Raw genomic sequence first — 54951 nt, forward strand, 5'->3', positions numbered from 1 at the left:
GGTAGACCTGGGATTGCATTGGGAAAGCTCCTTTCTTATCAGTCGATTTGGTGGTAAAATAAATTCATAAAAGTCATGCTTATCGATAAAGGGGACATATAATGGACAAGGAATTATTACTGCTTGACAGCAAACTGGATTATCATCTGTTTCTCTATAAACAGCTCACGGAGCAGCTATCCTCTATTCAAAAATGTGCGGCTCAAGGCAGAATTGAAAGCTATGAGACACTAATGGAAGACGAAACACTTCGGGATGCGCTGCTGCTGAAATTTATTCTTTTTCAGCGCACCATTAAAAAGGTCGGATTCTCAACGATGGCAAGCCGCTACAAGATGCGGCTGGAGAAATTTCCGTGGCTGGAAGCAGAATACTTTGACCAGAACTGTGTAGTGCATTATGATTGCGTATGGTCGCTTCTGCAGAACATAAAACCTTTGAAGCGGCAAATCGAGCACATTAAAAAATACGACGATGCCCGGTATGAAGAGCATGGCGAGGATATTCACTGTAGCTTCTGCGGCAAGAGCCAGCAGGAGGTGGAACGCATCATCGCGGGTACCCATGAAGCAATCTGCAATGAATGCATCGGACTATGCTCCGAGATACTGGAGGAAGTAACAGAAGAGGAAAAAGATAAAAAATAATCTCAGGCAGGGCTCATACCCTGCCTGATTGCTATGCCATCCGCATTTCAAAGCCACTCTGCCTTTGCTGTGCCGCTTCCGTTAAATCGTCATTCCAGTCCTTTCCCTGGGAAATCAGCCGCTGAGAGGGATATCCTTTTTCCGCAAGCTGTTGTTTCAGTCGCTCGCTGGCCTTGTGACCGGCTTCATCATTATCCAAGCATAGCGAGACTTGCCGGAGCTGCGGATACTGTTCCAGCATCCACACCATCGCCTGACCGCCCACGCCACAGAGGGACACATAGCTGTGCCGCTGCCAATCCTGCGGATGCAGGGTGATAAACGACAGCAGATCCACCGGCGCTTCAAACACATACAGATGCTCACTTTCGCCAAACCAGTGAAAGCTGTGGCGGGGATCGCAGCCGTCCACATTTCCTTTATACGCCTGCCCCAAGGTGCAAATCCCGCGCTTGTGGGCGTGGCGGGCAACGCCGTTTTCATCCAAGCCCACAAATACCGCATTGTGATATTCCTTTGTCTCGTCTTTGGATTTTTCGCAGCTTTCGTAGAGGAGCTTCTGCTTTGCAAAGTAACTGACCACCTCTCGGCCGATGTGCCGGGTTTTCACCAGATAGGCATACACACGCCGCATATCCGTATGGGCCGGTGGGAGCGCAAAGGGCTTTTTCAGTTCCTGCTTCTTTTGTGAGGCGGGCCGGTAGACCTCGCCCTGCTCACCGCCCAGCAGCAGGGTCACGGCTTCGGGATAAGAGCATCCGTAAAACTTCCGCACAAAATCAATGGCATAGCCGCCGCTCTCCGCGGAGTGGTCATACCATTCGTTTCCCCGGACGGTGATGCTGTGGTCGGAGGCCAGCCGCTTATCCCGGCCGCTGGGCAGGAGCTTTTCGCCGCGCCGCTGGAGAAAGTCCGCCAAATCCACATTGTTGGCGCGGTATTTCTGTTCATCTGTAAAATGCACATACACACCCATAGAGCACCTCCTATTGATGGCGATTGCCGATTCGATGAAAAAATGCCGCCCTTTTTACAGGACGGCATGGCTTCGGGTACATATTTTTTAAGATGGGCATCCGCCTGGTTTTCTTTTTCTGCTTTTTCATGGTGTTCCTCCAATCGTTTTTAGAGTGACATGGTCTGTTCGTGGTCGTCCCGCGCATGACCCTGCGCCTGCTTCTTCTCCCGGAGCCTGCGCAGGAGCTTGCGGTCGGCGCGCTGTCCGGGCGGTTTCAGAGGCGGAGCATTGTCTGCAAACACACGGCTCATGTGATGCAGGAGCCGCGTGCCCGCCAGCAGGACGGAGGGGTCTTTGAACTCGTCCATATGGTCAAGGAAAAACTGCGCGTAAAGATTGCCCTGTGCCGCCGACAGGGTAAACCACCGAACGGCGGACTCTTTATCCCTCGGAACATCTTTTCCCATCAGGTGCAGCTTGCCGAGAGTGTATTGCGCGTACTGGTTTCCTTGCTCGGCGGCGGCTGTCAGGAATTGCAGAGCAGCCTGCACATCCTTTGGCACATCCCCGCCCATGAGATAAACCTTGCCCAGCCGGTACGCTGCGAACGGATTGTCCTGTGCGGCGGAGTGTTTCAGGTATTCCAATGCTTTCGGAATGTCTTTTGGAACATCCTCGCCCTTAAGGTAGAGGACGCCGAGGGCATATTCGGCAAATGGATTCTTATGGTCGGCGGCAAAGGTCAGCCAGCGGATGGCGGCTTCCACATCCTTCAGGACGCCCTCGCCGCCAAGATGCAGCTTTCCCAGCCGGTATGCAGCAAAGTCGTTGTTCTGCTCTGCGGACAGGGTATAGAGCCGTACTGCCTCGACCGTGTTCTGCGGGACGTGCTGTCCCTTTTCATAGAGCTTGCCGAGAAAATATGCGGCATAGGGATTTTCAGCCTCCACTGCCTGCCGGAGATAACCGAGGGCCTTTTCCACCTCTGATGGAGATGCTGTTTCATCGGAGAGAATGAGCTTTGCAAGCTGGTAGCAGGCAAAGGGATTTCCCACCGTCGCCGCCTTTTCAAAGAATTCCTTTGCTTTTGCTTCATTCTTTTCTGTACCCACGCCGTTCAAGAGCATCCAGCCCAGCCGGTACTGGAGCTTATCGTCGTGCCCTTTTTCCTCCAGCGAGACGAAACCGAGAAAGGCTTCCCGAAAACGCCGGTCAGCGTCCGGCTGATTTTTTACGCAGCCGATGCCGGCCCGCAGCATCTTACCAAGCTCAAAGCTGGCATAGGGAAAGCTCTGGTCTGCCGAACGGGTGTAGAGGGAAAAGGCGATTTCATGATCTTGCTCCACACCCTTGCCGTGGTAATACAGACCGCCGAGGGAATACTGCGCATATTTGTACTTTTCATTTGCGGACAGGGTGAGCCAGTCCGCCGCCTGCAGATAGTCCTGCTCTGTGCCAAGCCCTGCGGCAACCATTTTGCCGATGCGGTACTCGGTATACTTCCACGGCTTTTCTTCCTCGGCGGCATGAAACACCGCAAGTGCCTTTTCGTACCAGCCATAGGCGGCATCAGCATCCGCTTTGCACCCAAGCCCGTCGGCGGTCATCCGGCCAAGATCATAGAGCGCAAGGGGATTATCATTTTCCGCTTCTAAAAGAAACAAGTCGAACGCCTGCTCAAAATCCTGAGGAATATTGGCATCCTCATCGCCGTGGAGATACTGTTTTGCCAGCTTGTATTCCTCCGTCCACCATGAGGTGGGGGATTTCTCCCCGCTGCGGAAGGACGGAGCGGGCGGCGTTTCAGACGCATCCTCCTCCGGTTCAGCGGGTTCGTTCTCCGGCGTCGCCTCCATGGAGGGTGCATCGGCACCCAGTTCGGCATCTGGCAGAGCAGTTTCCACAGAGACCGGTTCCTCAAAGGTTATAACACCGCTGCCAAGGTTCAACGCCTCCTGAATGACCCTATTGCGGATTGGCTTGAAATCCTCGCAGCGGGAAAGGGGCGGAGCCTCGGAGGACGTTTCGGTGTAGATCGCTTCGATTCTGCCCCTGACCTCCCACCACAGACGGTAGGCTTCGGCAATGCGGCTGTCCCTGGCAAGCTCATCTACAATTTCGTCCACCATATTTTTCAGGTCTGCTTTCAGGTAGCCGTACTGTTTTTTGCCGCTGACCGTTTGCAGCCGTTCGGCAAGGTGCGTGAGAAGCTGCTCCATGTGTTCACTGACCAAAACACCGCCCTTCATCTGGCGGATCAGCGCCCCCATGGCTTCGGCGGCCTGCTGCTTCAGATCATCCCGCCGCTGGGACTTTTCTCCGTAGAGCGGAATCAGCTCCTGTCGGAAAATTTCATTTGCCAGAGCGGATTTGATTTTACGGATGCCCTGCTTGGTAAGGTAGCCCTCCCTTGGATCGGTGCTGTAGCAAATCATGTGCACATGCGGGTGATGCGATTCATTGTGAAAGGCCGCGTACCATTGCAGATGGTCGGGGTGGATTTTCAGATTCTCCGCCAGCTCCATCGCCTTGGAGGAAAGCAGAGCTTTCCATGCGCAGGCGTTATCATAGCCCAGCCGAGCAGCATCCTCCCGGCGCAGGGAAATAATCGGCGTCCATACATTTCCGGTGTGGGTGGCTACTTCCTCCGCAACCTGTGACAAGACCAGCGGCGCATCCCCGGCTGTGAATAAACCGTGGATGTCAAGCTTTTCGACGCGGGGGCGGTTTGCAATGTAGTCCAGATATTTTTGCCTGCCGCTGATTTGATCAAGATTCTGTTCCAACGCAATGGAGATAAACTCCGAAGCGTTTCCCCGGTTGGAATTCTCACAGTAATTCTCGTATTCAAATAAATCCTTAGTATCAGGAAACTCCCGGAGTATCTGCGCGATCAGCTCCTGTTGCTTTTTGGTGGAATGCCAGAGCCTGTGGGCGCTCTCCGTTTTTTCCACACCATCACGGGTGGCAATGTATTTGACGAGGTTATTTAAATGGGCGGCGGTTTTTTCCCCGCCCTTGAGGTAGGGGCACTTTAGAATGATCCGCGCCATTATTCTTCAGCCTCGGCGCCGCTTTGGAACTCCACCGCATCGTCCAGCCGGATTTTTCCTTTGGTCTTTTTTACCTCGGCAACGCAGCGGCCGCGAAGCCGGTGCAGTTCCTCGTCGGTAACCTCCAGCGTGGCTGCTAAGAGATGCATCATCATGCTGATTTCAACCGAGAGGCGAAACAGATTGCTTGCCACCCGGTTCTCAGTTTTCTGTAGTGTTCCCTCCATGGAGGAAAGCAGGGCCTTGGAAAGATAGGAGGAGGTGTCCTCCGTTCCAAGGTAGCCCATGTAAAAGCAGAGCGCCTTTTCGATAAACTCGCTGCGGCTCTTGCAGTTATCTTGTATCAGCCAGCCGTCCAGCCGTTCCATGGTTTCTGGATACAGCCAGACCGCCGTTCGTTCCTTGTTGTTTTTCATGGTAAAACCTCCATTTTTGTGGGTGTACACCTGCGAGGTGACCGTGTGAATTCCTTTGTTTCCCTGTGTTTTTGCAGTTTTCGACCACCCTGACCGTGCCAAAGTCCCAATCCGACCACCTCATGGGAAGGTGCGAAAAACGCCCAGCACTGCTGGGCGAAGTGGGCGGCGGGCGGTCGCTTGCGACCACCCGCCTTTATCCTGCTCTTTTTTCGACCGTGGAGACTGCTGGATTTGGGGTGCAGAGAGCCTTTTCCCAACGCTCGCACAAAGCCCTCACGTTGCCGTTTAGAGTGGGATGGGTGCATGGATGCCACACCGCCTGTCAAAGCGGCACACAGGGGCGAACAGGGGGCAACGCTGGGGGACGGGCATGCGCCTTAATGTGCCGCCCTGTCCTGTGTGCCATCAGCGGCAGGAGCAGATTTCTCTTTTTCTTTTTGCTTTTTGGGCGAAGCGGTGGCGGGAGCATCCTCGCAGCCCTCGTCAATATATTCCCGGACGGAAGACGGAACGTATTTTTCATAGAGCTTCTGCAAGGAATCGCAGAGCTCCTGTGTGAGATCCGCATCCTTTTTCTCCATGTAGCGTTTCACCGCACGGAGCTTTTCGCCGTCCATTTGCACGGTAATGCTTTCTTTTTTCATGCTGAGTGTCCTCCTTAAAATCGAAATCCCATAAAGGTGAAGCCGGGTTCCAGCTCCGGTTCCTGCCCGGTGAATTCGGGAATGTCAGCAAAAAGCTGGCTGTATTCCGCGACCTTACTCTTGCCGAGCGAGGTAAAGTTGCCGTCATAGGTGGTGTCGCAGACAAAAAACGGACCGCAGATAATGTCCGCGCCCAGCCGCCTGTTGGGCGGCATTCCGTTTATTTTGCCTTCCTCATTGCAGACGGCAACGCAGCCGTTGGGAAAGCTGATGCATTCAATCAGGCCGCCCACCTCCGCCTGCAGGCTGGCAAGGTCATTTTGAATTTCCTTGACATGGGGCGCCTGCCCCGGCTCAATTTTGAGTACCTTAATCTTGTTCTCACGCATAAAATCAGCCCTTCCTTCTTAAATTTATGGTAGATAATTTCTCGGATTTTGCTTCACACCGTTCACCCGCACCTCAAAGTGCAGATGGTTTCCGGTGCTGCGCCCGGTGGAACCCACCTTGGCAACGGTTTCCCCGGCTTTCACGGTTTGCCCCTCACGGACGAGAATCTCAGAGCAGTGACCGTATAAGGTGACCAGCCCGCCGCCGTGGTCAATGGTGAGATAATAGCCGTAGCCGGTGCTGCCATAGACTACGGTTTTCACTGTTCCCGCCTGTGCCGCACGGATGGAGGTGCCTTTCGATGCGCCGAGATCAATACCGGAATGCCCCGCCCACTCGCCGGTGAGCGGGTCCGTCCTGCCGCCGAATTCAGAGGTCACCATGGAGCGCCAGTTCTTACCCAGCGGAGAAATCAAGCCGGAGGCGGAGGCTTCCGGCGCTTCCGCGTAGGGTCTTGCGTACAGCACCTGCTTGCCGGAATCGAACAAATCCCGGTAGACGACCTGTCCTTTCGAGGAGGATGCGTCCACCACCTTGCCGTCCCCGGCGTAGATGCCAACGTGGGTAATGTTCATGAAGCGGTCGTTGGGCTTGTGGCTCCAGAACACCAAATCTCCGGGAGCAAGGCTGGATTTTGGAATCGTCAGCCCGTTGTCCACGCAGTATTTGCCCTGCGCCGCAGCCGTGCCAGGCAGATTTACCCCCAGCTTTTTGTACACCCACTGTACAAGATAGCTGCAGTCGGTGTAGCTGCCCTGTCCTCGAAGCTCCTGCGAATACGGGTCTCCAAGGCGGGAAAGCCCCAGCCGGACAGCCTGTGCACCCGCTTCTCCGACAGGCAAATCGGAATAAAAACCGTCCATCTGATCCGGCGTCCAGTCCTCCCACAGCCCGGAATTGTCATCTTCCATGGGCGCGCCGGTGCCATATCGGGCGCGGTAATAGATTTCATTGGCGTTGGCCTGATCCTCATAAGTGACGGCTCTGCCGAACAGCGCGCGGATGTTGTTGTAGACAGCGGGCAGAGAGGTGATGGGTACGGCTACGGTATAGGTTTCTTCCGAGGTGGTGCCGTCGCCGTTCTCCACGGTGCGGGTGCGTTCCTCATACGTCACAAAGCAGTCCACATAGCGCCGGTGTTCCAGTCGGGAGGGGGACGCTGCGCCGAAGAACAGAGAATAAAAAATTGCCTTGACCCGGTAATTGTCAAGGCTGTCGCCGTCCTCCATCTCTGCGTTCACGTTATCGATGGCATTGTCTATGAGGGTGAAGCTCTGGCGCATATCCCCGATGTATTCCCGGTACTCCGCAGGCATACTCGCCGGAATGACACCGCCGTGAAAGCACAGCTCCACGGCGGTGTTGTTGTGGTTTGTGGTGCCGGAAAGCAAGGAGCAGACCAGCACGACGACCAAAATCAGCGGGGACAGGACGGCGGCAATGATCCAGCAGATGGTTTTCCGGGTGCGTTCATCCGAGAGCGCGGTAGCGGCGGCTTTTACAACAGCTGCGATGGTTGCGGGATCTGCCATGCCGTCACCACCATTTCAGACCGCCAAAGCCGAATAGACTCTGCTGTTCCGGCTCCGGCTCACTTGCCATGAGCTGCTCGGTATAGTCCACCGCCTGCTCCAGAACAGCGGTGTCAAAGCCCGCGGTTTTGTAGCCCTCACGGATGGTGTTGTAGTAATAGTCCGAGGGATACCCCAAGCGATGCCCCGGCGTCATCACATAGACCATGGCGGACACCGACTGTCCATCCAGTGGCAGTTCCATCAGTTCCTTGTCATAGAACCGGGGAAAGCCCTCATAAACATCCAGCGCCGCTTCATCCTTCGGCGTGATCTTCCACAGCAAAACAGGGACGGAGGAACCCTCGCAGGGCTCAATGGTGGCAACGGCTCCGTTTCGGCCGCCCCGGAACACAAGGGCATAATCCTTGATTTCGGATGCCCCCACCACCTTGGCGGATGGGCACCGGTGCGCCATCTGCGGCAGATTAAGATTGCTGCCATAGGCGATATACAGTTTGCTTTTCATACGTTCTCCCTTCTACATGGACATAGTAAAAGCGGGGGACTGCTCGTCCTCCGCTTCCATAATAGGTTCCGGCACCGCTTCTTCCGGGGGAGCCTGTGTCTGCTGACGCTCCGCCTCCCGCTTCTGACGCAGCCGTTCCTTTTGCCTTTGGGCCTGTGCCGGGTCTTTCCACGCGATGCAGCCCTCCAGATGATCCAGCAGATGCTTACGGGCGGTTTTAAACTCGTCCCCGATCATACCGAGGCGCAGAAGCCAAACACGGAAAGTATATTTTTCATTGCTGGACTGTGTTTTCGTAGGACTTGCCGACCGCTGGTTGAGCGCCTGCGCGGTCATGGCAAGACAGAACTGGATGTACGCCTTGATTTTTCCGGCGTGCAGCTCTCCGTTGAACGCCCGGAATTCCACCGTACCCTTTTGGAACACACTGTGCAGATTCAGGCAGTGGTAGCGGCTATGGTGGTAATGCTCCCGGCTGCCGTCCCCGCCGTTATACCAGAGGCTTTTCAGCCGGTCGAGGGTGGCGGGCTTCTGCCGGTTGAGCCGCTCTAAAAAAGCGGGGTCAATCTTCTGGCAGTAGTGGCTTTCCCTCCCACGCGAGACCTTCAGCGCCTTGTAAATCATATCCTCCTTGGCCGCCATGATGTTGACCAGATTACGGAGGTGGGGTGCGTCAAAGGGCGCGGCATTGATATGAATGTGGATGCCACAGGAGGAATTCACAAACGCACCGGCCTCCCGGAGCCTGCGGATCAGCTCCTGCACCGTTTCGATATCCCCGTACTGGCAGATGGGGCTGACCAGCTCCACGCTGTAGTTCCGGTCGGCGCTGACCTTCCTGCGGCCCTCCTTCCGCTGGCAGTCCAGACTGCCGTCGCTCATGACCTTCCATTTGCGGCCGGTGGTATCCCTTGCGAAATAGGTGTCATAGAAGCTGCCCTCATATTCTTTTGTGGTGCCGAAATATTCGGCAATGACCTCGGCAGCGCGGCTTCTGGTAAGCCCGGTCATTTCAATTTCAATCCCGAAATCCTGACCCTGTATCTCCATTTACTCACCGCCTTTACCATATCCTGTGCTGCAGGGTCAGGTCTTTTTCCTGAGACAGCCCCGCCAGCTCCGCCGCAGAGTTGATGAAGCCGCACAGCCGTTCCCTGCGCCAGGTATCAATGAGATACCGCCCGCATTCCTCGTTGAGCGCATTGATTTTCAGCACCGTATCCCGCACACACTCTGAAACGGCGGCGGGATCACCCTGCGCCAAGGTGAGGTCGTCAATGTAGTCATCCAGAATCTGCCCCATGACAGACACATCCTCCGGGGTATAGTGGTAGCTCCCGGCGTAGGGATCGGGGTATTCCTTGCCATCCATGCAGCACCGGAGCTGCTCCAAAATGGCGGGGCGCTCGTCGCAATCCGCTTTCTGGTATTTCTCCATAAACGCTAAAAGATCCGCCTCCCGATTGGGTGTGTAGCGGATGAAGGACAGCATATCTTCGAGGAGTCCTGATTTGTTTTCTTTCTGCTGTTGCAGTCTGTTCATGATTTTTCTCCTTTCCATGTTATCTGCCGCCCGCCGTTCCGAACAATTTCTCCTTATATGCCGGAGCGTGAACCGCGAGGTTATACCGCTCAATGCCGCATTTGTAGAGGCAGACACCGCGCTGGGGAAAGCGGATCAGGTTGTATTCGCTTTCTTCCAGCTGGAGGGAGTCGATATAGAACCGCTTGTCGATGTTGCCTGCGTTGAACAGAAACGCATGAGACGGAATGGAAAACAGCGGCTTGGTCAATTCGCGGATGTGCTCAATATTGAAGTCCTCCAAGTTCTGTGACGAAAGAATAACCGCCGATTCCTTCTTGCGCACACGCTTCATGAAATTGCGGATGTATTCAATGGCTGTCAGGTTCGTGAGGAACAGATACAACTCGTCAATGGAGGCGGCGGTGTTCCCCTCGGTCAGAAGCTTGTCGCTCATGAAGGACAGAACATTGAACAGCAGGGCGTTTTTCACGTTCCGACTGGCCTGGAGCAAGCCTTTTACTCCGAACACAATAAAGCGGTCGGAGGTTACGTTGGTGTGGCCGTTGAAAAACTGACTTTCCGCGCCCATGCACATGGAGTGAAGCCCCAGCAGGATTTCCTGCAAAAGCTCCGGCGGGTAGAGCTGGTATTTGGTTTTGTCGTAGCCCTTGTACTCGGCTTCAATCAGGGCATAGAGGTCGGACAAAATGGGGTAGTCCGTGGCGGCAAGGCTCTTGAAATCGGTGCGGTCGCTGATTCCGAACTGTTCGTACAGCTTGCCCAGCATGATTTCAATGGCGTCAATGTGGCGGTCGGAAAAATCTTTGTAGCACCGGAAGAAATCCTTGAGAAAGCTGATGTGCTGACTGAGCTTGGTGGACTGGCGGAACGCCTGGGGCGCGTCGGTGTCCTCCGGGCTGCCGCCCTCGTCCCATGTTTTCGGCTCCAGCGGGTTGATCCGGTACCGGCCCGACATGAGATCAATGAAACAGCCGCCGAGGTTTTCCGCCAGCTCCACATATTCGTGCTCTGGATCAAGGCACAGAACCGACTTGCCCGATTCGAGGATATTGCAGAGAATGAGCTTTAACAGGTAGCTCTTGCCTTGGCCGGAGTTACCGAGTATCAGGACATTGGCGTTGGTTTTGTCATCGTCGCGCTTGTCAAAATCCGCAATGATATTGGAGCCGAACTTATCCCTGCCGAGGTAAAAGCCGTGAGGGTCGGTCTTACCGCTGTAGTTGAAAGGATAGAGGTTTGCCACGGAGCTTGCGGGCAGCACCCGTTCAAACTGGCTGGCGAACACATTCCAGCCAGCGGGGCCTACGGCGAGAAAACCCTCCCGCTGGCGCAGCATGAGCCGGTCCACATTGAGCTTGGAGCGCACCAGCTCGGTGAGCACATCGGTCTGGAGCAGCTTCAGCGCATCGGAATCGTGAGCGGTCAGCTCGATAAAAACAGCGCAGTGCAGAAGCGGCTCCCGATTCCGGTGCATGGAGGAGACCAGCGTCACTACATCCTGCAGATTGCTTTCGGCGGTGACGGTCTGCTGGAGATCGTTGGTACTGCTCTTATCCATGCGATTTTTGTTGGCGGCATTGTGGATGATCTTCTTTTCCTCGGCCGCCGTTACCTGACGGGTGTAGATGCGCAGGGTCACGCCGTCCTTTTCTCCGAGGTGGCGCAGGATGGCCTGTTCCTCGGTAGCTGTGGGATATTCCCGCAGCACCCACACACAGCGGTAGGTGTTGCCGCATATGAAGTGGTCGGTGTTGAATTTGATGATGCCCGGAGCGATCATGTCAAGGAAATCCTTGATTTTTGCATCCTCCTGCGGCACTGATTTTTCTCTTTTTCTGTTTTTACTCACCGAAAATCACCCACCTTTCTCCGTCATAATCCTCGTATTGTTCCGTTGTGACATTCTGCTCATAATAGACACCCAGCAGGCGCTTGATGTCCGATTCACCCGCCTTGCGCACCGTGAAGCCCTGATCCTTAAGGCTCTTTTCGATGCGGGAGAGGTAGGGCTGAACATCGCGTTCCTTTTCATTTCTCAGCCGGATGATGATTAGAAATTCCCTTGCCGTTGCCATCTGCACCTGCATACGGTCAAGGGCGGTCTGATCCTGTGCCAGCAGTTTTCGGATGACAGGATTCTGCTCGGCATCCATTCTTGCTTTGAGATAACTCTTATTGTCCTCGAAGTTTTCCCGGCTGTTCAGGCACAGCATTTCAATTTCAGCAATGCCCTTGAGAACATTCATAAGAGCGTAGATTCTTGCCCCCACGCTGCTCTCAGACAAAACACTGATATTGGTCGGTTTAATCATAAAAAACACCAGCTCACCGTGGGGCGTTACAAGGCTGTGGGCGGTGATGCCATCAATGCCCATGAGCTGGCGGGTGGAGGCTTTTTCTCTGGCCTCCTGTTTCTTTTTTCTGTTCATATTCATCCCCTCCATTCGTAGGTCTGCTGCTTGCCAAAGAAGAAAGCGACGGCGTAGCGGATAAAGTCAAGGATGCTCACATCCTCGAAGCGGATGGATAAAAAGGCATAGACCGCCGTCAGAACAATGGGCGGCAGCCAGCCCAGCCGGGAGAGGGCAAAGACAGAAATCAGGCATTCGATGCCGATGATTCCGATGTCCCGCAGATCCCACAGCCACAGGGTCGCCTTTGATTTTAAGTTGTCGGGGTAGATGTACATCGGGGTGATCCCTCCTGTTCCTCATAGATTTTTCGTAAAAAATAAGCGATGCCTCGGAGGACAAAGTCCACGCAGGGTATCGCCACACTATTTCCAAGAGCTTTATACCGGGCGCTGTCAGATGCCCCCGGAATTAGCGTCCAGCCATCGGGAAAACCTTGGAGCCGTTCACATTCCAGAGGGGTAAGCCTGCGGATGAGGTTGCGCCTTTCCACAATGCATTTGTTCTGACTGACATACTGGCTGCCGATGCCTTTCTCATCTCCACGGCAAAGCGCGCCCACCACCTCTTGGTATGGCTCACACACTGCGTGCCGGTCGCTGGTTGTAATGGTGTAGCTGATGTCCGGCTGACAGCCGAGGCCGTTGCCGCCGTTTTCCGGCTCCCGGTCGATGGTGTTTCCGGCAATGCAGATGGTTTCCTGCAAAATAGCAATGCCGCCTTGGTTCTTGCTGGGATCGGGGCTGGTTGTGTCAATGGTTCTGGCAACCTCCGTTTCCCGGCATCCCGAATGGGGATTTGCTGATTTCATGCTGTTGGATTCCTTGGAATCCAGCGAAAAGGCAACGGCACTGCCCACCAGCGGAACATTATTGCCGCCTGTTCCCATCCGGGCGGACATGGTGGGCGCTACTGCATGGGGGCCGGTGTAGCGGCTGTCAATGCCGTGATTTTCAAATAATACCGGCTGATTATTGCCACTCATCCCGGCACTTGCCGTAATGGTCGGGCAGATGCCCTCGCCAATTTCAGCGCCGCCCTGCTGGGTCGCCATGACCAGCGGCTGATTGTTCCCGCCCTGCCCGAAGCCTGCGGATACTGTCTGCGACACATCCACCGGTCCGGTAAAGCGGGAATCTTGTGCGTGGTTGTCAAACACCAGCGGCTGGTGTCCATGCTCCTGTGCGCGGAGGGTGCCGGTGATATCCTCGGTACAGTGCATCTGACTGCCGCCCTGATCGTTGAGGCACAGTACCGATGGGGCCGTGCCGGTTTTAATGGTGGGTGAGCACTCCGCCTGATAGCCGATTCCTCTCGCATCGGCGCTGGCATTTCCGCAGAAGCCCGCGGTAAGCACACAGGGATAGCCCTGTCCGGCCTGCCCACCGCCGCCGGTAATAGAGGTGTGTACCTCCGGTGAGAGAAAGCAGTCGCCGTCACCCTTGCTGACAACGCCTGCCGCAAACAGAAGCCCTGCCGGGTTTCTTCCCCCGCCGCCGTCCGCACCGGCAAGAGTCGGCGCCACACCCTCCGGCGTGAACACACGGCTTTGCTGGGTATCCCAGCCGTTCAGACAGTTTGGCTGAGATACAAGGGGAGGATGCCCGCCCATACCGGCGCGCAGCGTGGACGCCACATCCTCGGTGACATCCATCCGTTCGCCGCCCTGATCGTTTAAGCACAACAGCGGTTCTGCCACAAAGGTCTGCTGTTTCATCCCCGGCTGAGCCTGTACTGCCCCTGCAATATCGTGCAAATCCCGCACTTCATCACGTTGGTTGGCGGCGAAAGCAATGGGTATTCTTTCTTCTGTCTGAATATATCCGTGCCCACCGCCTTCACCACTATAGAGGGCGGGCCATGTTCCGGTTTCTTCAAAAATGCGGCGGCTCTGTACATCCCATGGGGTCAGGCAAGCCCCGCCTGTATCATCAGTGCGTCCCTGAGCTGGGGCGGCAGCTCCTTGCCGCGGGCCTCCGCTCTGCGCAATATCCCCAAACAGGCTGTCTTGCTTAAATAGTATTTCGGGTGCGGTCGTGCCTCCAAAATCTGCGACAAGGAAGATGCGACGGCGGCGCTGGGCGACTCCCCAGAATTGAGCGTCCATGACTCTCCAAGCCAGGCTGAATTCATTTCCCAAAAGGACAGCCCCAGCAGATTCCCAGCGCCCGGACTCAGGTCGAGGCACATCACAGGCACTGTACTTAATGCGGACGATCTCCTCAATGACCGCCCGGAAGTCCTCCCCCTCTGCGGAGCTGAAGGCTCCGGGGACATTCTCCCAAACGAGGTATCGAGGTCGAACAAGGTGAGCTGGTACGTTTCGTTGCTCATCGGATTTTCTCATCTCCTTCGCAATGCGTGTCTGCTCCATAAACAGGCCGGAACGCTCACCCGCCAAGCCCCGGCGCTGGCCAGCGACCGATAAATCTTGACACGGGCTGCCGCCGCAAATGACGTCCACAGGCGGCAATTTCGCTCCGTCCAGCTTTGTAATATCCCCGACATGGAGCATTTCGGGGAATCGGATTTTCGTCACTTCAATGGGAAAGGCTTCGATTTCACTGGCCCATACGGGAGTGATACCGTTGCGGATAGCCGCCAATGGAAAACCTCCGATCCCATCGAAGAGGCTCCCCATCGTCATCATCAGGCCATCCTCATCGCCTGCTGGGGAGCTTCGGCCGGTTCGGTGCCTTTGGCTCTGCCGATGGCAAAGCCGTTTTCCTGTTCCATCACCCGGCGAACCGGGATTCCGATTCTGACCGCTTCCTCGATTTCAAGGTGCATTCCATAGGAGATGCGGTCGCCGTAGCACCACAACTCGTCACAGCGGGGCAGCATGGCAAGTCCCATATCCAGACCCGCCTGACGCTCCTGCGGATTGGAATCATCAAGGAGCTGCGGATATAACAGATGGGGCGCAAAAAAAGCGTGCCCCTCGTTCATCACATGGCGGCACGCTTTCCTGGCAAATGCGGTGTTCTGTTCGATGTCCCCGGCATAAGGGGACGCCACATAGATTAATTTCATAGGCTTTTCCTTTCTGTGCTTATTTCGGCGCTACCGCCTGTACGATGGTGCGGGTGGTGTTGACGGCAGCCTGTGCGGTATACACGGCGCTCATCACGTTGGCCTTTGTACTGGTATCCAGCCCGAAGGCTCCGGCAATTCGCGGTACTTCTCCTGCGGCCAGCATCAGACCAAGCCCCAGCAGAGCGTGGGTTCGCAGCACCATAAGCCCCGCCGCAAGGATGGTTGCCTGCAAAAATGTGGTGAGGCACAGACCGATGATCTGCTTGCACCACTGTGTAAAACCGTCGATGTAGCCGCGGGGAACGGAAAACATATACAGGCTGCCCACGGCAATCTGTATGAGCAGGATGCCGCCGCGCTTCAGGTTGGCAAAGAACACCTTAATGACCGCGTACCCCATCATGATGATCATAAAGAGCAGCAGGATGGGGCTTGTAATGACAGCCAGCCCTCCGAACACGCCGGAGCCCATGGCGCCAACCATATCCGGTGAGCTGCCAAGCTCGGAAATGATGTTCCCGGCAAGGTCGCCAAAGCTGGTTCCATAGCCGGTGATCCCCGCCGTGAGGCTGCTCTGGAGATTGACCGAGAGCTTGAACAGCTCCACCGGCACGATGGTAAAAAGGGACACCGCCATAAAGCCCTTAATGGCGTTTAAGGCGGTGTCCTTGATGCTGCCCCGGCCGTGCTGGTACTCGATGCCGGTTTCAAACGCCGACACCACCAGCCCGGTTCCATACAGCGCCCAAGCCAGATAGGAAAAAAACAGGACGATGGACTGCACCCAGCTCATTTCGAACAGCTCCACGCCCATATTTCCCATCTGTGCAAAAAAATCGGCCAGAAAACCGACCACCTGTCCGTAGAGCCATTCGATGATCTGATCCATCACGGTTCCAAGGACAAAGTCCCATATGAACATTGGATTCTCACCCCTTTCTGTGGAAATAAAAAAGGCACACCATGCAATAAAATGCGGTGTGCCTGCATATCTGTCTGAACGGATTTCTGACAGGGTGCTAACATTTAGAAAACTTCAGAAACGACTTGACAATCCGTCCGGTCAGAGCTTCAATACCACACAACGGTGGCCGCCGAAATAAGGAAAAGGAGGTCTATTGTGTGGCAGATTACAAAAAAATGTATGATTCGCTGTTTAACGATGTGACGGATGCCATCTCGCTGCTTCAGCGTGCGCAGCAAAAGACGGAGGAGCTTTTTATCTCCGGTGATGACGGCGTTATTGTGGAACTCAAAAGAGATTCAGAGCCCGACGGCAACGATAAATAGCATAGCCCGTTTACAAAAAGCAAGGAGAGCGGTTCTGCCGCCCTCCTTGTTTTGCTGCTGCAAACGTCTTTTGGGGGAAATAAAAAAGGCACACCGTGGGTTCATTCACAGTGCGCCTTGGAGAATAGTTGCAACTCGCTGCCGACAGGGGTTTCAGACTATACCGCAATCGTTTCCATGTGTTCAAAGTCAATGACCACATCCGCTTGGTCAAAGGTGATTTCGAACAGGATAAGCGCAGGAAGTACATCAGGGATGCTCATAATGTATTCCGGCAGCTTCAATAGAAACTGATCCTTGATGGCTTCCACCGAAACAGAGCTTTTCCGAACAATCCCATTCCTGACCCGAACGTGTTCTTCTCCACTTTCCGGAATCGTTGTGAATGCAGCATGAGGATTTTTCTCAAACTCCGCAACCTTTTGGTTGTCGCTAAAGGTGGAGAAATACAGGGCTTTCGTCTCTGCATCATAATAAAAATTGACGATGCGTACATTGGGCGCTCCGTCTGCCGCTGTAGCCAGCGCCATGGCTGTTTGTGTTTGCATCATGCGCTCAAATTCTTTTCTATAATCCATTTGTTATTTCGTCTCCTTCTTTTTAGGCATAGGCAATTGTGTAGCTGCTTATTTGGTAAAGGAACCAATTTCAATTAAGTTGCCCTCTGGATCTGCAACATAGCAAGTCCGCTGTCCCCACGGCTCTGTTGTAGGTTCTAAGACCGGCACGGCACCGTTTGACACAACCCGCTTAAAGGTATCATCTACTGCGGCATAGTTTTCTACACCCATCGCAATTTCATAATGGCCATGGATGCCATTCGCATAAGAAAACGACCTTTTTGCCATCTGCTCAAAATCTGTTCTGCGATAAAGTAAAAACAAAGTGCCATCTTTCACCAGATAGACATTGCTGGAATCTTCTTCCTCCTTGATTTCAAACCCAAGAACATCACGGTAAAAACGCACCATAGTCGGCATATCTTTCACGAAAATTCCGAAGCCTTCTAATTTCATACGTTTCCCCCCCTTACTTCAGAGCAATGTAGATATCAATATCACAGTTTTCCGGGTCGGCATTTCGGTATTCCTCGAAATCGCCTGTAAAGCTGCGGTCTAAATCCGTCTGCCAAATCTCTCCCCATGAGTCAGAGACGGCCTTTTCCATATGCCCATGCACAGAGAATTTTGCGTATTTTCCGGCAGGGATTGTTTTTACGGTCAGTTCAGGATTTTCTGCCTTGGAAACCTCATTACCCGCTGTTACACAGTACCCATCGGCCGTATAATCGGAATACAGCCCAATGGCGTACTCGTTTACCTTGTTTTTTATCACGGCATTGATGCCGCCTTGGTATAACTTCTCCCAAAGCCCGCCAATGATTTTCCCCATTTCAGGGTCGCTGTTGCTGGTCGCAGCACTTACCCCAACAATAATCTTTTCCTCTAAATGCACAACTTCGTAGTTCATTTGATCGTCCTCCTTGTCTTTGATACTATCATCATAGCAAAGACCAATTGACAGCAGCGTGTCATATTATAAATATTGTGCCAGTGTTTTTTGCAGCTTATCCTTGATTTGCAGGCGGATATCCTCCGGTTCTATGATCTCACAATCCTCACCAAAGGTCGCAAGATATTGATAGACCCAATCGCCTCTGGGCATGGTGAGCGTCGCAATGAAATCACCGCTGGGAAGCGTTTTGTATTGTGAAAATTCATCATAGACACGATACGCCATTTTCTTTGACAGCTTCAGTGTGATTGTCACGAAATCATCTTGAAATATTTTTGTGCCTTCAAATATCTTCGCGGAGGCAGTGCGTTCAAAGCGCTCGTCAAGCAGCTTCAATTCTTTCATGCGCCGCAGTTTGAAAAACCGATAATCTTGACGCACTGTGCAGAAAGCATAAAGATACCAGCTCTGTCCCTTAAAGCAGAGTTTCATGGGTTCTGCTGTGCGCTGCGTGCTGCCCTCACTGCTGTGATACTGAAACGCCACTTTTTTCTTTCCGAGAATGGCGCTTTTCAGCAGGCTGAACAGCTGCGCTTCCTCATCGGCGTTTGCCCAGCCGGAGAAATCAACTTCAACCCAATCGGCGCTGGTGTTTCCAAATAGGGAGGACAGCTTTTGCACCGCAGTATTGGTTTGCTCCAAGTTGACCGCATCTACTGCGTGAAGTGCAGCGAGAATATCTGACTTTTCGCCATCGGTCAGGACAGTTTTATTGAGAACGAAGTCAGGGAGCAGTGAAATTCCACCACCCTTGCCCTTGGTCATATAAATGGGTATTCCCGCCGAGGATAGAAGCTCTACATCCCGGTAAATCGTGCGGGGTGAAACCTCAAAGTGTGTTGCGAGCTCCCCGGCGGTCATACTTTTTTTGTTCAGCAATAGATAAACCATTTCGAATAGCCTGTTAATCTGCATATTATCACCTCTACTGCTTTTATTATAAGATGATAATATGACATCTACAAGACATATTAAAGCAACGAAACATTATTTGTTCCACTACATCCCCAAAATCGTCCAGAGTATCCTTGCAAAAGGATGGCGAACGGACTTTTTCATAGTATCTGTGTCCTTTCCATTGTTCATATTTGTTTAATTGAAAGTTCCGCTTTACTATGGTAAACTCACTTTATATATCTGCCGTGTAAAACTTTTGTGAAACGGTAGCATGGGAAATTAACGCTCGGTGAGCAAGTTTTATATAATTTATATAATGTGTGAGGTGGTGCAATAAATGTTTAATGAAATTTGTATCTATGAGGCAAAGATTGAAAAGCAAGAGGAAATTGAGCAACTTATGAAAGAGGTTGCCGCCTTTTATATGGAGCAGGATGGTGTTATTGAAGTTAGATATATCAAACGCACCCACCGCCAAACAGATTTTAATGCCGTTAAAGAAGGGGCATTGCCTGTTCGCCTCACACGCAATGTAGGCAAAGTCACTTATGTTTTACATTGGACTGTTAGAGATGAAGAAACTCACGCAAGGGTGTCAAAGTTAGGGTTAGAGCATTTTTACAAGCGATGGAACAGATGCTTAACCACTATGCCAAAAATTATTTTGGGTGAAAACATTGTGTAAGGGTATGAGCACACCCTCTGTTAGTAGTTTAACTTCACCTACACAATAAAATCTGACTTATCACGAATTTGAGCCGTTGCATCTTACTTGACGCAACGGCTCTTGCTTTGTCTACATGCCAAGAATAGTCCAGAGTATCCTTGCATTAGGTCGGTGAACGGATTTTAATTTTCATAAACAGCGCTTCCTTTCATATTGACATTTTTTGATGTGAAGCATATACTATATCATATCAAGATAATTTGATGTGAGGTGATAAACGTTGGAGCTTACTCCGGAGAAGAACGCTAATGTATTTAAGGCATTTTGCGATGAAAAGCGGCTTGCCATTTTGGAACTGCTGCGCAGCGGTGAAAAATGCGCCTGCGTGCTCATTGATCAAATGGAAATCGGTCAGTCCTCCTTGTCCTATCACATGAAGATTTTATGTGAATCGGGTATTGTCGAAAGCAGACAGGAAGGCAAATGGACACATTATAAAATCAGTGAACAGGGCAGCCACGAGGCCATGCTCCTGTTAAAAGCAATTACCACCCCCAATGCAACCGCTGAAGATACTCGTTGTTGCAATCAATAACGGCCATCTGATGGAAGATGGCTTTTATTCGGCACAACATATCAAGTTTTTTTGATATGACTATTGAATTTAAGAAAGAGAGGCGCTTACCCTATGGAGATCCTTCAAAATACGTGGCTGTTCTTTCAAGACCAAGTGCTTGGAATGAAATGGCTCAACGCCCTAATCGGTAATCTGCTCTCGTTGTTCGGTCTTGATGTAACAGGACGAATTGGTGGCAGCGTTCAATTCTTTATCTATGATGTACTAAAAATCACCGTACTGCTCTGCGTGCTGATTTTCATCATCTCGTACATTCAAAGCTACTTCCCGCCGGAACGAAGCAAGAAAATTATGAGCCGCTTTCACGGCGTGTGGGCAAATATCATGGCAGCACTGCTTGGCACGGTAACGCCTTTTTGCTCTTGCTCCTCCATACCTCTGTTCATTGGATTTACCAGTGCCGGACTGCCCCTTGGCGTGACTTTTTCCTTTCTGATTTCCTCACCCATGGTAGACCTCGGGTCGCTCGTTCTGCTCATGAGCATCTTTGGCACAAAGGTCGCTATCGTCTATGTCGTTGTGGGCCTGGTTATCGCGGTCGTTGGCGGTACGCTGATTGAAAAACTTCACATGGAAAACTATGTGGAAGAATTCATTCGCTCGGCAAGCGGCGTAGATTTTGAATCGCCTGACTTAACCCGCAAAGAGCGTGTCATTTACGCCAAGGATCAGGTGGTGTCAACCTTCAAAAAAGTTCTGCCGTACATTCTGGTTGGCGTGGGCATCGGAGCTATCATCCACAACTGGATTCCTGAAAGCTGGATTGAGATGGTGCTTGGCAGCAATAATCCTTTTGGGGTAGTGCTGGCAACTCTGCTTGGCGTTCCCATGTACGCTGACATTTTCGGCACGATTCCGGTGGCCGAAGCGCTGCTCTACAAAGGCGCGCAGCTTGGTACGGTTCTCTCCTTTATGATGGCAGTCACAACGCTTTCCCTGCCCTCCATCATCATGCTGCGCAAGGCGGTAAAGCCGAAGCTGTTGGGCACATTTATTGCCATCTGCACCATCGGCATTATCATTGTTGGCTATCTGTTTAATATTTTCCAGTATCTACTGGTTTAATGGGAGGGAAAGAGAATGGCTAAAAACTGGTATCCAGTCATCGATTATCTTGCTTGCACTGAATGCGGAACCTGCGTGGATTTTTGCTCCCACAGTGTTTATAACAAAGCAAAAGCCCCGTCCCCTGTGGTGATGCAACCCGGAAACTGCATTGACCGTTGCCACGGCTGCGGCAACAAGTGTCCGGCAGGCGCCATCTCCTATGTAGGCGACGATACTGGCTGGACACCGCCAAACGGCGAATGCAGTGCAAAAAAAAGCGTAGATTGCTGCCGCGGCGGGGCTTGTGAGGAGGATTCCTCCAAGGCTGTGCTTGTGGAATATCTCTATCTTGATCTCAATACCTGTGACCGCTGTATCGGCGCCGATGCGGTACTGGAAGAAGTTTTGGGCAGTATCGCGCCCGCTCTGGAGGCTGCCGGATATACCATGCGGCTTCAAAAGGTACAGATCGCCACAAAAGAACTGGCGGAGCACTACCGATTCCTTGCGTCGCCCACCATTCGTGTAAATGGGCAGGATATCTGCGGACCTGTTGCGGAAAACACCTGCGGCTGCTGTGGTGAAATCAGCGGAACCGATGTGACCTGTCGTACCTTTGCATACAAAGGTCAAGCCTATGAAGTACCGCCCAAAGCCATGCTGGCCGAAGGAATTCTAAGAGCTGTGCTCGGCATGGTGCAGCCCGTTTGTGACTGCGGCGAGTATTCACTTCCAGAAAATCTCAAAAACTTCTTTGAGGGAAAAGCTGTGAAGACCGGTTGCTGCCCTGAAGGTACTTGCGGATGAGTAAACAAAGGATATAAAAACAGTTATTCCACTTTTGATTTTCGCCGTCATTGCCGAGATTGACCTTTACGGTTTTGGGTATCCTTGCGGCCACGGCGGGCAGCCTTGTATGGAGTGTTTTGCTACTGCTGCTCTATTTCATTGGGCACGGCATTCTCGCCGTGATTGCGGAGCCTTCCATGGGCTTTGCCCAAAAGCTCTCCCAAAGCGAGAAGTATGGAAAAGCCAGCGCTATTTTGAAAATCGTCATGGGCGCGGTGATCCTGCTCATCGGTTTCTATTTGTTATATTCAGGTTTCTAATCATGAATTTAAGGAGGTTTTTATTATGGCATTGTTTGGTTTTGGTAAAAAGAAAAATGCAGAGGAAGAATTGGTGCAGTGTGGTTGCGGGGAAATGTGCAAGCCCTCCGAAATTGCCGCAAAGAAAGCTGACGAAGAAGCAAAAGCAAAAAACTCCGGTTGCTGCTGTGGCGGTGACTGCAATACAGAAACGATTGCGGAAGCCGAAAAAGCAAAAGTGAGCGGTTCATCCGTCAAGGTGCTTGGCTCGGGCTGTGCAAAGTGCAATCAACTGGAAGCGGCTACCTTGGAAGCGCTCAAAGAGCTTGGCATGGATGCCACCATTGACCATGTGACAGACTTTACACAGATCGCTGCTTACGGTGTGATGACAACTCCTGCATTGGTTGTGGACGGCAAGGTCGTTTCCTTTGGAAAGGTTTTAAAAAAGGACGAGGTCGTTAAAATCCTGCAAAAAGTACGGGGGTAAATTTATGGCAAAGGAAAAATCACAAAGCATTGGCTTCTTTCAAAAATACCTGACCGTGTGGGTTGCTCTCTGTATGACGGCAGGTGTTTTAATTGGTAAACTTTTACCTGCCGTTCCTGCATTTTTAGGCCGTTTTGAGTATGCCAGAGTTTCTATTCCGGTCGCCATCCTCATTTGGGTGATGATTTATCCCATGATGATGAAGGTGAATTTCCAGAGCGTCAAAAATGTGGGGAAAAACCCAAAGGGGTTATTCGTCACATGGGTGACAAACTGGCTCATCAAGCCGTTCACCATGTACGGTATCGCCGCGCTATTTTTCTATGTGGTTTTTAAGGGCTTGATTGCCCCTGACCTCGCCAAGGAGTATCTGGCGGGTGCAGTACTCTTGGGTGCGGCACCCTGCACAGCGATGGTGTTCGTCTGGAGCACGCTCACCAAAGGAAACCCTGCCTACACCGTAGTACAGGTAGCAACCAACGATTTGATTATTCTGGTTGCCTTTGTGCCGATTGTGAAATTCCTACTGGGCGTTTCCAACGTGTCCGTGCCATGGGACACGCTGATTTTATCGGTCATTTTATTTGTAGTCATTCCGCTTGCGGGCGGTATTCTGACCCGTGTGCTGGTGACAAATCGCAAGGGCACAGAGTATTTTGAAAACACCTTTGTCCATAAATTTGATAATGCCACCAGCATTGGTCTGCTGCTCACTTTGGTATTGCTGTTTTCCTTCCAAGGTGATGTGATTTTGAATAATCCGCTGCACATTCTACTCATTGCTGTGCCGCTTGTTTTGCAAACTTTCCTTATTTTCTTCATCGCTTATTTTGCTTGCAAATGGCTGAAGCTGCCCCATGATATTGCCGCCCCTGCGGGGATGATTGGCGCGTCCAACTTCTTTGAACTGTCGGTCGCTGTGGCGATTGCATTGTTTGGTACTACTTCACCGGCGGCTCTTGCCACCGTAGTTGGCGTGCTGACCGAGGTGCCGGTGATGCTGTTGCTTGTAAAAATCGCCAACAAAACGAAAGGATGGTTTCCAGTATGAGCAAACCTAAAGTAGCATTTATCTGCGTACACAACTCCTGCCGCAGCCAAATTGCCGAAGCACTGGGCAAGTACCTTGCGTCTGATGTCTTTGAAAGCTATTCTGCCGGAACGGAAGTAAAGCCGCAAATCAATCAGGATGCTGTGCGGCTGATGAAGCAGATTTATGGCATCGACATGGAGCGAACTCAGCGCAGTAAGCTGCTGGAGGAGATTCCCCCAGTGGATATCGTGGTGACCATGGGCTGCAATGTGCAGTGTCCTTTTTTGCCCTGTATGCACAGGGAGGATTGGGGGTTAGATGACCCAACCGGCAAAAGCGATGTGGACTTTGAACGTACTATAAAAGCAATCCGCTCTAAAATTGAGAATTTGAGAGAGCGAATCGCTGACAACAAACTATAAAGAACGAGGCTGGCGTTTGTCAGCCTCGTTTTCCTATTCTCCGTTACATCCCCAGTATCGTCCAGTCAATACTTGCATAAGGACAGTGGAAATTTGCGGCAACATATGGTACGATAACTTTTAACAAGTATTTGAATTGCTAATTATTTATAATCTGTACAGTAATTAAAGGCATCCGTAAACTCCTGCTGCAGCCAAATTACGGAGATTATCGGCAAGCACTTTATCTCATATGTGCAACTTATATCAGGTAATTGTCTGTGAGAATTGATATACTGGAGAAAGGAGTGAAGCAAATGTCTGTTCAAACAATAGAAACAATGGCAAAGTGGGTAGAAAATAACATAACAGAAAGCCCAAGCCTGCAAGATATGTCATCATATGTTGGTTATTCACCGTATTACTGCTCTACAAAGTTTCGGGAGCACATGGGTATGACATATAAACAATTTCTTGCCCAATGTAAATTAAAAGCTGCTGCTAATGATCTTTGCATAACCAATGACAGAATAACCGATATTGCTTTTCGATATGGGTACTCGTCATCTGAAGCGTTTGCAAGAGCTTTTTCACAAGCGTTTCAATGCTCGCCACGCCAATATCGGAAAACTTCCGGTGTTTCTCTTAGCTCACCTTAGTCTATAGGGCGTATTGCTCCCTCCGAATTTGTAAATGCGAGGAGATAAAATGTCTGACAAGTTTGGAAGAAATGATCTCTGCTGGTGTGGCAGCGGTCGAAAATATAAGAAATGTCATGGCCCTATTGATGAGCAAATTGAAATCTACCGCTTAAAGGGATATGAAGTGCCTTATCGAAAATTGCTTAAAACAAAACAACAGATTGAAGGTATTCGGGAAAGCAGCAAACGAAACATCGCTTTACTGGATTTCATTGCAAATTATGCGGTTGATGGAATCACCACGGAAGAGCTTGACCGGCTTATCTTCGAAAAAACCAAGGAACTGGGAGGCGTTCCAGCAACACTCAATTTTGACGGATACCCTAAGAGCGTGTGTATCTCAATTAATGATGTTGTATGTCATGGTATCCCCTCTGATCGTATATTCCTGCGAAACGGCGATATTGTAAATATTGATGTGTCTACAATTTATAACGGATTTTTTTCAGATTCTTCACGCATGTTTTGCATTGGTGCTGTTTCCGCTGAGAAACAAAAACTGGTTGATGTTGCGAAAGAGTGTGTGGAGCTGGGCATTGAACAGGTAAAACCGTGGGGATTTCTTGGTGATGTTGGGCAAGCTGTTCAAGACCATGCAAGGGAAAATGGATATTCTGTCGTTCGAGAAATCGGAGGCCACGGTATTGGTCTACAATTTCATGAAGATCCTTGGGTCGGTTATGTGACAAAGCAAGGAACAGGAATGCTCTTAGTCCCAGGACTTGTTTTTACTGTAGAGCCTATGATAAATATGGGAAAATCCAATATAGTAACAGATAAATGCGATAATTGGACTATTCGCACTGCTGATGGGAAGCCTTCTGCGCAATGGGAAAAACAGGTGTTAGTAACCGAAACTGGTTATGAGGTGTTGGCATATTAATGAACAGTTAGGAATAACCAGAATTTCTTATTATGAGCATAATGAGAACCTAAATGAGCAGACCCAGCTCCTTGCAGAACTGGACCTACTCATTATTACTACATGCCAAGAATAGTCCAGACAATCCTTGCATAAAGACGGTGAACGGATTTTTGTTTTCATTTTAATTCTCCTTACATCTTCTATAATATTCTGGTTGACAATGATTGCAATCTTGCATATAATATATAGAATCTCTTTGCACTGCATTACATTCAGCATGAATGCGAGATCAACAGTACAAACTGAGCAGGCGATGAACCTTTTTGTAAAGGTCATGGGGCCGGGCCGCCCAATGAGCGGCAACAGATTGCAATTTGAGCACATCTGTGGGACAGTAGTATGTTCCATAGGTGTGCTATTTTTTATACCCTGATGGAACACATGACCCCGAAATGGAGTGCCATAGAGCTATCAAACGACTGCCGAAAGGCTAAAACGGAGGTAACTTTTATGACAGACAAAAAGCAAAACATGGCTGGCTTAACCGCCACCGAAGCAAAACGATTGCAGGAGCAATATGGTAAGAATGAATTGACCGCACGGAAAAAAGAAAGCTTTTTCAAAAAAATCCTGCATATTATCTGCGAACCAATGTTCTTACTGCTCATTGTTGCTGCGACCATTTATTTTATTCTGGGAGAATCCAGGGATGGTGCGATTATGCTCATTTTTGTGGTGGGCATCATTAGCATTGATGTAATTCAAGAATGGAAAACCGATAAAGCCCTAAATGCCCTGAAAGATTTATCTGCCCCGCATGTCACTGTTATTCGTGATGGCAAGGAGCAGACCATTGCAAGTGCTGACCTTGTGCCCAGCGACTTAATGATGATTTATGAGGGGGTTAAAATCCCGGCAGACGGCATTATAATAAAATGTAACGACCTGTGTGTCGATGAATCTTCGTTGACCGGCGAAGCGGAAGGTGTGTGGAAAATCAACACTGAGAGTGCAGATTCAACAAGCGACTATTGGCGGCGTGATTATTGTTATGCTGGCACGCTGGTTACACAGGGCACAGCAACGGTACTGGTAGATAAAATTGGTGGCAGCACCGAATATGGAAAAATCGGTGCTAATGTTGCATCTGCACCAGAGGAACCCACACCCCTACAAAAGCAAACCGGAAGTCTTGTTAAACTATGCGCAGGAATTGCTGCAGTCTTGTTTGCCCTTGTAGGAATATTCACATGGCTAAATATTCCTGACCACAGCTTTGGCGACAGGCTGATTGAAAGCATTTTGTCGGGCATCACCCTTGCCATGGCAATGATTCCAGAAGAGTTTCCTGTCATCCTCACGGTATTTTTATCAATGGGAGCTTGGCGACTTGCCAAAAAGCAGTCACTGGTGCGCAAGTTGCCTTCAGTGGAAACGCTTGGCGCCGTATCTGTGCTATGCGTAGATAAAACAGGTACCATCACGATGAATCAGATGACCGTGCAGGATACGTGGGCTACTGATGGCAACACCATAGCACTTTGTGAAGTAATGGGTATGGGCTGCGAGACCGATGCCTATGACCCAATGGAAAAGGCAATGCTCAAGCATTGCGAAACCCTTGGAATTTTAAAGGAAGATCTTTTTGCTGGAGAACTAATCAGCGAATATGCCTTTACAAATGAGTTGAAGATGATGGGGCATATTTGGCGCAGAGATGACGGAATTACCGTTGCCGCAAAAGGGTCCCCTGAGCGTATCTTAACTATTTGTAAGCTTACAGATTTAGAAAAACAAACAGCAGAACAGAAGATCACCGAAATGTCCAAACAAGGTTTGCGTGTAATTGCAGTTGCCACTGCAAAGCTACAAAGTGAAGCAGAAATTCCTGCACAGATCACAGACTGCCATTTAACGCTTTGCGGACTGATCGGGCTTGCCGACCCACCCCGTGAAGGTGTAAAAGCAGACATCGCCGTTTGCAATAAAGCGGGTATTCGTGTTGTTATGATTACAGGTGATAATGGCATCACCGCCGCGTCTATCGCAAAGAAAATCGGTATGCAAAACAGCGACCATATCATTACAGGCGATATGCTAAGCGAAATGACCGATGAAGAACTGCGTGAAAAAGTGAAGGATGTCAGCATTTTTTCTCGTGTCATTCCTGAACATAAAATGCGTATTGTAAAAGCATTCAAAGATAACGGTGAAATTGTCGCGATGACCGGTGATGGCGTGAATGATGCACCCGCTCTCAAATATGCCGATATTGGCATTGCAATGGGTAAACGCGGCAGTGAAGTTTCCCGTGAAGCAGCAGATCTCATTCTAATGGACGACAATTTTACTACTATTGTAGAAACGGTAAAAGACGGTCGCCGTATTTATGATAACATTCGCAAGGCTGTGGGCTATGTGTTCACCATTCATATTCCCATTGCCTTTGCCTCCTTACTTGCACCAATCCTTGGCATTGCCCCCTCAGCACTGCTTTTACTTCCTCTCCACGTTGTTCTGCTCGAGCTACTCATTGACCCTACCTGCTCGATTGTACTAGAGCGTCAGCCTGCCGAAGCAGACATTATGGAGCGAAGCCCTCGAGATCCAAAGGAAAAACTGTTGACCGCAAAAACTCTAGCCAAAAGCATTTTGCAGGGACTTATCATTTTTGCGGCCTCCTTTGGAACGTATTACGTAATCCTCGATGGAAATGTTGATAATGCACCAGTTGCCCGGGCAATGGGGCTTGCAATTATCATGCTATCCAACTTGTTTCTTGTACAGGTCAATAGTTCTGATCACGATTTTACCTTTCAATCGGTAAAGCGCCTTGTGAAAGACAAAGTGATGTGGGCAGTTAACCTTGGTACACTGGCTATGCTTGGCATTATTTTGTATTCGCCACTCAATGGCTTATTAAAGGTGGCACCACTTTCTGCTTCTCTGTTATTAAAGGCTGTTATTATTGCATTTATCGCAGTGTTTTGGTTTGAGTTAGTGAAACTGGTAAAACGACAAAAACTGAAAAATGGTTCAATGCAATAAAAATAAGAGCTGCGTGAATTCTCACGTGGCTCTTACTTTTTTTACATGTATTGTGGTTTCAATCCCCCAATCTATCGGCATCTGCCTTAGTTTTGTGCACTGTGCCATGCGGATGATGTGGTGGTGCATAAATTGAATAGAGTTTTAAAGGGCATCGCCCTTTATTAACAACATTATGCCATGTTCCGGCAGGGACAAAAATAACATCATCTGCTGCTATACATTGCTGGAAATCCAATTGCTCTTTGCGGTTTCCCATCAAAGCAACACCGTTTCCTTGTTCGATACGCAAAAACTGATCAGTATCTGGATGTATCTCTAACCCAATTTCACCGCATACGGGAATACTCATCAGAGTTAACTGCAGGTGACATCCAGTCCACAATGTCGTGCGATAGTTCTGATTCCGCCCAGTTGCTTGCGAAATGTTGGTAACATAGGGATAAGGCCCATGGTCTTGTTGGCATGACTCTACGGTCTGATTTCCGCAACCCCTTCTGTTTTCATTATATCGACTCACAAAAAAACACCTCCTTTTTCAGCTTAGGTAACATCACAAAATTATAAATTGCATAGCATTACCCTTATATATCTTATGCGATTGGATTAATAGGGTGATTGAATCCTGAGGGTAATTACACTTAAACCCCTCTCGATGATATTAATCCTGGATACAAAGATAGGCTTACAACCTTTTTAATAAAGTAAATAAGGAGCTACATCACGTTGTGATATAACTCCTTATCTTTATTGTTCCGAATATTCTATTGCATGAACCGGACATGCCTTTATTACACTTTGGAGTTTTTCATAATCAAGAGCCTGTTTATCATATGCTTTGACAACAGCTTTTTTCCCTTGCATTATAAACAGTGTGGGATAGTTCTTTGCACAAAGGGTACAGCCCATACAGGCATCCTTGTTAATATGGAGGCCGGGCTTAGCCAGCATTTCTCCCGGTAGATCCTCATCCCGAATAATTTTTGCCGAAATCCATGAGAAGATGATTATGGCAAGTACAGTGAGCGCCCAACGAATGGCCATGAACTTGGGACCTAAAAACTTTGCTTCATTACCTTCTGGCACTTTCTACCCAGCAAAAATCGGAATCTGTTTTGCTACCTATCACAAAAAAGCAGCTTGCTGACTACTTCGGTGTACAACGCCCCTCACTTTTCAGGGAACTGAAACGAATGAAGGACGAAGGCTTAATTGAGATTGCAAACAAAAAAATATATATCAAATTTATCAGTGAGCCATGGTATTTTTCTTAAGAAGCTTTACCCTTATTTTAGATTATGAAATTAAGCCGTTGCATCTTTATCTTGATGCAACGGCTCCTGCTTTGTCTACATCCCCAAAATCGTCCAGAGTATCCTTGCAAAAGGATGGCGAACGGACTTTTTCATAGTATCTGTGTCCTTTCCATTGTTCATATTTGTTTAATTGAAAGTTCCGCTTTACTATGGTAAACTCACTTTATATATCTGCCGTGTAAAACTTTTGTGAAACGGTAGCATGGGAAATTAACGCTCGGTGAGCAAGTTTTATATAATTTATATAATGTGTGAGGTGGTGCAATAAATGTTTAATGAAATTTGTATCTATGAGGCAAAGATTGAAAAGCAAGAGGAAATTGAGCAACTTATGAAAGAGGTTGCCGCCTTTTATATGGAGCAGGATGGTGTTATTGAAGTTAGATATATCAAACGCACCCACCGCCAAACAGATTTTAATGCCGTTAAAGAAGGGGCATTGCCTGTTCGCCTCACACGCAATGTAGGCAAAGTCACTTATGTTTTACATTGGACTGTTAGAGATGAAGAAACTCACGCAAGGGTGTCAAAGTTAGGGTTAGAGCATTTTTACAAGCGATGGAACAGATGCTTAACCACTATGCCAAAAATTATTTTGGGTGAAAACATTGTGTAAGGGTATGAGCACACCCTCTGTTAGTAGTTTAACTTCACCTACACAATAAAATCTGACTTATCACGAATTTGAGCCGTTGCATCTTACTTGACGCAACGGCTCTTGCTTTGTCTACATGCCAAGAATAGTCCAGTCAATGCTTGCATATAGACGGTGAACGGATTTTAATTTTCATAGCACCGAACCCCTCCCTGTTGTCTATATTTAATTAATTGAAACTTCCATTTTGCTATGGTAAACTTATTTTATATATTTACCGAGTAAAACTTTTTTGAAACGGTAGTGAGGAAAAATTTGCCCCGAAGGGGTGTATTTATATTTGCTTGATTCGCATTAGGCGGATAAACATAATGAAAACTTTACTTTGAAGATGAGGGGGAATAATTTGATTATAAAAGATAACAAGCAATTCAATATATTCCCCTCGCATGTGGGGCTGAGAAAATATATTCAATATTACAACGTCGTATTTCCATCGAATAATACATTTACCGCACAATATACGCTTATGCCTAACGCTTGCGGAACATTGTCGCTTGCTTTTGACGGAAACGCAGTCATTGCTGAACTGTGGGGAGCATCTTTAACCCCGGTATTGTTAGGAATGGAACCAAATAGTTATCATGTCCTATTGCTTGTACAACTTTCTCCCTATGGTTTGTATCAAATTACTCGTCAAAGCCAAGCGGAGTTTGCAGATAAACGACTGACGCTTGAGGATATTGACAATGAGCTGTTTTATTCGCTGCATCAGGCTTTTGTAGCATCAAAAACTGTATCCGATTTGGTGAATACTTGTGAGGAAATTTTATACCGACGCATGGAAAAGCATGTTGTTTCGGACTCTTTGGTGTTGGCAACCAAAGTGATTTCTGATAATTATGGACAAATACAAGTGAAAGAAGTTGCCAGACAATCCCATTATAGTGGGCGACAGCTAAACCGCTTGTTTCTTGTGCAAATTGGGATGAATGTTAAGGACTTTATACGCTTAACTCGCTTTAATTATGTATTAAAGCACATTCAAAAATCGCCTTGCTTTTTTGCGGCATTGTCGCAACAAGCTGGATATTTCGACCAAGCCCATTTTGATAAAGATTTCAAGGCTATCAGTGGCGTTACCCCACAAAAGTATCTGAAAACAATGTCGGATTTTTACTATGACGGCACAGAGATATACGATACACTATCCTCAAAGGGGGATTGAAAAATGAAATATCAAGGTTGTCTTTTAGCGGTTAAGGATATAGCCGCATCGAAACATTTTTATGAAAAGGTGCTTCATCAAAACGCGGTAATGGATATTGGCGTACATGTGACCTTTGAGGGGTTTTCTCTGCAACAAGGATATGCCGAACTCGTTGGCATATCAGTCGATAGCGTGAAAGAGCAATCGCACAACTTTCAAGTTTATTTTGAAGTGGAAGATTTAGACAAGGTATACGCCAAACTAAAAAGCATATCCAGTTTGCAGTGGGTACACGAAATCAAAGAATACCCGTGGGGGCAGCGTGATATTCGGGTATATGACCCCGACAAGCACATTGTAGAAATTGCAGAGGATATGACCACGGTTATCAAACGCTTTTTTAATCAAGGCATGTCGGCAGAAGAAGTTGCTACACGCACAATGTTCCCTCTTGAGGTTGTAAAACAGTATGCGTTAGGCTTTAGTATGTGATACACGGCGGCTTTGGTAAACCAAAGCCGCTATTTTATTCCAAACAAGATTGGAGGAGACGGACAATGAGTAAATATGAGCCGCTTTGGAAGGCGATAGGTCAACGCACGGAGAACAGCTTCGCGCTGACCTATGCCGAGATTGAACAGATTCTGGGCTTTCCCATCGACCACGCCTTTTTAACCTTCAAGAAGGAGCTGCCCGTCTACGGCTATGAGGTGGATAAGATCTCCATGAAGGCACAGACGGTGACGTTCAAACGCTGCACTTGACAAGCGGTGCGTTTCTGCCATCATCGGCTTCACCCATCCAAGAGGAGGAATACTATGAACTGGGAGCCATGGACAGGCTGTTACAAGATAAGTGATGGCTGTACAAATTGCTATTTTTATGGGCCGTATGCAAAACGCTATGGTCAAAGCACAATACAAAAAACAGATAAATTTGATTGGCCCGCAAGGAAAAATGCAAAGGGAGAATACAATATCAAAGGCAACAAAATTCTTCCAACCTGTTTTGCGACTGACTTTTTCCTGCCAGAAGCAGACGAGTGGCGTAAAGACATTTGGGCTATCATCAAGGAAAGAACAGATATTGATTTCTTGATTTTAACAAAGCGAATTGACCGTTTCCCCCAATCGCTTCCGTCTGATTGGGGTACAGGCTATGACAATGTGAATATTGGCTGTACTGCCGAAAATCAAACACTCGCCGATTACAGGCTTCCGCTCTTTTTATCCTATCCGATAAAGCGGCGCTTTATTGCCTGCGCCCCACTTTTAGAAGCGATAGATTTAACACCATATCTTGATGGCATAGACCATGTTACCGTTGGCGGCGAAACAGGACGAGAAGCCCGTATGTGCGATTATGATTGGGTACTTAATATCCGTGAACAATGCGTAACAGCAGATGTAACCTTTTGGTTCAAGAATACAGGCTCACTTTTCAAACGTGACGGTGTAGTGGAAAAAATAAATCCATTTAAGCAAAACAGTGTGGCAAAAGAGCTCGATATTGATATTTCAGATGGGAAAAGGTTGTTCTGATCAAATCAATGGAGTAAAGCATTATTGCCTATTTTGTTTAACAAATATTCTGTATGAACCAAATGAGCAGACAGCTTATTGAGACTAAATCGGTTCTACCAAAACTAATCACGATTACTATGAAAATATGGGCAAACCTTGCTATCAGGCTCGGGTTGCCTACTTTTTGTTTTACAGTCACATCCCGAGTATAGTCCAGATATAGGTCGGCGCCGTGAGAGTGAACACCAAGCAGGCGAACAGAATGGCGGGCGCCGCCCACTCAAACTGCCCATGTTTGCGATAATCGAAGTACGCCATCCCAAGTTTGGCAAAGAAAAACACCGCCAGAATCAAGTCGATTGCAGGGAACACCACCTTGTTGACCACCGTCTTGATTTGCCCGGAGGCATCGTTCCACGTTCCCTCAATCGCCCCGGCCACGTCGCCGTTTGCCGCAAAAGCGGTTGTGCCAAACAGCAGGCTTACCATGAGAACGAGCGTGAGTGCCAGCGCGATTTTTTTATATCTTTTCATAAAGACCACCTTTCCGAAATGAGGAACAAGGCCGCAGGATCGCTCCCGCCGCCTTGTTCTTTTTCTGTTTTTATAGCTGCATGGTCATGTCCATGCCCGGAGTCTGTTCCTCCAAAAGCGGAGCTACCGCAAGCACTTGCGGGTTTTGGTAAAACTTCAGGTCGCCCCGAAATCCTTTTTTCAGCGCACTGAATTCCTTCGCTTGTGCAAGGAGCTCAGCGGAACAGCCGGGCGGCAGCTCCTGATTCCAGCGCACCCAATCGCCGTTCTGATAGCGCGGCTCCAGCTGGAGAATCACATAATCCTCCGGCACAAAAGCGGGGTATTTCCGCCAGAAGCCCTGCACATCCACGTAAGGATGCCCCTCCTGCATGACGGTCATTTCCATAAGCCGCAGGGTATCTGCAAGAGAGGTGCAGAACCAGCACTCCCGATCTCCGAACCGCCGGATGCGGCCATCCTTGAGAATTGCCTCCAGCCGATCCGTTTTTGTGTAGTGGTACACGCTGCCTTTTGGAGCCTCAATGCGTTCATATGCCATCCTCGTCCCTCCTTTACGGCTGGATGGGACCGGCGTGCCAATCCTGCCACAGATTGCCGCGGATAGTCAGGCTGTCGGTCAGGTTGGCGGACAGCATCCCATCGGGCGTCCACGCATCTATGAGCCATGTGTTGACGGTATAGGCGCCGTCCAGCATCCAGATGGGGCTGAAATGAGTCCGATTCTTGTAGGTGGAATAGGGATTTTTCTGAAATTCAAACCGCCCCGATCCCATACGATCCAAGAGCCGCCAGTAGGCTTCGTAGCCGAATTCAGGGAAATAGCTGACCGCATTCTGCGGCTGGGTAACCGCCGAGCTTTGGCTGGAGCTGACACTCCCGGTGACGGTCTGGTTGATACCGTATCCTGACTTCATAACTCTTCCGCTGGCGGTGGGATTTTTATCATCGCACTGGATGCTCATGGCTGCGGTTAGACTGGCGCTGTAGCGATCCAGATCAAATTCCCACCATCCATGGTCACACCAGTATCCGTCCTCATCATCCCCATGCCATACCCAATATTCCTGCCACCACGGGCGCCAGACACTCCAGCTTGCCGTGCTTTTCACCGCTCTGCTTGGAACAGAAGTGCGGGAGAAGCTGTCATTGCGGTCATCGGCTACGGGATTGGGCGGCGGGTTCTTATCAAGGTCAACGATTTTTACGTTGAGGGTCGTTTTCGCCGTGCTGCCGGGGCCGGACACCGTCACTTCAATGGTCATGTTCTGCTCGGTATCAGGGGTTCTCCATTTCACCCACGCAAGCTGGCTGTCGCCTTCAGGGTAATAAACATTGCCCACGTTGTAGGTCTGGCCGCCAATGTTGAAGCTGACACGGGTGGGGCTGTCAGGGTCGGACTGGCCACCGCTGATGCGCACCGCCGTGATGACGTCGGTGTTGACCCGGTACTCATAATCGTAGGCGTCAATCTGCGGTTCCTCCGGCTTTTCCTCAAAGCGGACGATGCCAAGCCCAAGGCTGGACTTGATATCCGCATTGGTGGCGGCGCTGGTTTTGCTGCCTCCCCATGCGGGATAGCCGAGATCGCTTACCTCCAGGAACATGGCCAGCGGCAGATTCTTGTGGGTTAGGGATACCATGCGCCGCCTTAACAGGCCGCTGGTCTGCTCATCATAGAGCGCCGCTTCAGTAGCGGTGGTGGCAAACATATTGCCCTCAAATTTATAAAAGGCAAAGGGTTCAAGGAGCAACTTGTACTCACCGCCAATCAGAACATCGTAGTCCATGCCAGTGTGATTTGCGATGAGTTGCACCAAAAACTCAGAGCAAAAGTATTTCTTGAGTGCATCAATATTATTGCTGCCATTGGTACTGATAACTTTTGGAATTGCCTGAGGTGGTTTTATGGTGGTATAACCGCCTTGGACAGCTTGCAAGTTCCTGCCATTGTTGTACTGTATTTTGCTGACCTTTCCGAAATGATAAATCGAAGATGATGGGGACTTATTGCTTAAATCAATGGGAGTAGTAACTACCGCATGGTCGCTTGCGCGAACCACCGTGACACGTACACCTTCATTACCGGGACTCCATGAATTGGTGCTGGTTCCCTGACCCATCCCGCCGCCACCGCCGTCAATGTTTCCGCTGCCGCCGGTGTCGGCAAGCGCAGTCATCGGGCAGAGCAGACACAAAACGAGGAACAGCGGCAGGGCTCTCAAAAGTAATTTTTTCATTTTGCCCTCCTGTGTTTTTGCAAAATAAAAGCACGGTATTTTTCAACCGTGCTCTTGGGATATATTGTATTAAGTTTTAGTCCATCGTACCGACTTGCTTGTTGATGTCGCCATCGCTTTTTCCCTCAATCACTTGATTTTCGCCCAAGTTTGGCACGTTATCAAAGCCAGGAATGCTGTTTCCGCCATTGCTGGGTTTAGAGGAGGATTCCTGTTTCGGGGTTTCCTTCGGCTGTTCCACCTTGTCATGGTCGACTGCCGCGGGAGGCTCGGTGACCTTTTCGCCGTTGGGCTTCTGTGTGGGGTCTTGAAGCTGTTCCTCGGTATATTCCGGCTTGCTCACATCGCCCTGAATGGTCTGCTCCGTGCCGCTGGAAACCGCGCCGTTGTCGGTGCTCACCGGCTGGGTGGTATCGGGCGGAGTTACGGTGACCTCTTTTTCTTTCTCTGTGCTGTCCGGCCCGGACGGGTCTACCGTCACATCGCTCACCTCGGAGCTTTGGGACGGGAGGGGCGCATCCACCGGATTGGGTGTCTGGAACCGCTGCCCGATCAGCACCACCAGTATCACGCAGAGGGCAAGTCCCCCGGCGACAGCCAGCCACTTCTTCATTTTGGGATTCATATTTTTCATAAGAGCATCCTCCTATTTACCATATTTTGATAAGCCTCTTGTTATTTCACACCCTACCATGAACGTTTCCGGAAGTCTACTGTTATTATAGAAAACTTTTTGATAACAGTCAAAATTTAGGCGTGTATCCGGCGCTGGTCTTGACCTTGATGGTCATGGGCGGCAGCAGCTTCCCGCCAAAGGATACGGGAACCTCCAGCAGAATGGTGCTGTCCGCTTCAAAACGGGCGGAAGCTTGGTCACCCGATGCAAGAGGCGCGTTTCGGATGTCCACCTCCAGATTCCAGACCTTAAACTCCAGCTTGCCGTCCGGCGTGCGCTTTCCATGGTATCCGCTGCTATAAGAGAGTCCAAGGATGTTGTCCAGCCGGTCATAAATATCGCCGTAATCGAGACTTTCCTCGAAATCTCCGGCATAGGGCTGGTAAGCGCCCGAATAGCCCTCCCGCACACCGTGGTACACATCATCGTAATTCTCCACCACGGTGGAGATGACGGCGGCCTGCACTGCATCCCGCACACCCTGCGCCACAATCATCAGACGGAAGTATTCTGAAATGCCCGTGAAGATCATGACCAGCGACAGGGTAATTGCGATAATGAGAGGAAAGCCCGCACCGTCTTTTCTCCGTAAAATTTGCTTGATTTTATCCGTCATTTCCAGTAAACCTCGCTCTTTCCCGCCGCATCTGCTCTCAGCGTAATCGGGAACGAGCCGAAGCCGCCAAACAGCCCGATGTTGGTTTGGTAGGTGACCGTTACCGTGACTTCCTCATTGAGCTGGATTCTGCCGGTTTCAGACCATTCCACGCTGGGAGAAAGCCCTGTCTTTTCCCGCAGAAGCTGCTCACGGCGGCTGGTTTCGCTGCCCACCTGTCCGGCAATTTCGGCCTCCCGGATGAGCTCCGTGGCGAAGGTGTCCAGCTGCTGCTTTTGGATGTAGACGGGGAACACCTTCACGGCAAGGGCAATAACCAGCATGGCGCACAGCACCAGCACGGCCACGTCGATATAGCCCTCGCCGCGCTTGTTTTTCAGGATTTTTCTCAGCACATGGTCACCCCCCGCTCAAAGGGCCCCTGCTCCTGCCGGGGTTCCGGGTTGTGGTCACTTAAGATACGCCATGCGCCCTTGCTGAAATCAGCAGTGCAAATCTCCTGCTCCAGCAGTTCATCCGCGGGGACATCTCTGGCAAATTCAGCGCTGCCGGGGTTTCCTTTCACACTCTGGCCGGAGAGCAGAAGCTGTGCAGTTTCCGGCGTCAGGTACACATAACCGCCGGGCGTCATCATGTCAAACGCTGCGTTCGGGTGCGCTTCAATAAATTCCCGCACCGTGATTCTCACTTCCTCCGCAGAAACAGGCGCATATTCCGGGTCGAGGGTATACTCTGCTTCCGATTCGCCCTTGTCCCACAGCGTCCAAAGGGCATGGGTGAGTTCCTCGCTGAAATCCACGGTCTGCTCGGATATCCACTGATCCTTTACCACCTCCAGCGGGTTTTCGAAGCGCAGGAGGTATTCCATATAGTCAGCCGAATAGCTGCTGCCGGATAATTCTCCGTACACAAACTTCACAGCGGCAATTTCACTCGCCAACTCTACCAGCTCAGAGGCCGGTTTCTGCTGCCATTCCTTTCGATACTGCGCCATGCCTCTGTCCAGCTTTTTCCGCAGAAGCGTCATCATTTCCTGTTCTGTCATCTGGTTTACACCTCCCTGTTAGAACATCCCGGAAAGGGATGTGATGATTTCATAGACAATAATCGCCATGTAGGTCATGAGAAAGCACATGAGCATGGCAAAGGAGAACACCCGGATTTTCGGCGGGATCTTCATGGCCTGCGCTTTCAGCCGCTGAAGCTCCAGCTGTTTCATATCGTGGGCCAGCATCTGAAAATACATCCCGCCGTCGTCCCCGCGCAGTACGCCGATCAGCCCTCTGGTAATATCCGAGAGCATGGGCGAATTGAACCTTGCCTCAAAGCGGGTTAACGCCGCCTCATAGCTGGAGGAACGCATATCCGCCGTGAGGATGTCCAGCTCCGCCGCAAAGTCCTCGCCTGCGTTTTTCTTGAAATTCTCCAGCATGGACAGCACATCCCGGCTGGCTTTCAACTCCTGAGTGACGGTCTCAACGAAACGGGGCAGCTCCTGTTCGATTTTTCCGCGCTTGGCTGCCAGCGCCTCGTCCGCCTTGCGGATTTCCTTGAAATAGACCAGCACGGCGGTAAACAGTACAATGGGCGCCAGCAATGGCAGAACCATCAGGCAGGGAATGATACACAGCCCGATAGCCGCCGCCTTCACAATAGCCGTTGCGGTGAACAGCTCCGGTGAGTCGGAAAGCCCCGCCGCCGACAGCACATTTGTCATCCGGCTTCTCTTGTACGCATCCATGCGGATATACCGGGAGAGCCGGACGGCGGCGTTCCGCAGCAGGGCATCGGTGGTTTTGGGCTTGGCCTTGGCCTGCTTTCCTGCTGACAGCATCGCCTTTTGGGTTGCAAGGGTGGGCAGATGCAGCAGATCGGCGGCAATGAAAAAGAGTCCCGCCGACAGGAGGACTCCAAATAAAAACAGATAGATTGTCATGGGTTCCTCCTTATCTTCGATATTCGATGGGCTGGGTGAGCTTGATCACAAACGCCGTGGAAATGAAAATCACGGCAGCGCAGATGGTCAGGATTACCTGCCCCAGCGGGGTATGCATCAGGGTGTGGTACCAGTCCTGATTCAAAAAATACAGGAGCGGAATGTTGCCTATGACAAGGACCACCATGGTGATGAATTCCTTTCTCGGTTCGAACACCATGGTTTCCAGCTCACCGTTGACCACCCGCATATCACTAAGCTTGCTGACAATAGGCGTCAGGGTGGTTTTCAGGCTGCGGTCGTGCTGACAGGCAATGAGGGCGTCGCACCATTCCTGAAACACCGTGTTGTCAATTCTCATTTTCACATCATGGAGCGCCGCCGTCACATCGGGGTCAACCAGCCGCACACGGGACACAAAGCTCTGAAATACCGACAGCACCGGCGGGTTCAGGTACGGGAGATTTTCCTCCACCGCCGTCAGAATGTCCTCGTTTCGGAGGTAGGCCGTGGTGATGATACTGAGCGCCGTTTCCAGCTCCGCCGCAATGTCCTTTTTGAAGTGGCTGGCCGTGAGCTTCACCCACCAGAACGGCAGGAGCATACAGCCCGCCGCCATGACAGGAACCAGAAAAAAGTTCGAGAGCATCACGGCCACGGACGCGCCCACGGCAAAGAACAGCAGGGACAAGGCACAGAGCATGGGAAAGCGTGCCGATCTGCCGGTGACCTTGAGGATAGACTGCACCTCGGCAAGCTCCCGGCGCAGATAGGATTTCTTTTTCCTGCGGATGGTTTCATTGACCTCATCCCGGAGGGCTTTGGGCTGATCAGTCAGCCTGCCGAAGATGGCGGTTGTAAACGCCATGGGTGTCAGCCCAAGCAAAATAAAAGAGCCTGCAATCATTCCAATGCAGGCGATTAACAGTACCGTCATCATGCGATTTGTGCCTCCTTTCTCCTCAGGCTCTCAATGACCGCCTGCGGCATACCGTTTTCCAGAAGCCGCTTGGCAAGGCTGTCCGAGATGGTATTGACTTGCTCGTGGTGCCCCTCAATGATGAATTTGCCGTCCTCCATGCGGTTTTCGGTGATGACATACTGGAACAGCGGGCGGAAACGCCTTGTGCCGTCGGGCAGGATTTCGCATTCCTGAATCTCCATCATGCGGCGCTGCTTGTTTTCCAGCTGCTTGCAGAACACCACAATGGGATAGGCTTCGGTGACATAGTCCATGAGGGTCGCATCGGACATATCCACGGCGCGCTTGCACAGGGACACCATGCGGCGATAGGTGGCTTCGCAGGAATTGGAGTGGATGGTGGTCAGCACCGCCACGCCGGTTCGGGCGGCCTCCTGCGCCGCGTTTGCCTCCGCGCCGCGCATCTCGCCCACCACGATGATGTCCGGGTTGAAACGGAGGGCATAGTCTAAAAGGTTGGTCTGGTCGATGCGCTGGCGGTCATTGTCGCTGTCACGAGTCAGGGTGTGGATGACCGAATTGACCACCTTTCCGTCCTTTTCTCTGACGAGAGCCAGCTCACGGGAGCCGTTTTCAATGGTATAGATTCTCTTGTTGTCCGGTACGGTGGTCAGCACCCAGCCTGCCACGGTGGTTTTACCGGAGCTGGTGGCGCCCGCCACGCAGACCGAGATGCCGTAACGGACACAAAGGGATAAAAAGTCCAGCATAGGGTCTGTCGCCGTGCCGCTTCGGACAAAGTCCTCTTTTTTCATGCTCTGCGGGTTTACGATACGGATGGAGGCCGCCACACCCACATCCTCGTCCACAATGGGGCTTTTCAAGACGGCAATACGGATATTTTTACTGAGATGCCCCAACACGATGGGGCTGGCGTTATCCAAAACCATGCCGCTGATGTGGAGCATCCTTCGAATCACATTGACAGCGTGCTGGGGGCTTTCAAAGCGTTCCTCCAGCTTGACGGTGCGGCCGTCGGAATACTGCACCTCAATGTCTTTCCACGAATTGATGTCAATTTCCTCAATGCCGCTCCCGAAGATGTATTTGGTCAGAAATCCAAACTCCGCCATTTCGGTGTAGAGGGCGTCCGCCAGCTTGCCGCCGCTCATGCCGTTTACCGAGACACGGCGGTCCTGGACGTACTTGGTGATGTAGCGTTTGAGCTGCGCCTTGGCATCCTCGCCGCCTGCGGTGATGAGGGTGCTGTAATGTTCGGAGATGTACTCCTGCACCTCGGCAAGCACCGAGGAGAAATCCTTTCCCTCCGTTTCCGGGGTAAAGAACAGACCATGCGCACGCAGCGTGCGGTTGTCACGCAACGGCGCGGCTTCCTGCTCATCCGGCGGATTCAAAACATCCACATCGGAACCGAACTGCAAGTTTGCAAACCTCTCAGCCGTGGGTTCGGAGGTATTTCCGACTTCGGTGATCAGCTCTGGTTCTGTGGATAACGGATGACTGCCGTTTTTTTCTGTGCGTGCCGCCTTATTCTGAAATGCCGGTGCGCTTCGTTTTTTGCCCAACTTCATATGCCGAACACCTCCTTTTGGCGCGCGCAGCTTTTGCGAAAGCTGCATGGTTCGCTTTGCTCACAGTGCGCCTCACGGGTGGGAACCAGTTCCCCCCGTGTGCCCCCCATGCTCTCCGAGGGGGATTTGGAACGATAGCTTTTCATATACCAAATACCTCCCTTGTAATTTTTTCTATTTCCTTGCGGAATTGGCGGCTGTCCTTTAAGGACAAATCTGCCAGCAGATTCCCGGCAAGGTACTGTTCCTCCAGCTCCGGCGAGTGGGTCAGGGTAAAGGCTACGGAGCCCAGCGCCTGTCCGATCTGCTCCCCGGCCTGCCGGGGCTTCACGTTCCCGGCAACCTTGTACTGCTTCTCCGCATCCCATTTGGAATCCCGGAGCAATGGGAGCTGACTGGAAAGATAGCTTACGGATTTCAGATCGGCGTTTGCAAGGCGCAGGACGCTGTCGGCCTCCATGAGCGCCACGGCGGAAAGGATGTCGTTGGCGATATAGCTGCCGCAGTCCGCCACCACGAAAGGGGCGATTTTTCGCAGATTATCCAGAAGTTCTTGTGCCTGAGTCTGCTCATAGGGCGGGTAGGTGTACTCGTTCTCACCCTTTTTCATGCCGAGGACGGTGAGGTATTTGTGCTTTTTCAGCGTCACCAGATTGTGCTTGATGAGCGGCTCCGTCACATGGGCGGCGGCAAGAATACTGCCCAGTGAATGCTCGCCCTGAAGCTCCGAGGGCGGGCAGATGCAGGGCAGCATGGGGGCGGTCATATCGCAGAGAAGAAGCACCACGTTTTTCTTCCGGTCGGCAAGGTGCTTTGCAAGCTTCACGGCAGTGACGGTCTTTCCGCTGCCGGGGGAGCCCCAAACGGCAAGGATTCCTTCCTGCGGCTCCTGCTCCGGCGAGGCATCCTCCTTTGGCACTTGGCGGGTGAAGATGCCCTTTTTCTTAAAGTTCAGCATCACTGCACCTCGCTTTCCGCAGGCGCTTCGGATGCAGTGCTTTCCTCCGGTTCCTGAGATTCAGGAGCGCTGTCCTGCACCGGCTCCGCGGGATACAGTGCCGCAACGACCTTGTCCTGCGCCTCGATAAACTTGGCGCTGTTGGCGGGTGTGCCGCGGTAAACAAGGGACAGGTGGAGCTTGCCGTCCGATTCCAGCTCTGCCAGCACCTTGCTCTGTTCGGGGGATACCAGCAGGGTCACGGTTGCAGGAAGTTCTTTTTCATTCTCCGCCGAAGGCGAATCGGGTCCAGCGTCACGCTGGTTGGCGTCATAGCCGCTGCCTGCGGTGACGGCGATGACCTCCACATATTTCAGCTCGGCGGGGATCACGGTGGAGCCCTGCTTTTTGTAATCCGGGGCGATCACCGACACAATATCGCCGCTTTCCAGCTTGCCGGACAGTCCGTTGGCAAAGCTCTTGATGGTGACCGACATGGCCTGCTTGGTGCCGTCCAGGTTGTACAGGTAGGTATTTTCTGCCGCCGGGGTGTCGGATAGCTTGGTGTTTAAGATATAGTCACCAACGGAAAGATCGGCGGTGGCGTACTTGCCCACAACGGATTCGCTCTGGCGAAGAACATTTTCGGGCAGTCCGAAGCCGCCCACTTCCGCGGTCTGCACCATCTCCTTGGTGATTTCCTCGCCTGCCTTGATTTCCTTCACGACGCGGACGATTTCGGTTTTCTGGCTGACCGACTGGTTAAACAGCGGCGTCACGCCGAAGCAGATAAGCAGGGACAAAAGAATGCAGATCACTCCGACCACCGTGCGGTTTTTGAAAAGGCTCATAGATTTTTCCTCCTTGATTTCATGGTGATTTTAGAAACTGGAGCTGTATCTGCGGTGTTTCACTGCTTTCACAGCCTTGGGGATCAGGGCGGCGGCCAGCGTAACGGCGGCGATACCGGCAGCGACGAGGGCCTTTTTTCTGCTGATATGGATTTTTTTCATGAGACAATTCCTCCTAAAATTTTTGAAATGGTTACGGCAAGAAAGCCGAGGGACAAAAACGGCGCCATAGGCAGAGATGCCTGTGACGCTTTCTGCGGCTCCAGCTTGCGAAGCCGTCTGATGAGCTGGTTTATGAGATAAAAAAAGAGGGATGCCGTCAGGCCGAGCAGCAGCCCGGCCGTGCATCCCACAAAGCCCAGCACCATGCCTGCGGCGGCTGTGAGCTTGATATCCCCGCCACCGATGCCCTCCGGCTTGTACAGGGCGGCAAGCAGCAGGGGCAGTGCCGCAAGGACGCCTAAAAGATTGACGGGGCTGAAATCAATCAGCCCCGTCAGTGCAATCAGGAGGCAGATGCTGTCCGGGATAATCCGCTTGCGGAGATCCCACACAGAAGCCGCCAGCAGCAGACAGAAAAAAAGCACCGCCTGAAGGGTGCTATCAGCCTGCATAGTTGAACATTTCCTTAATGCGCTGCACAAGGGTGGGCAGCACCGTTTCCCCGAACAGAGCATACAGCCCCGCAAGGAGCAGAGCGCCCAAGACCACGGCAATCAGGATTTTGATGGCGGTGTCAATGTATCCGTCCCCGCGGCTGCCGGAAAGGACGCGGCGGGTTCTGGCGGCGGTCATGACCGCCTTGCTTTTCAGCTTGCAAATGAGATGCTTCATGGATGTTCCCCCTTATTCAAAGTGGTACGTCACCGAGTAGGTGATGTTGGATTTGTTGTACATGCACGAGTGGTTGGTATAATAATAAAACTCCAGCTGCGTGTATACGCCTGCGCCGAGGGTACGGGTGAAGGTGATGCCGTTGGAGGTGGTGCCGTAGTCCAGCTGATCCCACTGGCCGGTCAGCTTGTTGTAGCCGCGCACCCTGCCGAAGTCGGAGCCGCTGTGCCCGCTGACGGGCGGCACCGTAAAGGTGTATTCGGTGATGGTGGCGCCTTCGATGCCGTTTTCCATGATCACGGAATCCGGGCCTGTGAGCGTCATGCCACCGCCGCCGTTGGAATCCGCCACAAAGAAAACGATAGCGGCCCACGGGGACTCGGCGCCTGCGGAATCCACCGCCTTGACACGCACCATGTTCTTTCCGCGGGGGTAGGTCTGGGTTTCGGCGTTTCTGCCCTCCCAAATCAGGGTGACTGGGTCGCCGTCCGGGTCGGAGCTGGCTGCCGTGATGGTGACCGGCGTTCCCGGTGCCACACTGTTGCCGTTCGGCGTTCGGGTAATCATCGGCGCTGTCGGGGCGGAGTTTGCCACGGTAAAGGTCTTGGATACCCAATCGGAATACAGCCCGGTAGCATCTTTGGCGCGAACACGGACGGTGTGCGTGCCAACGGCATAGTAGCCGTCCGCCGCCTTGTTGTCCCATTCCAGTGTAGTGGGATCGCCATCCGAGTCAGAGGCTGTTGCGCTGATATTCACAAGGAATTTGCCGCTTTGGGCTGTACGGGTCGGAGTGGCAGTCAAGGTAACCGTAGGCGCGGAGCTGGTGATGGTGAAGGTCTTTTCCGTCCAAGGGGAATATGCTCCGGCAATGTCCTTGGCACGGACTTTTACGGTATGGGTGCCGGGCGCATAGTAGTTGTCTGCCGCCTTGTTATCCCATTCCAGCATGGTGGTATCGCCGTCCGCATCCGCTGCCTTTGCACTGATATTGACGAGGAATTTGCCATCTTTCACCGTGCGGGTCGGCTCGACAGTCAGGGTTACGGTGGGCGCGGCATTGGTCACGGTGAAGGTCTTTTCCGTCCATGGGGAATACGCCCCGGCGATATCCTTGGCACGAACTTTTACGGTATGGGTACCGGGCGCATAGTAGCCATCCGCCGCCTTGTTGTCCCATTCCAGCGTGGTGGCGTCACCGTCCGTATCCGCTGCCTTTGCACTGATATTGACGAGGAATTTGCCATCTTTCGCCGTGCGGGTCGGCTCGGCGGTCAGGATAACGGTTGGCGCGGCATTGGTCACGGTGAAGGTCTTTTCCGTCCACGCAGAATACGCCCCGGCAATGTCTTTGGCACGAACTTTTATGGTGTGAGTACCCGGCGCATAATAGCTGTCGGCCGCAGTATCCGCATACTCCAAGGTCACCGCATCCCCATCGGGGTCTGTGGCACTGGCGGTGATGTTCACAAGAAACTTGCCGGCCTTGGCGGTACGGGTGGGTACGGCTTCTACCACAGGGACATTCGGCGCGGTGTTGGTGACCGTGATGCGTTCCGAATGGGTGGTGACACGCGCTTCGCTGTCGGTGATAGAGGCGGTCAGGGTAAATGTGCCGGTGTCATGGATAGCGATTTTGCCGCCGTCATTGCCGAGGGTGCCCTGATACTGTGAGGGATTGCCGTCCTTTTGTAGTGTCCATACAACGGAATAGCTGCCGAGGTGCCGGACATCCTTTGCGGCAACTTCAAACTCCGTGCCGTAGTGAACAGCCTGCGGCATGGTAAATGCATATTGCACCACAGGGTGGATGCGAATGTTTTCGCTGTGGGAATATCTGCGTTTCAGGTAATCGGTCATGGCAGCGGTGAGAACATACTCGCCGTCGCCCTTAAAGGTAATCTTGCCGCCCTGGGGGGTGAGGCTGCCGTCAAACGCCTCGGAGAGCGGAATGCTCTTGCCGTCCTTGCTGACGGACCACTCCACCGGCAGAACCTGATTGTTGCCGTGGGTTCTGAGGTCGATGGCGGTATCGGTATAGGCAAATTCGGGAAGCTCAAAGCCGATGGTCAGCACAGGCAGAACCTCGCATTTGTCATGGCTTTCGTACAGAAATACACGGCCGGTTTCATCGGTGACTCTGGCTGCCAGCTCATAGACACCGGCCCGTTTGAAGCGGATCGTGCCGCCGCCGTTTGTGAGCGTTCCGTCCACATAGGTCGGCCAGTCCTGAAATCCGTAGGTGTTGTCCACCAGCCATTCGACGGTGAGGCCGTCCAAATCAGTGGTTTCGGTTTTGACCGCAATATCCGTATCGGTGTGAACATACTCCGGCAGGCTGTAGCTGACGGCAGGCACAGGATACACCTTGAAGCCCTGCTCGTAGCGGTAGGTTCTGCCACCGTCGTCGGTGAATTCCGCTTTCAGAACATAGCTGCCCTTGGCATGAAACTTCAGCTCACCGCCGCTGTTGCCCAGCGTACCCTCCACCGCATCGGTGAGGGATACTTCTTTTCCGTCACGGAGCAGCGTCCAATTTGCGGTATGGCTGCCGATTTCCCCGAACACTGCCTCCACCATCACGGTGCTGTCGGTGTGGAAGATTTCCGGCAGATAGAAGCCCGCCGAACCTACCGGGTAGACGGTAATATGGGCGGTATCGGAAAACACTCTGCCGGTATCGTCGGTGACAGAGGCGGTCAGCGCATACACACCTTTTTCCTTGAATCGGATGCTACCGTCAGCAGGATTTCCTTCGATCCATGTGTCGGTTTCGGCAGGCTCGCCGTTCCGGGTCAGGGTGTAGGCCACTGTGAGGCCGTCCGTTTCTTTTGTTTCTGTCTTGAGCGCCACGGTTTTATCCGTATGAGAAACGGTTGGGAGTGTCAGCTTGACCTCCGCTACCGGGTAGACCGTGATGCTATCCTGTGCGGTGATAACCTTGCCCAGCTCATCCGTAATCGAGGCGGTCAGCTTGTATACGCCCTTTTCCTTGAACAGCACCGTGCCGCCGGTGGAATCCAGCGTTCCGGTGAGAGCCGTTTCGATATCGACGGCAGTGCCATCCTTTTCGAGCGACCATACCACCGCATTGGTACCGAGGTTTTCGGTCATCAGCTTCACCGCCACGGATTTGTCGGTATGGGTGGTTTCGGGCAGAGCGAACGCCGCCGTCACAACCGGGTAGATGCTGATGGTCTGCTCATGGGTCACCGTGACGCCCCGGCTGTTTTTGGCCGTGGCAATCAGGGTGATGCTGCCGGTCTGCATAAATTTCACTTTACCGCCGTTGTGGTCAAGGGTACCGTCTGTCAGCTCTGAAAGCTCGGCAGGCAGATCGTTTTTCAGGGCTGACCATGTCAAATCGCTTACATACCGGCTTTCCGGCTTGATTTCAATTTCATCGGCAGTATACGCGGTTTTGGGCAGTGTAAATGAAAACTGCGGGGCGGGAACATAGGAAGAACCGCCACCGGAACTGCTGCCGCCAGAACTGCCCCCGCCGGAATTCCCATCGGAGGGCTTATCCTCCGGCTTGGTGGGAACAGTCGGCTTGGGCGGTTCTTCCTTCTTGATTTTTTCTTTGGCCTTTTCCGTATCCACCAGCATTTCAAAGGCTTCGGCGCGGGTGGCCTTTCCGTCCGGCTTGACCGTGCCGTCCGGGTAGCCGTCTACGATACCGTATTCCTTGCCGGTGCAGATGCTGGATTTGTCCGATTCGGAAAGCGTATCGTCGTCGGAAAAGCCGGTGACGCAGGAGCAGGAGGCGTCATGCTCGCCCTTGCCGATGGCACGCACCAGCATGCGGATCATCTCCATGCGGGTGATGGGCTGATCCGGTAAAAACTTCGTGCCGAAATCGTCCTTTTGGATGATTCCCGCAATAATGAGCGCCTCAACATCCTGCTCCGACCAATGTCCGGCAATGTCGGTGAAGCGAAGGGTGACCTCGCTTTCCTCCGGCTCCGGCAGCTCCATGGTTCTGGCAACCAAGGCGGCGAATTCCCCTCTGGTGATGATTTCATCCGGGTGCGCCAGCCCGTCGGGGTAGCCGCTGATGACGCCTTTTTCCGTCAGGATCTGAATGGCTTCCTCCGCCCAATGCCCCTTGGCATCCTCAAAATACCGGTTTACCGCATAGGCGCTGCCCGCAAGCAGGGAAAGCACAAGGCAGACAGTGAGGGCAAGGCACAGCGGCCGTTTCATTTTCTTATTCATAAGCGCCTCCTACATTCCGCCCATGACGGGCTGACCTTGCTCCTGCTGGGCGGAGGATTCCTGTTTCTGCGCGGCGGTCTGCCCCTGGGTCAGCGTCTGCTGATAAGCGCCGAGGACCGCCTTGTCAAACTCTGCCTTGGCCTCCTTGGTGCAGGGAAAGCAGATATCCTTGTACTCGCCGTTTCCGGCCTTATAGCTTGGCATGGAGATAAACAGCCCTTTAGAGCCCTCCATAATTTTGATGCCCCGCACGGCAAAATCGCCGTAGACATTGACCGAGGCGGTGGCCTTGCAGCTGCCCTCCGGACGGATGGAGTGGATTTTCACATCGTACTTGGGTGCGGCCGGTGTCGTGTTCTTAGGCATGGTTTTTTCCTCCTTCACAAGATTTCCGGCACAGTTAACCGGCGTAGTTGAACATCTCCTTGATGCGCTCGGTCAGGGTGGGGAGCACCGTTTCCCCGAACAGGGCATACAGCCCCGCGAGGAGCAAAGCGCCCAAAACCACTGCAATCAGGATTTTGATCGCGGTGTCAATGTAGCCGTCCCCGGCATTCCCTGCGAGAATGGAGCGGCTTTTCACAGCAGCCGCACCGAGCTTGTTCTTCAGCTTGCAAAATAGACTTTTCATTTTGGCCTCCTTCATAAAATGAGGGCATGAAAAAAACAGCTTCTGGCTGTCTACATGCTCATGCCCATGGTTTGGGTTTGCTCCGGTTCCCCGAAGCTGATTTGTTGAAATCCGAAGCGGTCACAGTAGTGGAATTCGCTGCCCTCTGCGTCATACAGCTCCACCACATCGGACATGGACAGGGAGTGTCCGTCATAGCCAGGCGGGTGATTCACGTTGCACCTTGTGTAGATGGCTTCGAGATCGTTGGTGTCAAGCTGCCCGTCATAGGCGACCCGGTAATGCTCCCGGGACGGCTCTCCAAACTGCCGCACCGTTTCCTCATAAGAGATAAACTTCCTATACACATCCGTTTCCGGCTTCAGCTGCCAGACGCGCACATTTTTCAGCGGTGCGGCGGACTCATTCATGCCGCCCATTCGTTCCCCCGCGGCAAGCCGTTCCATCACGCCGTCCGTCCACTGCGGGGTCAGGCTGCGGCTTTTGAGCCATGCGGTCAGCTCGTCATTTTGAAAGATGCTGTCCACCACCGCTTTTTCTTTTTCTGTATATCCGGCCGGGTTTCCGTAGTAGGAAATGAGGCCGTTCTTCAGGGTGATTCCCGGCATATGCTCACCTCCCGGATTGTGTGTTGGGAATCCAAGACAGGTTAGTTGCCGTAGATGATGCTGTCCAGCATAATCAGCTCATCCAGCTCCGCAAGGCACACGCCGCTTTGGGCCAGCACGGCGAGAATACCGGGCGGCACATCGGTAATATCCTGCTGGATATCGGCCTCCACCACCGTGATTTCGCCGCTGTCCTCGTCCGTATAGGCTTCCAGCTTGGCGTCGGCGGGGATACCCGCTTCCTCCAGCAGATAGCCGGGGATGCGGACAGTCTGGCTTTCATCCAGCAGATCATGGCAGAGAGAGCAAGCGGAAACGCATCCGGCAGGGCAGTCATCTGCGCAGCCCTCGCCGCAGTTGTCGCACAGTCCGCAGGCGGAGGCGAGAACGACGGTCAGATCGGCGGCAAGGGCGCTGAGACTCTGGATGGCGTTCGCCACCTCCAGCGCCGTCATTTTGTCCTTCATAAATACAAGGGCGTTCTGTCCGGCATGAAGCTCCAGCGTATCCTTGTCGGTGAAGCCGGACCGTTCACAGGCATCGGCCGGTAGGCCGATTTGGGGCATTTGATTCTTTTTCATAAAAAAGGGTTCCTCCAATCAAGTATTAATTTTGTTTTTCACGCAAGGCTGTGCCAAGGGCGCTTTTTCTACTCCATGAAGCCTCCTTCCCCAAACAGATTCAGCTGTGATGGGGCGTTTTTCTCACGCTCATGCAGATCGTAGTTGGCAATGAGGATTTCAGGAAACTGCGCCCCATTGTCATAACGCTGCTTGATGTTGTTAATGCGGGTAAAGGCTTCCGTCTGGATGCCCGGTGCGTCATAGAGGCTGCGGATAAATTCACAGTCGTTGTAGGACAGCAGAAATTTGCCGCCGATCTGCAGCAGGGCATCCCGCAGGCGGATATGGTCTTTTTCCGTGAAGCCGTCCTCGCCCACGTTTTTGTAATAGCTTTCGGTTTCAAAATACGGCGGGTCGCAGTAGAAAAAGCTGACAGGGCGGTCATACTGCCCGATGAGCTTCTCAAAGTCCTTGTTTTCGATGACCACCTTGGCAAGCCGCCGGTGGGCTTGCTCGATGAGAGGGAAATTGCTGCGGATATCATGGGGCTGGCTACCGTAGCTGGTTAGCCCCGACGCATAGCTGTAGCGGATAAGCTGGTAAACCCACGCCGCTTTTTGCACATCCGATGCGGGAGAATCGCGGGCGAGGGCGTTTTTCACAAGCTCGAAATCCGCGCGGGAGTTGAGGCAGTAGGCAAGCGCCGCCATTAGCTCCTGCGGCTTCTCCCGCACACAGCGGTAGAGGTTCACCAGCAGACCGTTGAAGTCATTGTAGACCTCAAAATCGTTGCCGGGCAGCTTGTGGAAAAGCACCCAGCCGCCTCCGCCGAACACCTCAATGTACCGCTCATAATAGAGGGGAAACAGGGTGACAATCAGCTCACGCAAGGATTTCTTGCCGCCGATCCAGGACATGAAGCTGTTCAGGAGTCATCACCTCCTTCCAGCGGCAGACGTATCTGCGTATCGTCAAAGGCTGCAAGGGAACGCCGAAGGCCGGTGATGGCAGCACTGATTCCGCTGATGCGGTTTCTCATATGCCGGATGGTCAGGCGTACCTCGGCTTCGGTTTTCGCGTAAAAGTACCCGTTCTGGTCGCTGGCAATGGGAACACCCTCCCGGCGCAGGGCATTGACCTGATCCCGCAGCTCCTTGCCGGAAACGTGGAAGGTACATTCCAGCTCACGGCTGATGACCGCGTTTTCCGCACCGCGGTGATACCGGCGCAGATGCTCTGCAAGCTGTTCTTTCTGCATGGGTCCTCCTTTCCGGCCGTTTCCCCAGAAAGGCAAAAAAGGGCGCAAAAAAACAGGGCCGCCTCCTGTTGGGGAAACGGCCCTGTTTTAATGTGGGGTCTAAAAAAGCGCAGGCGTCTCTGCCTGCGCTACTTGATTACGCCAAGCTCTCTTAACACTGCCACGCAGTCCTTGGCGCCCTGAATGTACAGATGCTTTTGAAACGTTACCTCTAAATCCGAATTTTGACTCAGATAATACTCAATTCTGTCTTTTATACCTTGACTGATTTCAAAGCTGTTCTGGATGCTGTCACTGAGCGAAATTAGTTCCTGTGCCAGTTTCTCCGCCTGAGGGTCTGATTCACGCAGGGCGGAATATACAAGCTGAAACCGCTCCGCCAGAGCCATATCCAGCAAGTCCATGAGCTTCTCGTCCATCTTCTTCGCCTCCCTTCAGCACAACACAATGCCACAGCTTCATGAGAATAGCTATACCAAAACCCAACAAAGATTTGCTATTTCATTTCCATGCCAAGACTCTGTCCGGGGCGGTTGAGGCATTGGTCCACCGTCATGCCGTTCTGCGGCTCCAGCAGCCCGTATTCGGTTTCGGCAGTGGCACGCTGCTCCAAAAGATACCGCCCGTAGTTATCCAGATTACAGAACAGGCTCAGTCCGTTATCACCTGCCAAAGAAAGCATTCGCTGGATTTCCACTTTTGCGTACTCAGCGGGAGAGGCAGTATCAGTCAAAAGCTCAAATTCCTCTGTCATAAACGCAAGGTCAAGGGCTTCTTCCAAAGATATATCACCGGGAGCTTCCGCCAGCATTGCCTTGTAGGTCAGCAGATGGTTGTCCGTTTCAAGCTGCCGGAGCTGCTCTGCCAGCTCATTCACCAGCCCATAGCAGTCGCCCTCAGATGCATACAGAACGTCGCTGATTTTTTCAGTGAGGCTTGGCGCCATGCAGTCCTCCGCCGAAAATGCACATTCCTCCGGGGAGGCGGCTCCGACAGCATCAACCGCCTGCAAAAGCGCCGCATCCCCGGCAGGGAGCTTGAGGAAGACAACCGTTTCGTTGTCATAGGCGGGATCATTAAAATGCCCCTTGGTTACTTGGAGAAGCACGGCATAATCCGGCTTGTCAAGGGTTCTGGTATCGACGCTGTGGTATTCGGAGGCAATCTCGCCGTTCTGCACTACATAGCCATGGGGCGTGAACACGCCGCCCTCACCCTCGCGCATCTCTCTGCCGATTTTGGCGAAGTCCAGATATTCGTAGACTTCATCCGATACCCTTTCCAGTGCCGGTACAAAATCATTATCCGCATAAAATTTGCCGAGAGACGGATCGTCATGAGCTTCATAGGCAATCTGGCAATGCTCGGTGCTGTGTGTCATATTGATGAGCCGCTCCACTGATATGGGAGCGTATTGAGTCTGAACGGCATCCATCATCACCATGCCCTCGAAGCAGTCCAGTTCCCATGCACTTAGGGAAGACAGCCGCTGGGCGAGGTGATTCAGCTCATACAGATTGATATCGGGGGCGATAAATTGCGGCAGATAGTCCAGCTTGCAGCTTAAAACCTCCGCGGAATAGACGGTATCTCCGGTAATTCTTGCTTTTTCCAACGCATCCGCCAGCTCATAGGGTGTGGCGGGGAGTGCGATTTGTGCCGACGGATTTGCACCGGAAGGGTTCCACCGGCTGAGTTCTACTTCAAAGATTTTTCCTTTATCCAAGTGTCATTCCTCCCATCTTCACGCCTGACTCATCTGGATTGGATAATTCGGATGCGAGAGTGATTTTGTGCTCATCACAGAAGTCTGCGAGAGTCAGGGACTCACCGAGGAAATTGATGTTGTCCCGCAGCCTGCGGAAACCCTCCTTGGAGATAGTGACCGGCTCCGGTGTCAAAACGGCTCCGGCGTGGTTAACGGTAACCTTATTTTCTATGCTCACCGGCCTGCCTGGATCATAGTCGGAGCCGCGCAAATCGTAGCAGTAAAAGCCCACCGGCACCGTGGTTCGGTCGATGCGGGAATTGGTGAAAAGTGCTGGCTTTCCAAACAATTCTATGTGTTCATATTCTTCTTTTCTGGCGTTAACGCTCATTTGAATACCTCCCTGTAAATATTGGTTTGTGATTACACAAAAACAGCTCCGTCGCACCACTTTTTCATGGCGTTATACAGCAGCAGTACCTTGATTTGATCGGATACCTCTTTGTTAAATCAGTTTCCATGTTTCATCTTGCACCTTCCTTGCGTTTTGCAGTTTTTTGCATATCCGTTCTAAGGCAATCTCCCTCAGCGCTGTAGCAGATGAAGCCGTGGGACGGGTATGGGCAGCCGCCACAGCTTTGAAATGGACCGCATGGCCGTTCAGCCGGGGGTATTCTACCTACAGTGGAGAGATTGTTTGAATCGTAGCAGGCGGTTTGTTTATTTCTTTTATAGTGTACCAGCATGACCTTTCCTTTCCAGAAAACAAAAAAGCCGGAGAATAAAAGTGCATTCCTGCACTCCGATTCTCCGGCCTTCTAATGCTTTCAAATTTAATGTGATTTTGGTGTATATATAAAAAAAGGGCGCTAACTTTATCGGCTTTCATTCAGCCTTAAAAATCGGAGCCCTTTTTGATTTCAGCTTGTTCATCTGATTGTATTTTGAGTGGCGCCCTTTTTCATTTCGCTCTGTACTAAAAAGGGCGCTGCTCATGAATGTTTTTACTTGTAGGTTTGAGTCCTGTCAGAGTGAAGCTTTTACCCCAATAAATCTACGAAAAAAGAGCTTCCACTTTTCATCGTGGAAGCTCTTGAAAGGCTTGGATTTACTGGCTTTGTAAGCAATAAATCTTTTTTACCTTTTGTTTTTGGTGCGCCTGAAGGGACTCGAACCCACACGTCTCGCGACACAAGAACCTAAATCTTGCATGTCTACCAATTCCATCACAGGCGCATATTCAGTTTTCCCTATATTTTTACACGGGGAGGAACCCCGAGGCGGAGCTTATTGCTTGACTCGCATTTACAAAAACAGGCAGTGCCCGCTTTTACCAAAAAACGCCGCTTAAAATCGGTCT

67 protein-coding genes, 1 tRNA gene and 1 riboswitch (1 of these 69 cut by a window edge) are annotated in these 54951 nt (G+C 51.6%); of the genes, 19 read left to right on the forward strand and 49 right to left on the reverse strand.

What is annotated here, in order from left to right; translation table 11 throughout:
- Positions 1-19 carry the start of a VirD4-like conjugal transfer protein, CD1115 family gene (locus ABVS15_RS10110; RefSeq protein ID WP_369283604.1) on the reverse strand. The gene continues 1805 nt to the left of window position 1, outside the view, so the window shows 19 of its 1824 coding nt (coding positions 1-19); its start codon is at positions 17-19; the stop codon falls past the left edge of the window.
- A gap of 82 nt (positions 20-101) precedes the next feature.
- On the opposite strand from ABVS15_RS10110, the gene ABVS15_RS10115 reads away from it, so the two are divergent.
- Positions 102-647 carry a ClpX C4-type zinc finger protein gene (locus ABVS15_RS10115; RefSeq protein WP_316323431.1) on the forward strand — a complete coding sequence of 182 codons (546 nt, stop codon included), beginning with the start codon at positions 102-104 and terminating at the stop codon, positions 645-647.
- A gap of 31 nt (positions 648-678) precedes the next feature.
- On the opposite strand, the gene ABVS15_RS10120 is transcribed toward ABVS15_RS10115, so the two are convergent.
- The 15 genes from ABVS15_RS10120 to ABVS15_RS10190 all read right to left on the reverse strand — a co-directional run bounded on the left by ABVS15_RS10120 (position 679) and on the right by ABVS15_RS10190 (position 16066).
- The gene (locus tag ABVS15_RS10120; RefSeq protein ID WP_369283605.1) at positions 679-1623 is read right to left on the reverse strand and encodes a DUF3991 and toprim domain-containing protein; all 945 of its coding nucleotides are present in this window, start codon (positions 1621-1623) and stop codon (positions 679-681) included.
- A gap of 149 nt (positions 1624-1772) precedes the next feature.
- Positions 1773-4658, reverse strand: coding sequence for a MobP3 family relaxase (gene mobP3, locus ABVS15_RS10125; RefSeq protein ID WP_369283606.1), 2886 nt, complete (start codon positions 4656-4658; stop codon positions 1773-1775).
- Entirely contained in the window at positions 4658-5074 is a 417-nt protein-coding gene (locus ABVS15_RS10130; protein ID WP_369283607.1) for a hypothetical protein, read from the reverse strand. The genes mobP3 and ABVS15_RS10130 overlap by 1 nt, the downstream gene beginning before the upstream one ends.
- A gap of 380 nt (positions 5075-5454) precedes the next feature.
- Positions 5455-5721: a DUF6103 family protein gene (locus ABVS15_RS10135; protein ID WP_018213969.1), complete on the reverse strand. Its 267-nt coding sequence runs from the start codon at positions 5719-5721 to the stop codon at positions 5455-5457.
- A 14-nt stretch (positions 5722-5735) separates the two neighbouring features.
- Positions 5736-6110, reverse strand: a complete 375-nt coding sequence (locus tag ABVS15_RS10140) for a DUF3846 domain-containing protein (RefSeq protein WP_018213970.1) — start codon at positions 6108-6110, stop codon at positions 5736-5738.
- 24 nt (positions 6111-6134) lie between these two features.
- Complete coding sequence (locus ABVS15_RS10145) at positions 6135-7625, reverse strand: peptidoglycan DD-metalloendopeptidase family protein (RefSeq protein WP_341547732.1); 1491 nt, start codon at positions 7623-7625, stop codon at positions 6135-6137.
- Positions 7626-7647: 22 nt separating this feature from the next.
- Positions 7648-8151, reverse strand: coding sequence for a gamma-glutamylcyclotransferase family protein (locus ABVS15_RS10150; protein ID WP_018213972.1), 504 nt, complete (start codon positions 8149-8151; stop codon positions 7648-7650).
- A gap of 12 nt (positions 8152-8163) precedes the next feature.
- The gene (locus ABVS15_RS10155) at positions 8164-9201 is read right to left on the reverse strand and encodes an amidoligase family protein (protein WP_018213973.1); all 1038 of its coding nucleotides are present in this window, start codon (positions 9199-9201) and stop codon (positions 8164-8166) included.
- A gap of 13 nt (positions 9202-9214) precedes the next feature.
- Complete coding sequence (locus tag ABVS15_RS10160; RefSeq protein WP_018213974.1) at positions 9215-9694, reverse strand: hypothetical protein; 480 nt, start codon at positions 9692-9694, stop codon at positions 9215-9217.
- 19 nt (positions 9695-9713) lie between these two features.
- The gene (locus ABVS15_RS10165) at positions 9714-11477 is read right to left on the reverse strand and encodes a DUF87 domain-containing protein (RefSeq protein WP_207729943.1); all 1764 of its coding nucleotides are present in this window, start codon (positions 11475-11477) and stop codon (positions 9714-9716) included.
- A gap of 61 nt (positions 11478-11538) precedes the next feature.
- Positions 11539-12126, reverse strand: coding sequence for a hypothetical protein (locus tag ABVS15_RS10170; protein WP_020493352.1), 588 nt, complete (start codon positions 12124-12126; stop codon positions 11539-11541).
- 2 nt (positions 12127-12128) lie between these two features.
- Positions 12129-12386: a hypothetical protein gene (locus ABVS15_RS10175; protein ID WP_018213977.1), complete on the reverse strand. Its 258-nt coding sequence runs from the start codon at positions 12384-12386 to the stop codon at positions 12129-12131.
- The gene (locus ABVS15_RS10180; RefSeq protein WP_074432651.1) at positions 12362-14758 is read right to left on the reverse strand and encodes a DNA cytosine methyltransferase; all 2397 of its coding nucleotides are present in this window, start codon (positions 14756-14758) and stop codon (positions 12362-12364) included. Before ABVS15_RS10180 ends, ABVS15_RS10175 begins: the two co-directional genes overlap by 25 nt.
- Positions 14758-15141 (reverse strand): DUF4406 domain-containing protein, encoded by a 384-nt coding sequence (locus ABVS15_RS10185; protein ID WP_018213984.1) that lies wholly within the window; start codon positions 15139-15141, stop codon positions 14758-14760. Before ABVS15_RS10185 ends, ABVS15_RS10180 begins: the two co-directional genes overlap by 1 nt.
- 19 nt (positions 15142-15160) lie before the next feature.
- A complete protein-coding gene (locus ABVS15_RS10190) occupies positions 15161-16066 on the reverse strand; it encodes a conjugal transfer protein TrbL family protein (protein WP_018213985.1) in 906 nt (301 codons plus the stop codon).
- 200 nt (positions 16067-16266) lie between these two features.
- On the opposite strand from ABVS15_RS10190, the gene ABVS15_RS10195 reads away from it, so the two are divergent.
- A complete protein-coding gene (locus ABVS15_RS10195; RefSeq protein ID WP_018213986.1) occupies positions 16267-16434 on the forward strand; it encodes a hypothetical protein in 168 nt (55 codons plus the stop codon).
- A gap of 158 nt (positions 16435-16592) precedes the next feature.
- Here ABVS15_RS10195 and ABVS15_RS10200 read toward each other — a convergent pair whose 3' ends face one another.
- The 4 genes from ABVS15_RS10200 to ABVS15_RS10215 form a co-directional block, all read right to left on the reverse strand.
- A complete protein-coding gene (locus ABVS15_RS10200) occupies positions 16593-17012 on the reverse strand; it encodes a pyridoxamine 5'-phosphate oxidase family protein (protein WP_018213987.1) in 420 nt (139 codons plus the stop codon).
- Between the two features lie 48 nt (positions 17013-17060).
- Complete coding sequence (locus ABVS15_RS10205; RefSeq protein WP_018213988.1) at positions 17061-17450, reverse strand: VOC family protein; 390 nt, start codon at positions 17448-17450, stop codon at positions 17061-17063.
- A 13-nt stretch (positions 17451-17463) separates the two neighbouring features.
- On the reverse strand, positions 17464-17904 hold the full coding sequence (locus ABVS15_RS10210) for a GyrI-like domain-containing protein (protein WP_018213989.1): 441 nt from the start codon (positions 17902-17904) through the stop codon (positions 17464-17466).
- Positions 17905-17970: 66 nt separating this feature from the next.
- On the reverse strand, positions 17971-18864 hold the full coding sequence (locus ABVS15_RS10215; protein ID WP_018213990.1) for a YafY family protein: 894 nt from the start codon (positions 18862-18864) through the stop codon (positions 17971-17973).
- 319 nt (positions 18865-19183) lie between these two features.
- Between ABVS15_RS10215 and ABVS15_RS10220 the strand changes: the two genes are divergently transcribed.
- From ABVS15_RS10220 to ABVS15_RS10270, 11 genes are all read left to right on the forward strand, one after another.
- A complete protein-coding gene (locus ABVS15_RS10220) occupies positions 19184-19531 on the forward strand; it encodes a hypothetical protein (protein ID WP_018213991.1) in 348 nt (115 codons plus the stop codon).
- A gap of 262 nt (positions 19532-19793) precedes the next feature.
- A complete protein-coding gene (locus ABVS15_RS10225; RefSeq protein ID WP_018213992.1) occupies positions 19794-20108 on the forward strand; it encodes a helix-turn-helix transcriptional regulator in 315 nt (104 codons plus the stop codon).
- Positions 20109-20201: 93 nt separating this feature from the next.
- On the forward strand, positions 20202-21215 hold the full coding sequence (locus ABVS15_RS10230) for a permease (protein WP_018213993.1): 1014 nt from the start codon (positions 20202-20204) through the stop codon (positions 21213-21215).
- 15 nt (positions 21216-21230) lie between these two features.
- The gene (locus ABVS15_RS10235; RefSeq protein WP_018213994.1) at positions 21231-22004 is read left to right on the forward strand and encodes a DUF2703 domain-containing protein; all 774 of its coding nucleotides are present in this window, start codon (positions 21231-21233) and stop codon (positions 22002-22004) included.
- Between the two features lie 59 nt (positions 22005-22063).
- Positions 22064-22306, forward strand: coding sequence for a hypothetical protein (locus ABVS15_RS10240; protein ID WP_020493353.1), 243 nt, complete (start codon positions 22064-22066; stop codon positions 22304-22306).
- A 94-nt stretch (positions 22307-22400) separates the two neighbouring features.
- Positions 22401-22775 (forward strand): thioredoxin family protein, encoded by a 375-nt coding sequence (locus ABVS15_RS10245; RefSeq protein ID WP_312576926.1) that lies wholly within the window; start codon positions 22401-22403, stop codon positions 22773-22775.
- Between the two features lie 4 nt (positions 22776-22779).
- Complete coding sequence (arsB, locus tag ABVS15_RS10250) at positions 22780-23826, forward strand: ACR3 family arsenite efflux transporter (RefSeq protein WP_018213997.1); 1047 nt, start codon at positions 22780-22782, stop codon at positions 23824-23826.
- Complete coding sequence (locus ABVS15_RS10255) at positions 23823-24230, forward strand: arsenate reductase ArsC (protein ID WP_018213998.1); 408 nt, start codon at positions 23823-23825, stop codon at positions 24228-24230. Before arsB ends, ABVS15_RS10255 begins: the two co-directional genes overlap by 4 nt.
- Positions 24231-24526: 296 nt before the next feature.
- Entirely contained in the window at positions 24527-24868 is a 342-nt protein-coding gene (locus tag ABVS15_RS10260) for an AraC family transcriptional regulator (protein WP_026184155.1), read from the forward strand.
- A 49-nt stretch (positions 24869-24917) separates the two neighbouring features.
- Positions 24918-25793 carry a methionyl aminopeptidase gene (locus tag ABVS15_RS10265; RefSeq protein WP_026184156.1) on the forward strand — a complete coding sequence of 292 codons (876 nt, stop codon included), beginning with the start codon at positions 24918-24920 and terminating at the stop codon, positions 25791-25793.
- A 274-nt stretch (positions 25794-26067) separates the two neighbouring features.
- A riboswitch (NiCo riboswitch) is annotated at positions 26068-26172 on the forward strand.
- A gap of 113 nt (positions 26173-26285) precedes the next feature.
- Positions 26286-28823: a cation-translocating P-type ATPase gene (locus tag ABVS15_RS10270; protein WP_369283608.1), complete on the forward strand. Its 2538-nt coding sequence runs from the start codon at positions 26286-26288 to the stop codon at positions 28821-28823.
- A gap of 58 nt (positions 28824-28881) precedes the next feature.
- Here ABVS15_RS10270 and ABVS15_RS10275 read toward each other — a convergent pair whose 3' ends face one another.
- Both ABVS15_RS10275 and ABVS15_RS10280 read right to left on the reverse strand, forming a co-directional pair.
- Positions 28882-29175: a cupin domain-containing protein gene (locus ABVS15_RS10275; RefSeq protein WP_242841522.1), complete on the reverse strand. Its 294-nt coding sequence runs from the start codon at positions 29173-29175 to the stop codon at positions 28882-28884.
- 395 nt (positions 29176-29570) lie between these two features.
- A complete protein-coding gene (locus ABVS15_RS10280; protein ID WP_018214003.1) occupies positions 29571-29867 on the reverse strand; it encodes a ferredoxin in 297 nt (98 codons plus the stop codon).
- A gap of 71 nt (positions 29868-29938) precedes the next feature.
- Here ABVS15_RS10280 and ABVS15_RS10285 point away from each other — a divergent pair, with 71 nt between their 5' ends.
- The 6 genes from ABVS15_RS10285 to ABVS15_RS10310 all read left to right on the forward strand — a co-directional run bounded on the left by ABVS15_RS10285 (position 29939) and on the right by ABVS15_RS10310 (position 33485).
- On the forward strand, positions 29939-30097 hold the full coding sequence (locus ABVS15_RS10285) for a helix-turn-helix domain-containing protein (RefSeq protein ID WP_230974965.1): 159 nt from the start codon (positions 29939-29941) through the stop codon (positions 30095-30097).
- 310 nt (positions 30098-30407) lie between these two features.
- Positions 30408-30755 (forward strand): hypothetical protein, encoded by a 348-nt coding sequence (locus tag ABVS15_RS10290; protein ID WP_018213991.1) that lies wholly within the window; start codon positions 30408-30410, stop codon positions 30753-30755.
- Positions 30756-31140: 385 nt separating this feature from the next.
- Complete coding sequence (locus ABVS15_RS10295) at positions 31141-31962, forward strand: AraC family transcriptional regulator (RefSeq protein ID WP_018214004.1); 822 nt, start codon at positions 31141-31143, stop codon at positions 31960-31962.
- A 3-nt stretch (positions 31963-31965) separates the two neighbouring features.
- Positions 31966-32436 (forward strand): VOC family protein, encoded by a 471-nt coding sequence (locus ABVS15_RS10300; RefSeq protein WP_018214005.1) that lies wholly within the window; start codon positions 31966-31968, stop codon positions 32434-32436.
- A gap of 65 nt (positions 32437-32501) precedes the next feature.
- Positions 32502-32708, forward strand: a complete 207-nt coding sequence (locus ABVS15_RS10305) for a hypothetical protein (RefSeq protein ID WP_018214006.1) — start codon at positions 32502-32504, stop codon at positions 32706-32708.
- Positions 32709-32762: 54 nt separating this feature from the next.
- Positions 32763-33485, forward strand: a complete 723-nt coding sequence (locus tag ABVS15_RS10310) for a DUF5131 family protein (RefSeq protein ID WP_018214007.1) — start codon at positions 32763-32765, stop codon at positions 33483-33485.
- Between the two features lie 177 nt (positions 33486-33662).
- On the opposite strand, the gene ABVS15_RS10315 is transcribed toward ABVS15_RS10310, so the two are convergent.
- The 27 genes from ABVS15_RS10315 to ABVS15_RS10445 all read right to left on the reverse strand — a co-directional run bounded on the left by ABVS15_RS10315 (position 33663) and on the right by ABVS15_RS10445 (position 54827).
- Entirely contained in the window at positions 33663-34001 is a 339-nt protein-coding gene (locus tag ABVS15_RS10315) for a DUF3852 domain-containing protein (protein ID WP_018214008.1), read from the reverse strand.
- Positions 34002-34071: 70 nt separating this feature from the next.
- Positions 34072-34542 (reverse strand): hypothetical protein, encoded by a 471-nt coding sequence (locus ABVS15_RS10320; protein ID WP_018214009.1) that lies wholly within the window; start codon positions 34540-34542, stop codon positions 34072-34074.
- A gap of 13 nt (positions 34543-34555) precedes the next feature.
- Positions 34556-36241, reverse strand: a complete 1686-nt coding sequence (locus ABVS15_RS10325; protein ID WP_018214010.1) for a hypothetical protein — start codon at positions 36239-36241, stop codon at positions 34556-34558.
- Between the two features lie 76 nt (positions 36242-36317).
- Positions 36318-36875, reverse strand: coding sequence for a DUF6550 family protein (locus tag ABVS15_RS10330; protein WP_018214011.1), 558 nt, complete (start codon positions 36873-36875; stop codon positions 36318-36320).
- A 109-nt stretch (positions 36876-36984) separates the two neighbouring features.
- Positions 36985-37533, reverse strand: a complete 549-nt coding sequence (locus tag ABVS15_RS10335; protein WP_369283609.1) for a hypothetical protein — start codon at positions 37531-37533, stop codon at positions 36985-36987.
- Positions 37530-37925 carry a DUF4320 family protein gene (locus tag ABVS15_RS10340; protein ID WP_172642072.1) on the reverse strand — a complete coding sequence of 132 codons (396 nt, stop codon included), beginning with the start codon at positions 37923-37925 and terminating at the stop codon, positions 37530-37532. The genes ABVS15_RS10335 and ABVS15_RS10340 overlap by 4 nt, the downstream gene beginning before the upstream one ends.
- Positions 37922-38578 (reverse strand): hypothetical protein, encoded by a 657-nt coding sequence (locus ABVS15_RS10345; protein WP_026184157.1) that lies wholly within the window; start codon positions 38576-38578, stop codon positions 37922-37924. Before ABVS15_RS10345 ends, ABVS15_RS10340 begins: the two co-directional genes overlap by 4 nt.
- 18 nt (positions 38579-38596) lie before the next feature.
- Positions 38597-39469, reverse strand: a complete 873-nt coding sequence (locus ABVS15_RS10350; protein ID WP_018214014.1) for a hypothetical protein — start codon at positions 39467-39469, stop codon at positions 38597-38599.
- Positions 39470-39479: 10 nt separating this feature from the next.
- Entirely contained in the window at positions 39480-40409 is a 930-nt protein-coding gene (locus ABVS15_RS10355) for a type II secretion system F family protein (protein ID WP_018214015.1), read from the reverse strand.
- Positions 40406-41983, reverse strand: coding sequence for a type II/IV secretion system ATPase subunit (locus ABVS15_RS10360; protein ID WP_128746470.1), 1578 nt, complete (start codon positions 41981-41983; stop codon positions 40406-40408). The genes ABVS15_RS10355 and ABVS15_RS10360 overlap by 4 nt, the downstream gene beginning before the upstream one ends.
- Positions 41980-42129, reverse strand: a complete 150-nt coding sequence (locus ABVS15_RS10365) for a hypothetical protein (protein ID WP_018214017.1) — start codon at positions 42127-42129, stop codon at positions 41980-41982. Before ABVS15_RS10365 ends, ABVS15_RS10360 begins: the two co-directional genes overlap by 4 nt.
- The gene (locus ABVS15_RS10370; protein WP_018214018.1) at positions 42126-42941 is read right to left on the reverse strand and encodes an ATPase AAA; all 816 of its coding nucleotides are present in this window, start codon (positions 42939-42941) and stop codon (positions 42126-42128) included. Before ABVS15_RS10370 ends, ABVS15_RS10365 begins: the two co-directional genes overlap by 4 nt.
- A complete protein-coding gene (gene cpaB / locus ABVS15_RS10375; RefSeq protein ID WP_018214019.1) occupies positions 42941-43771 on the reverse strand; it encodes a Flp pilus assembly protein CpaB in 831 nt (276 codons plus the stop codon). The genes ABVS15_RS10370 and cpaB overlap by 1 nt, the downstream gene beginning before the upstream one ends.
- 30 nt (positions 43772-43801) lie before the next feature.
- Entirely contained in the window at positions 43802-43933 is a 132-nt protein-coding gene (locus ABVS15_RS10380; protein WP_018214020.1) for a hypothetical protein, read from the reverse strand.
- Entirely contained in the window at positions 43930-44385 is a 456-nt protein-coding gene (locus tag ABVS15_RS10385; protein WP_018214021.1) for an A24 family peptidase, read from the reverse strand. The genes ABVS15_RS10380 and ABVS15_RS10385 overlap by 4 nt, the downstream gene beginning before the upstream one ends.
- Entirely contained in the window at positions 44375-44605 is a 231-nt protein-coding gene (locus ABVS15_RS10390) for a DUF6133 family protein (protein WP_018214022.1), read from the reverse strand. The genes ABVS15_RS10385 and ABVS15_RS10390 overlap by 11 nt, the downstream gene beginning before the upstream one ends.
- Before the next feature lie 12 nt (positions 44606-44617).
- Complete coding sequence (locus ABVS15_RS10395) at positions 44618-48823, reverse strand: S-layer homology domain-containing protein (RefSeq protein ID WP_369283610.1); 4206 nt, start codon at positions 48821-48823, stop codon at positions 44618-44620.
- A gap of 9 nt (positions 48824-48832) precedes the next feature.
- Positions 48833-49189: a SpoVG family protein gene (locus ABVS15_RS10400; RefSeq protein WP_018214024.1), complete on the reverse strand. Its 357-nt coding sequence runs from the start codon at positions 49187-49189 to the stop codon at positions 48833-48835.
- Between the two features lie 34 nt (positions 49190-49223).
- A complete protein-coding gene (locus tag ABVS15_RS10405) occupies positions 49224-49454 on the reverse strand; it encodes a DUF6133 family protein (RefSeq protein WP_018214025.1) in 231 nt (76 codons plus the stop codon).
- Positions 49455-49504: 50 nt separating this feature from the next.
- Complete coding sequence (locus ABVS15_RS10410; RefSeq protein WP_018214026.1) at positions 49505-50062, reverse strand: YodL domain-containing protein; 558 nt, start codon at positions 50060-50062, stop codon at positions 49505-49507.
- A gap of 41 nt (positions 50063-50103) precedes the next feature.
- On the reverse strand, positions 50104-50643 hold the full coding sequence (locus ABVS15_RS10415; protein ID WP_018214027.1) for a hypothetical protein: 540 nt from the start codon (positions 50641-50643) through the stop codon (positions 50104-50106).
- A gap of 68 nt (positions 50644-50711) precedes the next feature.
- A complete protein-coding gene (locus ABVS15_RS10420; RefSeq protein ID WP_018214028.1) occupies positions 50712-51542 on the reverse strand; it encodes a DNA adenine methylase in 831 nt (276 codons plus the stop codon).
- Between the two features lie 8 nt (positions 51543-51550).
- The gene (locus ABVS15_RS10425) at positions 51551-51883 is read right to left on the reverse strand and encodes a hypothetical protein (RefSeq protein WP_026184158.1); all 333 of its coding nucleotides are present in this window, start codon (positions 51881-51883) and stop codon (positions 51551-51553) included.
- Positions 51884-52011: 128 nt separating this feature from the next.
- The gene (locus tag ABVS15_RS10430) at positions 52012-52302 is read right to left on the reverse strand and encodes a hypothetical protein (protein ID WP_018214030.1); all 291 of its coding nucleotides are present in this window, start codon (positions 52300-52302) and stop codon (positions 52012-52014) included.
- 77 nt (positions 52303-52379) lie between these two features.
- Positions 52380-53609 carry an antirestriction protein ArdA gene (locus ABVS15_RS10435; RefSeq protein ID WP_018214031.1) on the reverse strand — a complete coding sequence of 410 codons (1230 nt, stop codon included), beginning with the start codon at positions 53607-53609 and terminating at the stop codon, positions 52380-52382.
- On the reverse strand, positions 53602-53982 hold the full coding sequence (locus ABVS15_RS10440; RefSeq protein WP_018214032.1) for an LPD28 domain-containing protein: 381 nt from the start codon (positions 53980-53982) through the stop codon (positions 53602-53604). Before ABVS15_RS10440 ends, ABVS15_RS10435 begins: the two co-directional genes overlap by 8 nt.
- A gap of 760 nt (positions 53983-54742) precedes the next feature.
- Positions 54743-54827, reverse strand: a tRNA-Leu gene (locus tag ABVS15_RS10445).
- Positions 54828-54951: the final 124 nt, after the last annotated feature.

Origin of the sequence: Oscillibacter sp. GMB15532 (assembly GCF_041020825.1) — a bacterium.
Taxonomy (GTDB): Bacteria; Bacillota; Clostridia; order Oscillospirales; family Oscillospiraceae; genus Oscillibacter.

Coding starts and splice junctions, on each gene's coding strand:
- ABVS15_RS10115 (WP_316323431.1), top strand. CDS start 102: ATGGACAAGGAATTATTACTGCTTGACAGCAAACTGGATTATCATCTG.
- ABVS15_RS10120 (WP_369283605.1), bottom strand. CDS start 1,623: ATGGGTGTGTATGTGCATTTTACAGATGAACAGAAATACCGCGCCAAC.
- mobP3 (WP_369283606.1), bottom strand. CDS start 4,658: ATGGCGCGGATCATTCTAAAGTGCCCCTACCTCAAGGGCGGGGAAAAA.
- ABVS15_RS10130 (WP_369283607.1), bottom strand. CDS start 5,074: ATGAAAAACAACAAGGAACGAACGGCGGTCTGGCTGTATCCAGAAACC.
- ABVS15_RS10135 (WP_018213969.1), bottom strand. CDS start 5,721: ATGAAAAAAGAAAGCATTACCGTGCAAATGGACGGCGAAAAGCTCCGT.
- ABVS15_RS10140 (WP_018213970.1), bottom strand. CDS start 6,110: ATGCGTGAGAACAAGATTAAGGTACTCAAAATTGAGCCGGGGCAGGCG.
- ABVS15_RS10150 (WP_018213972.1), bottom strand. CDS start 8,151: ATGAAAAGCAAACTGTATATCGCCTATGGCAGCAATCTTAATCTGCCG.
- ABVS15_RS10155 (WP_018213973.1), bottom strand. CDS start 9,201: ATGGAGATACAGGGTCAGGATTTCGGGATTGAAATTGAAATGACCGGG.
- ABVS15_RS10160 (WP_018213974.1), bottom strand. CDS start 9,694: ATGAACAGACTGCAACAGCAGAAAGAAAACAAATCAGGACTCCTCGAA.
- ABVS15_RS10165 (WP_207729943.1), bottom strand. CDS start 11,477: ATGATCGCTCCGGGCATCATCAAATTCAACACCGACCACTTCATATGC.
- ABVS15_RS10170 (WP_020493352.1), bottom strand. CDS start 12,126: ATGAACAGAAAAAAGAAACAGGAGGCCAGAGAAAAAGCCTCCACCCGC.
- ABVS15_RS10175 (WP_018213977.1), bottom strand. CDS start 12,386: ATGTACATCTACCCCGACAACTTAAAATCAAAGGCGACCCTGTGGCTG.
- ABVS15_RS10180 (WP_074432651.1), bottom strand. CDS start 14,758: ATGATGACGATGGGGAGCCTCTTCGATGGGATCGGAGGTTTTCCATTG.
- ABVS15_RS10185 (WP_018213984.1), bottom strand. CDS start 15,141: ATGAAATTAATCTATGTGGCGTCCCCTTATGCCGGGGACATCGAACAG.
- ABVS15_RS10190 (WP_018213985.1), bottom strand. CDS start 16,066: ATGTTCATATGGGACTTTGTCCTTGGAACCGTGATGGATCAGATCATC.
- ABVS15_RS10200 (WP_018213987.1), bottom strand. CDS start 17,012: ATGGATTATAGAAAAGAATTTGAGCGCATGATGCAAACACAAACAGCC.
- ABVS15_RS10205 (WP_018213988.1), bottom strand. CDS start 17,450: ATGAAATTAGAAGGCTTCGGAATTTTCGTGAAAGATATGCCGACTATG.
- ABVS15_RS10210 (WP_018213989.1), bottom strand. CDS start 17,904: ATGAACTACGAAGTTGTGCATTTAGAGGAAAAGATTATTGTTGGGGTA.
- ABVS15_RS10215 (WP_018213990.1), bottom strand. CDS start 18,864: ATGCAGATTAACAGGCTATTCGAAATGGTTTATCTATTGCTGAACAAA.
- ABVS15_RS10220 (WP_018213991.1), top strand. CDS start 19,184: ATGTTTAATGAAATTTGTATCTATGAGGCAAAGATTGAAAAGCAAGAG.
- ABVS15_RS10230 (WP_018213993.1), top strand. CDS start 20,202: ATGGAGATCCTTCAAAATACGTGGCTGTTCTTTCAAGACCAAGTGCTT.
- ABVS15_RS10235 (WP_018213994.1), top strand. CDS start 21,231: ATGGCTAAAAACTGGTATCCAGTCATCGATTATCTTGCTTGCACTGAA.
- ABVS15_RS10245 (WP_312576926.1), top strand. CDS start 22,401: ATGTGCAAGCCCTCCGAAATTGCCGCAAAGAAAGCTGACGAAGAAGCA.
- arsB (WP_018213997.1), top strand. CDS start 22,780: ATGGCAAAGGAAAAATCACAAAGCATTGGCTTCTTTCAAAAATACCTG.
- ABVS15_RS10255 (WP_018213998.1), top strand. CDS start 23,823: ATGAGCAAACCTAAAGTAGCATTTATCTGCGTACACAACTCCTGCCGC.
- ABVS15_RS10260 (WP_026184155.1), top strand. CDS start 24,527: ATGTCTGTTCAAACAATAGAAACAATGGCAAAGTGGGTAGAAAATAAC.
- ABVS15_RS10265 (WP_026184156.1), top strand. CDS start 24,918: ATGTCTGACAAGTTTGGAAGAAATGATCTCTGCTGGTGTGGCAGCGGT.
- ABVS15_RS10270 (WP_369283608.1), top strand. CDS start 26,286: ATGACAGACAAAAAGCAAAACATGGCTGGCTTAACCGCCACCGAAGCA.
- ABVS15_RS10275 (WP_242841522.1), bottom strand. CDS start 29,175: ATGAGTATTCCCGTATGCGGTGAAATTGGGTTAGAGATACATCCAGAT.
- ABVS15_RS10280 (WP_018214003.1), bottom strand. CDS start 29,867: ATGGCCATTCGTTGGGCGCTCACTGTACTTGCCATAATCATCTTCTCA.
- ABVS15_RS10290 (WP_018213991.1), top strand. CDS start 30,408: ATGTTTAATGAAATTTGTATCTATGAGGCAAAGATTGAAAAGCAAGAG.
- ABVS15_RS10300 (WP_018214005.1), top strand. CDS start 31,966: ATGAAATATCAAGGTTGTCTTTTAGCGGTTAAGGATATAGCCGCATCG.
- ABVS15_RS10305 (WP_018214006.1), top strand. CDS start 32,502: ATGAGTAAATATGAGCCGCTTTGGAAGGCGATAGGTCAACGCACGGAG.
- ABVS15_RS10310 (WP_018214007.1), top strand. CDS start 32,763: ATGAACTGGGAGCCATGGACAGGCTGTTACAAGATAAGTGATGGCTGT.
- ABVS15_RS10315 (WP_018214008.1), bottom strand. CDS start 34,001: ATGAAAAGATATAAAAAAATCGCGCTGGCACTCACGCTCGTTCTCATG.
- ABVS15_RS10320 (WP_018214009.1), bottom strand. CDS start 34,542: ATGGCATATGAACGCATTGAGGCTCCAAAAGGCAGCGTGTACCACTAC.
- ABVS15_RS10325 (WP_018214010.1), bottom strand. CDS start 36,241: ATGAAAAAATTACTTTTGAGAGCCCTGCCGCTGTTCCTCGTTTTGTGT.
- ABVS15_RS10330 (WP_018214011.1), bottom strand. CDS start 36,875: ATGAAAAATATGAATCCCAAAATGAAGAAGTGGCTGGCTGTCGCCGGG.
- ABVS15_RS10335 (WP_369283609.1), bottom strand. CDS start 37,533: ATGACGGATAAAATCAAGCAAATTTTACGGAGAAAAGACGGTGCGGGC.
- ABVS15_RS10345 (WP_026184157.1), bottom strand. CDS start 38,578: ATGACAGAACAGGAAATGATGACGCTTCTGCGGAAAAAGCTGGACAGA.
- ABVS15_RS10350 (WP_018214014.1), bottom strand. CDS start 39,469: ATGACAATCTATCTGTTTTTATTTGGAGTCCTCCTGTCGGCGGGACTC.
- ABVS15_RS10355 (WP_018214015.1), bottom strand. CDS start 40,409: ATGATGACGGTACTGTTAATCGCCTGCATTGGAATGATTGCAGGCTCT.
- ABVS15_RS10360 (WP_128746470.1), bottom strand. CDS start 41,983: ATGAAGTTGGGCAAAAAACGAAGCGCACCGGCATTTCAGAATAAGGCG.
- ABVS15_RS10365 (WP_018214017.1), bottom strand. CDS start 42,129: ATGAAAAGCTATCGTTCCAAATCCCCCTCGGAGAGCATGGGGGGCACA.
- ABVS15_RS10370 (WP_018214018.1), bottom strand. CDS start 42,941: ATGCTGAACTTTAAGAAAAAGGGCATCTTCACCCGCCAAGTGCCAAAG.
- cpaB (WP_018214019.1), bottom strand. CDS start 43,771: ATGAGCCTTTTCAAAAACCGCACGGTGGTCGGAGTGATCTGCATTCTT.
- ABVS15_RS10380 (WP_018214020.1), bottom strand. CDS start 43,933: ATGAAAAAAATCCATATCAGCAGAAAAAAGGCCCTCGTCGCTGCCGGT.
- ABVS15_RS10385 (WP_018214021.1), bottom strand. CDS start 44,385: ATGCAGGCTGATAGCACCCTTCAGGCGGTGCTTTTTTTCTGTCTGCTG.
- ABVS15_RS10390 (WP_018214022.1), bottom strand. CDS start 44,605: ATGAAGCATCTCATTTGCAAGCTGAAAAGCAAGGCGGTCATGACCGCC.
- ABVS15_RS10395 (WP_369283610.1), bottom strand. CDS start 48,823: ATGAATAAGAAAATGAAACGGCCGCTGTGCCTTGCCCTCACTGTCTGC.
- ABVS15_RS10400 (WP_018214024.1), bottom strand. CDS start 49,189: ATGCCTAAGAACACGACACCGGCCGCACCCAAGTACGATGTGAAAATC.
- ABVS15_RS10405 (WP_018214025.1), bottom strand. CDS start 49,454: ATGAAAAGTCTATTTTGCAAGCTGAAGAACAAGCTCGGTGCGGCTGCT.
- ABVS15_RS10410 (WP_018214026.1), bottom strand. CDS start 50,062: ATGCCGGGAATCACCCTGAAGAACGGCCTCATTTCCTACTACGGAAAC.
- ABVS15_RS10415 (WP_018214027.1), bottom strand. CDS start 50,643: ATGAAAAAGAATCAAATGCCCCAAATCGGCCTACCGGCCGATGCCTGT.
- ABVS15_RS10420 (WP_018214028.1), bottom strand. CDS start 51,542: ATGTCCTGGATCGGCGGCAAGAAATCCTTGCGTGAGCTGATTGTCACC.
- ABVS15_RS10425 (WP_026184158.1), bottom strand. CDS start 51,883: ATGCAGAAAGAACAGCTTGCAGAGCATCTGCGCCGGTATCACCGCGGT.
- ABVS15_RS10430 (WP_018214030.1), bottom strand. CDS start 52,302: ATGGACGAGAAGCTCATGGACTTGCTGGATATGGCTCTGGCGGAGCGG.
- ABVS15_RS10440 (WP_018214032.1), bottom strand. CDS start 53,982: ATGAGCGTTAACGCCAGAAAAGAAGAATATGAACACATAGAATTGTTT.